Source organism: Roseovarius halophilus (ex Wu et al. 2025) (genome assembly GCF_047086965.1).
The window spans coordinates 1-50,854 of record NZ_JBKOTX010000021.1 but is presented as its reverse complement, the minus strand read 5'-3'; the positions used below and the strand labels follow the sequence as shown (position 1 = coordinate 50,854).

Here is a 50,854-nt window from a genome sequence, read left to right as displayed (position 1 = left end):
GGAAGCCGCCGCGGGCCCCCCGAGGCGCCCCCCCCCCCGCCCCCCCACCCCCCCCCCCCCCCCCCCCCCCCCCCCCCCCCCGCCGCGGACTGTCCGGCAACGCACGCCGGGTCCGGTCAGTCCTCCCAGCAGCTGACCAGAACGGCCACGTCGGCGGCCCTCTGGGTCAGGGCGGCGGGGCTCATGTCGGACTCCAACTGCATGGTGCGCACCGGCACCCCGGCGGCATCGAGCGAGGCGACGATCTGCTCGGCATGGACGGAAAAAGACACCTCGGGCGGCAGCACCTGGCCATTGTCGGCCCGGCGAGGTAGCAGCATGCCCATCACGGCGCCGCCCCCGTCGAAGACCGGCCCGCCCGCGTCGCCCTCCTGCGCCATGAGCGAGAGGCGCTTGACCTCTTCCTCGCCGTCGAGGCCACGGATATCAGCCAGCGTGCCGAAGGTCAGCGCCGGGGTGGCCAGCACCCCGCCATAGGGAAAGCCAGCCACGGCCACCTCGGCCTGCAGGCGAGGCACGCCGACGTTGAAATCGGCCACCTGCGCGGGCGCCAGTTCCTCTTGCGGGCGCAGCACGGCCAGGCCAAGCGCCTCGTCACGGTGGACCGGGCGCGCCTCATGGGCCTTGTCCAGGGTGATGGACCCGCAGTCCTCGATAGCCCTGGTCGTGGTCAGCACATCGCCGCTCGCATTGACGTAGAACCCACTGCGGTCGCGCAGGGGGCGGCGCACCTGCAGCCCCGAGACCAGGTCGATGGCCTGGTCATCGTCCGGTTCGGCGGCGGCCGGGTCGAGCACGCCGTCGATACGGGCAAAGCTCTCGCGCATCTCCGACAGCACCCGGTCGCGGCGTTCCGTGTCACCGGCGGGCCAGACGAGGGTGAAGCCCTTGATCTCGCCCGCCTCCAGCGACACCGAGGTGAAGGACTGGATGTCCTCGCCAAACCCCTCGATCGTGAAGCCATCGGCGGTGCGGCTGCGCGGCCCCTCGCGGGGGACGATCTCCAGCGTCTGCATGATCTCGTAGAGGCCGAACATCCGGGTCCGGTCGCCCGGCTGCGAGATCAGCAGAACCTGCGCGTCCATATCGCCCGTCGCGCCATAGCGTGCAAAGGGCGGCTCATAGGCCTCGAAGGCGACGGCGCCGGTGGGCATCGTCATCTCGATCCCGGCGGTTTCATCGCGGACCGTGGCCATGTCCAGCCCCTCGAGAATGGCGTTGTAGGCGGCCAGCAACTCGGCCCGCTGGCCGGTGGTCATGACGCCGGTGATCTCGTGGTTGTTGGCGTCTTGCCAGGCAGACATGGCCCTGCGCGTGCCGCGCCCGAACAGCCCGTCGATGGCCCCGGCATAATGCCCGGCCCATTGTAGCATGGACTGCAATTCGCGTTTCTCGTCGCGGGGCAGAAGGCCCTCGGCAGCGCGCGCCTCGGCCACGGTCTCGTCGGGGGTTTCTGTCGGTGCGGGGTCGGGCTGTTCGGCAGGCTCGGTCAGCGCATCCGTGGCGGCGGTCGTGCCCGTCACCCCGGCGGGCCAGTAGCGCTGTCGGAACTGGCTGCCGTCGACCAGGTAACTGTCGCGGGGGATCAGGCCGCGGGCCCGCAGACTGCGGCGCACGGTCTGCGCCCGATCTTCGCTATAGGGGCCCAGGGCAATCCCGTACCAGCCCGTCCCCAGCAGGAAGCCGTTGACATCGTCGACCCCGGCGGCGGCATAGCCGCGCGCGGCCTCCTGCGCATCGGACAATGTCCGCTGCGCTTCGACCTGAACCCACGACCGCTGCTGCGCCATTGCCGGCCCCGTGGCCAGTGCGCCGATCACCGCGGCCAGAAACACCGCGGCCAGAAACACCGCGAAAAGCCCTGTCGTTATCCTGCGCATGACACCCATCCCGTACCCGTTGATTTCACTGTCGTTGCGGCCGTGCCCCTGCCGGGGTCGCCCCGGTGGACAACCTACCAGACCAGAAGACCTTTGCACCCCGAAATCGCACCCGCCGGCCCGCATGCCCAGCCGGTGGTGACCTTGCGGCTGGACGCCCCGGCACGTCGCATTGACCCTGCCCGCCGCCGCGCCTATTGAAGCGCCCGAACGCATCCTGCGGCCGCGCGCCGACAATCGAAAGGTGAGCCATGGCTGACGTGCCTGCCCGGACCCGGCCCCGCAGCTTTCAGGAGGTCATCCTGAGGCTGCAATCCTACTGGGCGGCCAAGGGCTGCGCCGTGCTGCAGCCCTATGACATGGAGGTCGGCGCCGGCACCTTTCACCCGGCGACCACGCTGCGGTCGCTGGGCACCCGGCCCTGGGCGGCGGCCTATGTGCAACCCTCGCGGCGGCCCACCGACGGGCGCTATGGCGAGAACCCCAACCGGTTGCAGCACTACTACCAGTTCCAGGTGCTGATCAAACCCAGCCCGCCGGACCTGCAGGACCTCTACCTCGGCAGCCTGCAGGCCATCGGCATCGACATGGCCCATCACGACATCCGCTTCGTCGAGGATGACTGGGAAAGCCCCACGCTGGGCGCCTGGGGCCTCGGCTGGGAGGTCTGGTGCGACGGCATGGAGGTCAGCCAGTTCACCTATTTCCAGCAGGTCGGCGGGCACGACTGCCACCCCGTCTCGGGCGAGCTGACCTACGGGCTGGAAAGGCTGGCCATGTATGTGCTGGGCATCGACCACGTGATGGAGATGCCCTTCAACGCGCCCGATGCGCCGCAGCCGCTGGCCTACGGCGATGTCTTCCGCCAGACCGAGCAGGAATACAGCCGCTGGAACTTCGACGTGGCCGACACCGACGTGCTGCTGCGCCATTTCGAGGAGGCCGAGGCCGAGTGCCACACCATTCTCGACCAGCCCGCCGAAGACCCCAAGACCGGCCAGCGCATCATCATGGCCCACCCCGCCTATGACCAGTGCATCAAGGCCAGCCACATCTTCAACCTGCTGGACGCGCGCGGCGTGATTTCCGTGACCGAACGCCAGGCCTATATCGGCCGGGTGCGCACGCTGGCGAAGCTCTGCGCCGATGCCTTCGTGCAGACCGAGGCCGGCGGGGCCGCGGCATGACCCCGGTGCGGCTGGCGATCGTGGCCATGGTGCTGAGCGCGCTGGTGGCCGGGGTGGCGCTTTATTACCTGCAGGTCTACGCCTATTACGAGGAGGTCGACGCCGAAGCGGCCGGCGGCGTGCAACTGACGGATGCCGAGACCGATGCGCCCGAGCCCATCGCCTTCGACAACTTCCGCGCCATCGACGCCAACAGCAGTCCGATCCGTTTTCGCGCCTGTTTCGACACGCCGCTGTCGCAAGACGAACTGCGCGAGGCCTACGTGATCGCCGCGGCTCCCGAGCCGCTGACCGGGCCCGGCTGGTTCGACTGCTACGACGCGCAAGAGATCGGCGCGGCGCTGGAACGCGGCGACGCCATCGCCTTGATGGGCGTCGAGAACATCGACTACGGCATCGACCGCCTCGTCGCCGTCCTGCCCGACGGGCGCGGCGTCGCCTGGCACCAGATCAACCGCTGCGGCGCGGTCGTCTTCGACGGTGAGCCCGTCCCCGACGACTGCCCCGAACCGCCGGAGACCGACTGACATGGCTGATCTACTGATCGAACTCTTCTCCGAGGAAATCCCGGCCCGGATGCAGGCCAAGGCCGCCGCCGACCTGAAGCGCCTTGTCACCGACGGGCTGGTCGAGGCGGGCCTGACCTACGCCAGCGCGGGCGCCTTTCACACGCCGCGCCGTCTGACGCTGTCCATCGAGGGGCTGTCGACCGAAAGCCCCGACACACGAGAAGAGCGCAAGGGCCCCAAGGTCGGCGCGCCGGACAAGGCCATCGAGGGATTCTGCCGGGGCGCCGGGGTCGACCGTGCCGCGCTGGAGGTGCGCGACACCGGCAAGGCGCAGGTTTACTTTGCCGTCATCGAACACAAGGGCCGCCCCGCGCCCGAGATCGTGGCCGAGGTGCTCGACCACACGGTGCGCCACTTCCCCTGGCCCAAGTCGATGCGCTGGGGCGCTGGTTCGTTGCGCTGGGTGCGCCCGCTGCAGTCCATCCTGTGCCTGCTGACCGACGACGACGGCGCCGAGGTCGTGCCGCTGGAGATCGACGGGATCACCGCCGGCAACACCACGCGCGGGCATCGCTTCATGGCGCCCGACGCCTTTGCCGTCTCGTCCTTCGAGGATTACGAAGCGAAACTGAAACAGGCCCGCGTCCTGCTGCGCCCCGAGGAACGCGCCGAGCACATCCGGCAGGAGGCGGCCAACATGGCCTTCGCCGCCGGGCTGGAGTTGGTCGAGGACACCGGCCTGCTGGCCGAGGTCGCGGGGCTGGTGGAATGGCCCGTGGTGCTGATGGGCGAGATCGACGCCGATTTCCTGCACCTGCCGCCCGAGGTGCTGCAGACCTCGATGAAGGAACACCAGAAGTTCTTTTCGCTGCGCGACAAGACCGGGCAGATCACCCGCTTCGTCACCGTCGCCAACATCGCCGCGCCGGATGGCGGCAAGACCATCCTCGCCGGAAACCGGAAGGTGCTGGCCGCGCGGCTGGCCGACGCCAGGTTCTTTTGGGACAACGACCTGCGCGTGGCCAGGGCCGGCATGCAGGACTGGTGCGACGGGCTGGCCGCGGTGACCTTCCACGCCAAACTGGGCAGCCAGGCCGACCGGGTCGACCGCATCGCCGCGCTGGCCCGCGAGATCGCGCCGCAGGTGGGCGCCGACCCCGAGACGGCCGAAGAGGCCGCCCGCATCGCCAAGGCCGACCTGCGCTCGGAAATGGTGGGCGAGTTTCCCGAGTTGCAGGGCGTCATGGGCCGCTACTACGCGCTGGAGGCCGGGCGCAGCCCGGAGGTTGCCGCGGCCTGCCGCGAGCACTGGAAACCCATGGGACAGGACGACGACGTGCCCAACGCGCCGGTCTCGGTCGCCGTGGCCCTGGCCGACAAGCTGGACACACTGACGGGCTTCTGGGCGATCGACGAGAAGCCGACGGGCAGCAAGGACCCCTACGCCCTGCGCCGCGCCGCGCTGGGGGTGATAAGGTTGGTGTTGGGGAATAACGTGCGGACACGCCTCCGAAACATACTTTTGAGGTCGCTTTTCGAGAAGCATTTTCAGCCGGAACTGGTCTCTGCCGAACTTGGGTCCTCGCGCTTGCTAGAAACTGCTCGAAACATTGCAGAATTCGATTTTCTCAAGGAGGATGATCGCGAAAAGCTGCTGTCCTCGATTACGGACGCAATCGACGCCACCTCTGCGGACGAGGAAGACAATGAGTTCGTTAGGAGGTCAGCGAAAAAAGCAGTTGAAGACGCCGAACGGTCTTGGGCCGACCTGCTCGCCTTCTTCCACGACCGCCTCAAGGTCCACCTCAAGGGCGAGGGCATCCGCCATGACGTCATCGACGCCTGCCTCGCCATGGATGGCGCCGACGACCTGACCCTGCTGGTCAAACGGGCCGAGGCGCTGGAAAATTTCCTGCGCACCGAGGATGGCGAGAACCTGATCCAAGGATTCAAGCGCGCCAACAACATCCTCACCCAGGCCGAGGACGCTGACGGCGTCGAATATACCTTCGGCGCCGATGCCCGGTTCGCCGAGGACGCGGCGGAAACCGCCCTCTTCGCCGCGCTCGACGCGGCCGACACGCGCATCACCCCGGCCATGGCGGCCGAGGATTTCGCCAGCGCCATGGCCGCCATGGCCGGGCTTCGCGCGCCCATAGACGCCTTCTTCGAGCAGGTGCAGATCAACGCCGACAGCCCGGTGCTGCGGCGCAACCGGCTGAACCTGCTCTCGCGCATCCGCACCACCTGCCTCGGCGTGGCCGACCTGCGCCGGATCGAGGGCTAGGCGGGCACTGCGTCGACGTAGCGCCGCGATCCGTCCACGGATCGCCCGCCCGGCCCCGCCGTCGGCCCTGAAAGGGGCACGCTGGACTTGCGCCGAATCACGGGCGCTCTAAGGTGCTGCACAGAGGAGTGCTGCAATGCAGAAAGTCGTGACCCTCAAGGATATGTGCGTCATCACCCGGACCGCGCCCATGGCGGCCGAGGTTCATGGCGGCCGCGCGAAGTGCCTGCAACGGCTGGTGCGCCTGGACTTTCCGGTGCCCAAGACCGTGGCGCTGTCCTTCGACGCGGTGCGCCTGATCGCGGGCGGCCAGCCCCCGGCGGCCGACATGATCCTGCGCGAGTTTCCCACGCTGCCGCTGCTCTCGGTGCGCCCCTCCAGCCTCAACCCCGACTGGGGTGGGCCGGGCGCGATGCTCAACATCGGCATGAACGCGGCCAAGCACGAGGCGCTCTGCGGCGCCATCGGCGAGACGCTGGCGACCCGGCTCTACATGTCCTTCGTGCAGTCCTACGCGGTGCATGTCGCCCGGCTGGACGCCGAGGAATTCGACGCCGCGGCCCATCCCAGCATCGACACCCTCAATGCCATGCTCGCCGTCTACGAGGCCGAGATGGACGCGCCCTTCCCGCAGGAGGCCGAGGTCCAGCTGGCCGAGGTGCTGCGGTCCATGGCGCGCGCCTGGGAGGGCACCAGCGCGCGGCTGCTGCGCCAGGCCAGGGGTGCGCCCGCCGATGCCGGGCTTGGGCTGGTTGTGCAGGAAATGGCGCTGGGGATCGGCGCGGGCGAAAGCGGCTACGGCATGATCCAGTTCATCGACCCGGCCACCGGCCAGCGCCGCCCCACCGGGCGTTACAAGGCCCAGGCCGTCAGCGGTGAGCACCTGCACGACCAGGAGGACACGCTCTATCTGACACGCGACCCGCGCGGCCCCTCGCTGGAAGACCGCTGTCCGGAGGTCTTCGCGCAGTTGCAGGCCTTCGGCGAGACCTGCCGGCACAAGCTGCGCGAGGAGATGGAGATCAAGTTCGTGCTGCAGGACGGCGCGGTGCAGGTGCTTGACGCGATCCGGGTGCAGCGCTCGTCACGGGCGGCGGTACGTGTGGCCGTCGACCTGGCCGAAGACGGCATCATCCCGCGCGACGAGGCCGTCATGCGGGTCGAACCGGACGCGCTGTCGGAACTGCTGCACCGGCAGGTCGACGCGGGCGCCACCCGCGATGTCATCACCACGGGCATCGCCGCCAGCCCCGGGGCGGCGGCGGGGCGGCTGGTCTTCTCGCCCTACGAGGCCCAGGCGAGCGCGGCGCGCAACGAACCCTGCGTGCTGATACGCCGCGAGACCACGCCCGAGGACATCCGCGGGATGCATGCCGCCGAGGCCGTGGTGACGGTGCGCGGCGGCATCACCAGCCATGCCGCGGTGATCGGGCGCGGGCTTGGCTTGCCCTGCATCGTGGGGGCCGACGACCTGGTGATCGATGAACGCAAGCGGCAGGTGAAGGGCCCGCGCGGGCGCATCTTCCGCGAGGGCGACATCGTCACCGTGGACGGCACGACGGGCCAGTTGCTCAACGGCCAGACCGAGACGGTCGAGGCGGCGCTCGACGGCGCCTTCCAGACCTTGCTGTCCTGGGCCGACAGGTTGCGCGACATCGGCATCCGGGCCAATGCCGACACCCCCGCCGACGCCCAGAGCGCGCGCAACTTCATGGCCCAGGGCATCGGGCTGTGCCGGACCGAGCACATGTTCTTCGAGGAAGACCGCGTCAACCTGATGCACGAGATGATCTTCTCGGACAGCCCCGAGGGGCGCGCGGCGGTGCTGGACCGGCTGCTGCCGCTACAACGGGCGGATTTCGCGCAGGTGTTCGGCATCATGGAAGGCCTGCCGGTCTGCATTCGCCTGTTCGACCCGCCGCTGCACGAATTCCTGCCCACCGGCAAGCCCGGCATGCGCGACCTGGCCGATGTCCTGGACCTGCCGCTGAGCCAGGTCGTCGAGCGCATCGAGCAGTTGGAGGAATACAACCCCATGCTGGGGCTGCGCGGCGTGCGGCTGGGCGTGACCGTGCCCGAGATCTACGAGATGCAGGCCCGCGCCATCTTCGAGGCGACGATCGCGGCCAGCCAGACCGGCGCGCCGGTGGTGCCCGAGATCATGATCCCGCTGGTCAGCGCCATGAAGGAGGTCGAACTGGTCCAGGGCCGCATCGACGCGGTGGCCGCCGCCGTGCGGGCCGAGACCGGCGCGGACTTCGACTATCGCCTGGGCGTCATGGTCGAAACCCCGCGCGCCGCCCTGCGCGCCGCCGACATCGCCGAGCACGCGGCCTTTTTGTCGTTCGGGACCAACGACCTGACCCAGATGACCTATGGCCTGTCGCGCGACGACGCGAGCCGCTTCATGTCCGACTACGTGCGGCTGGGCGTCTATGACGAAGACCCCTTCCACCGGCTGGACCTGGAGGGCGTGGGCGAGCTGCTGCGCATCGGCGCCGAGCGGGGCCGCGAAGGCCGCCCGGACGTGACCCTGTCGATCTGCGGCGAACACGGCGGCGACCGCGCCGCCATCGATTTCTGCCGCGCGAATGGATTCGACTATGTTTCCTGCTCGCCATTCCGGGTGCCGATTGCGCGGTTGACCGCCGCTCAGCTCGCCCTCGAAGGCAAGGGCGGATGGCAGGGATAGAGGCCTCGGGGCCGCGCATCACAAGGGGATGAGGCGCCAAATCAGCCATGTGACCCCGTTGCATCAGCCACATGACGGCCATGTGACCCCCGGGGTGGACGCAAGCCCGCCCGTGGCCTATGTCCTGCCGCGCTGGCACGGCTCCGCGCCGTGCAACACCTGTGGGGATGACGAAATGATGTTTCGGACGCTGACACGCGCCACGCTGGCCGCGGCACTTGCCCTTGGAGCGCTGGCCACCTCCGCGACGGCAGAGCTGCTGGAAACGCGCCTTGCTGCCCTGCTGGGCCAGGAACGCGCCGCGATCGGCATGGTGCCCCACAGCCGCCTGTCGGCGCTGACCGCGCCGCCCACCCCCGTGGCGCGCAAGGTTGCGACCGCCGAGGGGACAATCGCCTATGACAGCGCCTTTCTCGCCGACCAGCCCGGGGCCGATGGCGGCGCGCAATGGGAATGCCTGACCGAGGCGCTCTATTTCGAGGCCCGCGGTGAAACCGTGCGCGGCATGTTCGCGGTGGGCGAGGTCATCCTCAACCGCGTGGACAGCGCGCGCTTTCCCGATGATGTCTGCGCCGTTGTCACACAGGGCACCGGGCAGCTCTATGCCTGCCAGTTCACCTTTACCTGCGACGGCAGCCCCGAGACGGTGCACGAGCCACAGGCCTGGGCCACCGTGGGCAAGGTCGCGCGCCTGCTGATGGACGGAACGGCGCCAGGCGATCTGACCAATGGCGCCACCTATTACCACACCCGCGCCGTCAGCCCCCGCTGGGCCCGGGTGTTTCCCCGGACCACCACCATCGGCTCGCACCACTTTTACCGCCAGGGCTGACCCGGCCGCGTCGCGCGCGGGCATTCGCCGGTCGCGCATCGGCGCTTGTTCCCGTGACAAGGCCCTAGTATCCCCGCGATACGACAACCGGGGGTGCCCCATGAATTCCGACATCCGCCTTGCCTTCGCCCACCCGGCGGAACGGGCCGAAGCCACCGTGCCGGCCGAGGGAGCGCTCAATGACCGCATCTCGCTGCGCGACTACGTGGCAGAGGTCGAGATCGGCGCCTTCCAGGCCGAGCGCGGCAGCCCGCAGCACATCAAGTTCAACGTGGTGGTCGAGGTCGCCCCCCTGTCGAGGCCTGTCGAGGACGACGTGGACCGCATCCTGTCCTACGACCGGGTGACCGAGGCGATCCAGTACGAGCTGGGGGCCGAGCGGCTCAACCTGCTGGAAACCCTGGCCGAGCGCGTGGCCGACCGCATCCTGCTGGAACCCCAGGCCGAGCGTGTCTTCGTGCGCATCGAGAAGCTGGACCGTGGCCCCGGCGCACTTGGCGTCGAGATCGCGCGCGAACGGGGCAAACAGGCCGCCGCGGCCCAGGCCCACGAAGAGGCGTCGCACCCGCGCATCGTCTACCTGACCAATGCGGCCATTGCTGCCGACAGCCTGGCGCGCTGGATCGACGATTTCGCCGCACGCGCGGCGCCGCTGATCTTCTGTGTCGGCCCCGCCGACACCCCCGCCCCGCAATCGCGCGCCGCCCTGGCACAACGCCGCATCGACCTGCTGGCCATCGAGCAGAACGCCTGGGTGCTGGCCGGGCGCGACCGCCGCTGCGTGGTGACCCGCAGCCGGACGGAACTGGACTGGGCAATGAAGAATGGCCAGATCTGTGTCTGGGCCCCCTCCAAGATCGTGCTGGACGCGGTGGAAAGCCCCTCGGCCAGCCCGCGCGACGCCCTCGCGCTGGCGGCCTGGTTCGCGCAGGAAATGCAGGCCGAAGAGCTTTGCGTTCTGGGCGGGACCGCGCCAGACTGCGCCCTGCCGACAACAAGCTACACGCTGGACTGATGCCCGACCCCGCCATGGACTACTTTCGACCTGTTCCGCAATCCGACCCGCACCGCCCGGCCGGGGCCGTCACGCTGGCCGGCGGGTGGTGCTGGTTCACACAGGTGGAACGCCTCAGCCGGACGGAGGCGCCCGCGCTGATCCCCGCGCACGAGGTCCCTGAGGCGGTGCTGGAGCGGCTTTGCGCGCCACGGGCGGCGCTGGCCGGTCTGGACATGGGGCGCCCGCGGCTCATGGGGATCCTGAATGTGACGCCCGACAGTTTCTCGGACGGCGGACTTTTCATGGACCCCGAGGCGGCGCTTGCCCAGGCCCGCGCCATGCAGGTGGCCGGGGCCGATATCATCGACGTGGGCGGCGAAAGCACCCGCCCCGGCGCGATCGAGATCGGCGTCGAGGAGGAAGTGGGCCGCACCGCGCCCGTCATCGCCGCGATCCGCGCGGGCCGAGACGGGCCGATTTCCATCGACACGCGCAAGTCCATGGTCGCACGGGCGGCCATGGGGGCCGGGGCCAGCATGCTCAACGATGTCTCGGCCTTCTCCTATGACAGCCGCATGGCCGCCTTCGCCGCCGACAGCGGCCTGCCGATCTGCCTGATGCATGCCCAGGGCACACCCCAGGACATGCAGGACGATCCGACCTATGACGACGTGCTGCTGGACGTCTACGATTTCCTGGCCGACCGGATCGCGCAGGCCGAGGCCGCCGGCACGCCCCGCGCCCGTATCGTGGTGGACCCGGGCATCGGCTTCGGCAAGACGCTGGCACATAATCTCGCCCTGCTGCGGCGCCTGTCGCTGTTCCATGCGCTGGGCTGCCCGGTCCTGCTGGGCGCCTCGCGCAAGCGTTTCATCGGCACGCTTGCCGATGCCCCCGAGGCCCGGGACCGCGTGCCCGGATCGCTCGCCGTGGCGCTGCACGGGCTGGCGCAGGGGGTGCAGATCACCCGGGTACATGACACCACCGAGACCAGACAGGCGGTCCAGATCGCTGTCGCCCTGAGAGGAGAGGCCCCATGACCCGCAAGTTCTTTGGCACCGACGGGGTGCGCGGCACCGCCAATACGCCGCCGATGACCGCGGACCTGGCGCTGCGGCTGGGCGCGGCGGCGGGGCGGTATTTCCGCAACGATGGGGACAACGACCACCGGGTCGTGATCGGCAAGGACACCCGCCTGTCGGGCTACATGTTCGAGAACGCCCTGACCGCGGGACTGACAAGCACGGGCATGAACGTCCTGCTGCTGGGCCCGGTGCCGACGCCGGCGGTGGGGCTTTTGACGACCTCGATGCGGGCCGACCTCGGCATCATGATCTCGGCCAGCCACAATCCGTCCGCCGACAACGGAATCAAGTTCTTCGGCCCCGACGGCTTCAAGCTGTCCGATGCCGCCGAGCTTGAGATCGAGCGCCTTCTGGAAGAGGGTGTCGAGCCCGTGCAGGCGGCCAACATCGGCCGGGCCAGGCGCATCGACGACGGGCGCTTCCGCTATGCCGAGCGGCTCAAGTCCACCTTTCCCCAGGGGCGCACCCTGGCCGGGCTCAAGGTGGTGGTCGATTGCGCGCATGGCGCCGCGCATCGCGTCGCCCCCGAGGTGCTCTGGGAACTGGGCGCCGAGGTGATCCCCGTGGGGGTCGCACCGAACGGCGACAACATCAACGATGGCGTGGGGTCCACCGCGCCGCACAGCGCGGCCGCGGCCATCGTGGCCCATGGCGCGGATGTCGGCCTGTGCCTGGACGGCGACGCCGACCGGGTGATGATCCTCGACGAGACCGGCACCGTCGCCGACGGCGACCAGATCATGGCGCTTTTCGCGAACCGCTGGGCCGAGGACGGGCGGCTGGCGGGCAACACGCTGGTCGCGACGGTCATGTCCAATCTCGGGCTGGAGCGCCACCTGGCTGGCAGGGGTATCGCGCTGGACCGAACCAGGGTTGGCGACCGCTACGTGGTGGAACGGATGCGCGCGGGCGGCTTCAACCTGGGCGGCGAACAATCGGGCCACATCGTGATGACCGATTACGCCACCACCGGCGACGGGCTGCTGGCCGGGCTGCAGTTCCTGGCGGCCATGGTCGAGACCGGCCAGCGCGCCTCGGAGCTGAGCTGCGTCTTCGAGACCGTGCCGCAACTGCTCAGGAACGTCCGTTACGACGAGGCTGCCGATCCGCTTTCGCTGGGGCCGGTGAAAACCGCCATTGCCGAGGCCGAGGGACGCCTGCAGGGACAGGGGCGCCTGCTGATCCGCAAGTCCGGCACCGAACCGCTGATCCGTGTCATGGCCGAATGCGAGGACGAAGGACTGCTGGCGCTGGTGGTCGATGGCATCGTGGCCGAGGTGGAACAGAACGCCGGATAGCGCGGTGGACGGTACCGCCCGGTCATGGACATCGGTGCGATGTCGATACCGCTTGGCCGTGCCACAGGCGCGCGGCGCGATCCAGCCGGCGGCCGAGCACGGCGCGGACAAAAACAGCTCAGCCCATGTGAAAGCAGCCGGCACGGGCGCGAAAAGCAGCGGTGCCCACTCGATCTGCCGACCTGCTGCACCATACCCGGCACAGCTGGATGTCGGCCATGGGGCCATCTGTCCTGTTGAATGCACGTATCTTGCATCCCTTGGCATGACCCCCATTGCCGGCTGGTCTACAGCCTGGACGTGGATACCTTTCAGGCTGCCGCCGGGCTGAACGCAGCACATGGCATGCGCAGCGTCTGCACTTTTCCTTGCCAAGGACCACAAGCAATTCCCGCGCGACGTCAGCGCGGGCCATCGTGCTGCACGTCGGGCCGCACGCCGATTGCAGCCTGGCGGACTTTCGGCCCGCCGCGCAGGCCGCGATTGCAAAATCGCCAGGCCCGGCGCATACTGCAACCATGGCGCACCAAGACACCGGGCCAACCGGGCCGCGCCGGTGATACGGGCATTCAGTCAGGGCGTGATCGACATGCGGGCATTTCTTCTTCTGGGGGTTTCTCTGGTGCTGACGGCCTGCGGCGGCAGCAGCCACCCGGACGCCCGCGCCACCGGCGCTGCACCGGTTGCGGCCTTTGCCACCGGGCCGGTCTACAGTGCCTGCCGCGCCTCGGGCCGGGCCGCCGCCAACCGCCAGCTGTGCGGCTGCGTTCAGGCCGTTGCCGACCAGACGCTGTCGGGCCGCGACGCGCGCCGCATCGCCGGGTTTTTCGACAACCCCGAAGAGGCGCACGCGGTCAAGATCTCGGACAGTTGGCGCAACGACGCCTTCTGGGACCGCTACCGCGATTACGTCAGCGCGACGCGTCAAACCTGCGGCTGAGCGCCACCGCGCAGGCCTCGATCAGGTCAAGGCAGCCCTCGAAATCGCGGGTGTAATAGGGATCGGGCACTTCAGCCGCCCCGGCCAAGGCGGCGAAATTCTCGATCGGTGTGGCGTCGCCCGGGGGCCTCTGGGCCTCGATGTCGCGCAGGTTGGCCGCATCCATTGCAAAGATCAGGTCGAAGGCGTCGAAATCCGACGGACCGAACTGCCGCGCGCGCAGGGCGGACAGATCATGCCCGCGCGCCCGGGCTGCCGCCTGCATCGGCGCATACGGTGGATCGCCGACATGCCAGCGGCCGGTCCCTGCACTGTCAAGTACCAGGTCCGGCAGATGGTTGCGCACCACCCCCTCGGCCGCGGGCGACCGGCAGATATTGCCAAGACACACAAAGAGAATGGACTGCACGGAATGGCTCCGGTTCGGATGGACACGGGACAGGAAACCTCAAAAGACGACGCGGGGAAAGGGCGGATGCGGGTCATCATCCCCAGGCGCGGATTTACGGTCCGAAAGTGGACCGGACACAATAATACCGACCGAGCAACCCCGGCCAGCGCATGCGCCCCCGCCCGGCGGGGCGAGGGCCTCGGGGTTTAGCCGTCGTCGCTGGCCTCGGTGTCCAGGCCGCCGTCCATGCCCGTGGCTGGGCGATCGTTGTCGATCGGAATCTCCAGCGTCATCTCGCCCGCATGTTCGAAGGTCAGGGTCACGGTGATGGTCTCGCCCTGCTCGAAGGGCTGGCGCAGCCCCATGAACATCACGTGATCGCCGTCGCGCGCGAGGCTGTGCGCCTCGCCCGCCGGGATCGCGAAGCCTTCTTCGACCTCGATCATGCGCATCACATCGCCATCGGCGACATGGGTGTGCAGTTCCACCCGTTCGGCCACGTCGGACCGGGCCGCGACGAGCCGGTCGGCGATGGCGCTTTCGTTGTGGATGGTCATGAAGGCCGCCCCGGCGATGGCCGTCACCCCAGCCGCGCGGGCATAGGGGTCCTCGATGGTGATCTCGGCGGCCCATGCGGGCGTGGCCAGGGTAAGGGCGGCGGTCAGGCCGAGAGTTGTGGGTCTGAGCGTCATGTCTGCTCTCCTGTCTGGTGGCGGGTCAGCCCCGCGATATTGCATGCTGAAAAGCCGGTTTCAGGCAGACAGGGGCGGGTCCCGGGCCCGGCTGGCGATGTGGATATGTGAAACCGCATCAAGAACATCAAAGGGCTGGGCGGCACGGCGGATGTGGACAATGGCTGTTTGGTCCGGGTCTGGCAGGTCCAGAGCCACCATGAGCCCGAGCGCGACGTCAGGGCAGATATGTGCAGGCCCGATCGGCGTCCCGTCATGGCCGACGGTCACCATGACGATGCTGCCATCCGCGCAAAGCGCGACCTGTCCCGCCGCCTGGGGTTGGCCACGGGCCACGGCCAGCTGCTGCGCGGTCAGGGCGACCAGCAGCGCCAGAAGACCAGGCAGGAGGGGGCGACGCACCGTCATTCCTCCTAGCTATGACGGGGGCCGGCGCACCGGTATCGGACAAAGCGCCGCGCAAACAACAAAGGCCCGGGCGTCATGAGCGACCGGGCCTTCACAAATTCCTCGGGATGGATCAGGCCGAAGCCTGCGCCTTGAGGATGTCCTTCTTGACCTTCAGCGCGTCCATGGACAGCTCGGCATCCTTGGCGCGGGCCATGAACTGATCCAGGCCACCGCGGTGATCGACGGTGCGCAGCGCAGCCGAAGACACCCGAAACCGGAAGCTCCGGCCCAGCACGTCGGACTGAAGCGTGACGTCCTGCAGGTTGGGCAGGAAGCGACGCTTGGTCTTGTTGTTGGCGTGGCTGACATTGTTGCCGGTCAGCGGGCCTTTACCGGTCAGTTCACAACGACGCGACATCTTTTTGTTCCTTGTCCAGACAGGGCCCAGCGGGCAGGCGGGCCCCACGATCAAACAGCTCAGACCCCGCAGCGCCGCGTGGCCTCGAATTCGGTTTGGCGGGATTAGGCGGATTCCGCGGTGCCGTCAAGCCGCAAGAGGCAGATTCCGCGCTGCCCTAGCCCTTGCCGCGGAACCGCTGCACCAGTTGGTCGGCGGCAAGGGCCGGCAGCAGGTCACCGCTGGCGACCCGGGCCTGCAGGTCCTCCAGCAGGTTGGCGATCTCGGGGTCTTCTTCCAGCGCCGCCAGCAGCCCCGCGCGCACCTCCTCGCGGAACCAGAACATGGCCTGCCCGGAGCGGCGCTGGTCCCAGACGCCCTGGTCCCGACGCCACTGGGCCAGCGCCTGCATTTCGGTCCAGGCCTGCGCGATGCCGCCGGTGTCCAGCGCCGAGACGGTCAGCGCCTTGGGAAACCCCTCCGGGTCCTGGGTGCGGCGGCGCAGCAAACGCAGCGCGCCGGCATAATCCGAACAGGTCCGAATCGCCTGGGGGCGCAGCTCGCCATCGGCCTTGTTGACCAGGATCATGTCGCAGCTCTCCATGATGCCGCGCTTGACGCCCTGCAATTCATCGCCGCCCGCGGGCGCGAGCAGCAACAGGAACAGGTCGGACATCTCGGCCACCGCCGTCTCGGACTGGCCGACACCCACGGTTTCGATCAGCACCACGTCAAAGCCCGCCCCCTCGCACAGGGCGATCGCCTCGCGGGTGCGGCGGGCGACGCCGCCCAACTGGCTCTGGCTGGGCGAGGGGCGGATGAAGGCGTTCGGGTCGCGCGAGAGCTGCTCCATGCGCGTCTTGTCGCCCAGGATCGAGCCGCCCGACCGCGCGCTGGAGGGATCGACGGCCAGCACCGCAACCCGCTTGCCCTGCCCGGTCAGCATCAGGCCGAAGCTTTCGATAAAGGTGGACTTGCCCACGCCGGGGGTCCCCGACAGGCCGATACGCAGTGCCTGACGGGTGGTGTCGAGGGCCGCCAGCACATCGGCCGCCTGCGTGCGATGGTCGGGCCGCGCGCTTTCCACCAGGGTGATCGCCCGTGACAGGGCGCGCCGGTCGCCGCGCGCGATCTTCTGTGCCAGGTCACTCGTGTCCATGACGTGTCTTGTCGCGCGGCGCGACACGACTGTCCAGAGGCGGACAGCGCAGACGGCTGGACGGGACGCCTTGACCTTCGGCGCCGGGCAGGCTGCAACTGGAGCGATGCAACGCCTGCCCATAGACGACTGCCTGCCCAAGCTGATCGAGGCCCTGCGCGCGCCGGGCCGCGCCGTGCTGCAAGCCCCGCCGGGGGCGGGCAAGACGACGCGTGTGCCCCTGGCCATGCTGGACGCGGGGCTGACCGAGGGGCGTATCGTCATGCTGGAACCACGCCGCCTGGCCGCCCGTGCTGCCGCCGAACGCCTGGCCGAGGGGTTGGGCGAGGCCCCCGGCGGCCGCGTCGGCTACCGGATGCGCGGGGCGAACGTGCCCGGCCAGCGGATCGAGGTGGTGACCGAGGGCATCCTGACCCGAATGCTGCAATCCGACCCCGACCTGCCCGGAATCGGGGCGGTGATCTTCGACGAGTTTCACGAACGGTCCCTGAATGCGGACCTCGGCCTGGCCCTGGTGCTGGAGGCACGCGCGGCCCTGCGCCCGGACCTGATCCTGCTGGCCATGTCGGCAACGCTGGACGCAGGCCCGGTGGCAGAGCTGATGGACGCGGCACCCGTGATCACCTCGCAGGGGCGCAGTTACCCTGTCGAAACCCGTTTCCTGGACACGCCCGTGCCCAAGACCACGCGGCTGGAGGCGGCCACGGCGCGGCTGATCGAACGGGCCGTGGCCGAGACGACGGGCGGCGTGCTGGCCTTTCTGCCCGGCGAGGGCGAGATCCGGCGCACCATGGCGCAGCTGTCCCTAGCCGATGAGTGCGAGGTCCGGCCGCTTTTTGGCGCCCTGCCCTTTGCCGAACAGCGCGCGGCCATCGCGCCGGTCTCCTCGGGGCGCAAGGTGGTCCTGGCCACCTCGATCGCCGAAACCTCATTGACGATCGAGGATATCCGCGTGGTCGTGGACGCGGGCCGGGCGCGGCGGGCGCGCTTCGATCCCGGGTCGGGCATGTCGCGGCTGGTCACGGAACCGGTCAGCCGGGCCGAGGCCACGCAGCGTGCCGGCCGCGCGGGCCGGGTGGCCGAGGGGGTGTGCTACAAACTCTGGACGAAAGGGGCCGATGGCGCCCTGCCCGGCTTCGCCCCGCCCGAGATCGAGGCCGCCGACCTGACCGCGCTGGCGCTGGAACTGGCGCTTTGGGGCGCGGCCCCGGGCGACCTGGCCTTTCTGACACCGCCCAATCCCGGCGCCTATGCCGAGGCGCAGGCACTCTTGATGATGCTGGGGGCGCTCGACGCGCGGCATCGCATCACCGCGCATGGCAAGGCCATCGCCGCCCTGCCGCTGCATCCCCGGCTGGCCCACATGCTCGCGGTGGCCGGTCCGGAGGGCGCGTTACTGGCCGCGCTGCTGGCCGAGCGTGATCCGCTGGCGCGCGGCGCGCCGGTCGACCTGTCGCTGCGCCTCGCCGCGCTGCGCGATTTCAGGGCCTATTCCGAGCGTCATCCTCACCCGGCCAATCGCACCGCCGTGGACCGGATCAAGTCCGAGGCGAAACGGCTTGCCAAGCAAGCGAAAAGCGCGCGGTCCGAACGTCTGGGCGACGCCGAGATGGCCGCGCTGGCCTATCCCGACCGCATCGGGCTGCGCCGCAAGGGCGACAAGCCGCGCTACGTGCTTTCGGGCGGCAAGGGGGCGGTACTTCCCGACGGGGATGACATGGCCGGCGAACGGCTCATCGTGGCAACCGATCTCGACGGCAACCCGCGCGAGGCCCGGATCCGGCAGGCCATCCGCATCAGCGAAGCCGAGATACGCGCGCTGCATGCCGGGCAGATCGGCTGGCACGATGTCTGCGAATGGTCCCGGCGCGACCGTCGCGTGACCGCCCGACAGCAGGAACGGTTCGGCGCGCTGGTGCTCGACGACCGGATATGGAAGGACGCGCCCCCAGACAAGGTCGCGCGGGCCATGCTGGACGGGGTGCGCGACCTCGGGCTGGCATGGACACCGGCGGCCGAGCGTTTCGTCGCCCGGGTGACGCTGTTGCGCGACGCCGGCGAGGACATGCCCGACATGTCCGAAGCGGCATTGATGGACAGCCTCGAGGACTGGTTGTTGCCGTTTCTGACGGGGGTGAAGACCGCGCAGGACTGGAAATCGTTCGATATGCTCGATGCGCTGCGGGCCCGCCTGTCATGGGACCAGATGCAGCGCCTTGACGCCGCCGCGCCCGCCCATTTCGCAACCCCGCTTGGGCGGAAGGTCCCGATAGATTATTCCGGCGAGCCTCCCGGGATTTCCCTGCGTTTGCAGGAAATGTTCGGCCAGACCACCCATCCCGTCGTGGGGGGGACGGCGCTGCGCGTCACGCTGCTGTCTCCGGCGGGGCGTCCCTTGCAGACCACGACCGACATTCCCGGGTTCTGGGCGAATGCCTATGCCGAGGTCCGCAAGGAGATGCGCGGCCGCTACCCCAAGCACCCGTGGCCCGAGGATCCGACCGCCGCCGACCCGACGCTGCGGGCACGCAAGCGCCCATCGGGCTGATTTGTATTTTGCCGGCCGGGACTTTATGTTTAGCTTTACAAATAATTAAGCAGAGCAGGTTTAGACGTATTGCATGACATACAAGATGAAGCAGGCATGGGACGAATTGCTGATGCCGATGCTGCGCCGTCCGCCCGAATGGCAGGTTGCGGCGCTGTGCTATCGCGACACGCCCGAGGGTCGGCAGGTCCTGCTGATAACCAGCCGTGACACCGGCCGCTGGATCGTGCCGAAGGGCTGGCCGATCGAGGGCAAGAAAGCCGCCGAAGCCGCCCTGCAGGAAGCGTGGGAGGAAGCCGGGGTGCGCGATTGCGCGGTCGTCGAAGGTCCGGTCGGCTGCTATGACTACGCCAAGCGGCTTGACGCGGGCTACGAGGCCCCCGTCGAGGCGCAGGTTTACAAGGTCCGCGTGAACGAGCTTTCCGACATCTACCCCGAATCGCGCCAGCGTCAGCGCAAATGGGTATCCCCGGCCGAGGCCGCGGAGCTGGTGACCGAACCGGGGCTGAAGGAAATCCTGCTGGAAATGTGACACCGGGGCATTCTTCGCAAGGATGCCTTGACCCGATGCGCAGCGCCCCGTAGCGCCATGCGCCGACACAAGAGTCGACCATGGAAGACAGTCGGAGGCAGACGTGACAGGCACGCCCGGACGGAACCAGTGGAAAACGCTGGACAAGGATCTCGGCAAGATCTCTCACGTCGAGTATGCCACCGCCTACGTGACGCGCCCGCTGGTCGGGCCCGGCATCGCCCTGATCTTCATCGTCGTCGCGGGGCTGGCCGGCGCGGTGTTCTTCGGGATGCAGGATGGCAACGCCCTTGTCGTGGCGGCGGCGGTTTTCGGGGCCTACATGGCGCTCAACATCGGCGCCAACGACGTTGCCAACAACATGGGCCCGGCGGTGGGCGCGAACGCGCTGACGATGGGGGGCGCGATCGTCATCGCGGCGCTCTGCGAAAGCGCCGGCGCGCTGCTGGCGGGCGGCGATGTCGTTTCCACGATCTCAGAGGGGATCATCGACCCGTCGGGCATGTCCGAAAAACGCACCTTCATCTGGGCGATGATGGCCGCGCTGATCTCGGCCGCGCTCTGGGTCAACGTGGCCACCAAGGTCGGCGCGCCCGTCTCGACGACGCATTCACTCGTCGGCGGCGTGATGGGGGCCGGCATCGCGGCGGCGGGGCTCGCCGCCGTCAGTTGGCCAACAATGGGCGCCATCGCCGCCAGCTGGGTCATATCCCCGTTGCTGGGCGGCGTCATCGCCGCGCTGGTGCTGGCGTTCATCAAGGCCCGCATCATTTACCGCGCGGACAAGATCAGCGCCGCGCGGCGGTGGGTGCCGGTCCTTGTCGGCGTGATGTCGGGCGCCTTTGCCAGCTATCTCGCGCTCAAGGGGCTCAAGCGGCTGGTGAGCATCGACATCGGCACGGCCCTGCTGATCGGCGCGGCGGCGGGATGCGCCGTCTACCTGCTGACGATACCGCTCATCCGGCGTCAGTCCGAAGGCATGGAAAACCGCAACAAGTCGCTCAAGGCGCTGTTCGGCCTGCCGTTGATCATATCTGCCGCCCTGCTGTCCTTCGCGCACGGCGCGAATGACGTGGCCAACGCGGTCGGCCCGCTCGCCGCCATCGTTCATGCCAGCGAGGCGGGCGGCTTTTCTAGCGAAGTGGCGATACCGTCATGGGTCATGGTGATCGGGGCCTTCGGCATTTCCTTCGGCTTGTTCCTGTTCGGGCCGAAGCTGATCCGCATGGTGGGCAGCCAGATCACCCGGCTCAACCCGATGCGGGCCTACTGCGTGGCCCTCTCGGCCGCGATCACCGTGATCCTCGCCAGTTGGCTGGGCCTGCCCGTGAGCTCGACCCATATCGCCGTCGGCAGCGTTTTCGGCGTCGGGTTCTTCAGGGAATGGCACATGGGGCGACGCCTGCGCAACGGCACGGCAGGCAGCAAGGCCATCAAGCGCCCCCCGCCCGAGGAACGCCGCAGGCGCAAGCTGGTGCGGCGCAGTCATTTCATGACCATCGTCGCGGCATGGGTGGTCACGGTCCCGGCCGCGGCCTGCATGTCGGCGGCCATCTTCCTTGTCCTGAACGGCATCGCGGGCTGACCCGGCCCGGCGATCCGCCGGCCAATGCGCGGTTGCACGCCGCCGCGCTCCCCGGGCATAGAGGTTCGCGAACAGACAGGAGGGGCAGCCCATGCCGCATATCGTCATCGAACATGCCAAGGGGCTGGAGGCCAGCCACGATCTGCAAGCCCTATGCGATGACACGTGGCAGCGTTTTGCGGATCACCCGTCGGTCACGGGCCCCGAAACCGTGCGCGTGCGCACCATCGCCGCCACCGCGTCGCGCATCGGTGTCAGCCCGCAGACATTCGCGCATGCCACGCTTCTCCTGATCCCCGGCCGCCCCGAGGAAATCCGCGGCGAGCTGGCGCAGATCGTCATGGACGCGCTGCAGTCCCATCTGCCCGATGTCGGCAGCCTGACAGTGCGCCTGACAGACTTGAACCCGCCCTACCTGAAACGCATGTTGTAACTGGGCCAAAGGAGGACAGAATGGACGACCAGACCCGGATCGAACTCGAAGCCGCGGCATTCCGCACCCTGCGCGAGCACTTGATGGAAAAGCGGACCGACGTGCAGAACATCGACATGATGAACCTTGCCGGGTTCTGCCGCAACTGCCTGAGCCGCTGGTACCAGGAAGCCGCGAACGAACGCGGCATCGAGATGGACAAGGAGGAAGCGCGCGAGATATTCTACGGCATGCCCTATGCCACGTGGAAGGACACCTACCAGACCGAGGCTACCGGCGCCCAGAAGGAGGCCTTCGAAACCTCGTTCGCGGAAAACGTGGGCAAGCCGGACTGAACCGCGCCCGCGCTCAGATCGGCACGAACCGGCGGCTGCCGGCGTCGTATTGCTCGACACCGCCGTCGCCGATATCGTGCCACAGCCCGTGAAGGCTCATCCGGCCCGCGTCCACGGCGGCCTTCACGAACGGGAAGGTCATCAGGTTTTCAAGCGATATGAGCACGGCTTCCTTTTCGAGGGCGCGCGTGCGTTCGCCATCGTCGTCGATGTCCTTGACGCGTTCGAACCCCGGGCGCAGGATGTCCATCCAGCGGCCGACGAAACTGGATTCCTGCTCCAGCTCGGGCGCCTTGCCGGCGCACATGTCGTGGCACCCCTTCACCCCGCCGCAGCTTGAATGCCCCAGAACGACGACATGCGCGACCTTCAGCGCCGTCACGGCGTATTCCACCGCGGCCGAGGTGCCGTGTTGCCCGCCGCCCGTCTCGTAGGGCGGGACCAGATTGGCGATATTCCGATGCAGGAAGAATTCGCCCATGTCCGCCCCGAAAATGGACGTGACATGCACCCGGCTGTCGCAGCACGAAATGACCATGGCCCGAGGGTGCTGCCCTTCGTCGGACAACCGTCGATACCAGGCCCGGTTTTGCGCGTATGTCGTGGCTTTCCAGCCATGATAGCGCTGAACCAGATAGGTGGGCAGCGGTTGGGCGATCTCCATGACATGACCTGCAACTTTGACGTCTCTTCGCCCGATAGACCGAAATCCGGGCGAATTCGAGAGAAAATATCGCGCCCCGGCAACTATTTCGGAACATTGCCGGTCCATGTTCAGCATGGCACGTGGGGGCGTGCAGGACAATGGGGTGAGCCTTGGAACGGATTACATCGCTCGAACAGCAAGAGCCGGTCGACCTGGATACCGAGCGGCTGGAACAACTTTACCTGGAACTCGGCAGCAAAGCGGCCGACAACGTCGTCTGCCGCGCGCTGGAGGAACTGGCCGCGCGCCTGTCCCGTGTCGGGCGCTGTCACGGCGAAGGCCGGCTTGATGACATGGTCAGGAACGCGCGCGGTGTCGCCGCCATGGCCGGCCAGCTGGGGATGCATCGTGTCGCCGCGGTGGCCAATGACGTGATCCGGTGTGCCGGCGCGGGCGATCCGGTCGCCCTCGCGGCGACGCTGGCACGGCTCGTCCGGCTGGGCGAACGCTGCCTGACCGAAATCTGGGATTTGCAGGATCTCACCATTTGACACCTTGCAGGCCACGCCAGCACCGCTAGGCTGGCGGAAAACCGGCCAAAGGTGTTCGCATGACAGATGGATTTGCCCCCGGCGACTCGCCGGCACTACCGCTTCACGTGATCGAGAAGGACGCGCTCGGGTCCTGGCTAGATACCCAGCCGGCCCCGGTCGCCGCGTGGATCAGGGCCAACGATTTCGACGCGGCACCGGGGGCCACGCTGACCGTCCCCGACAGCGACGGCCGGATCGTCATGGCGGTCGTCGGCGACGGCACCGCCGAGGCGCGGGCGCGGGGGCGCTTTCACCTTGCCGCCGCGGCGGGCAAGTTGCCGGCAGGCACCTACCGCTTCGAGGGCCTTCGCCCGGACCGAGCCGAGGAAGCGGCGCTTGGCTGGCTGCTGGCGGGATACGGGTTCGACAGGTACCACGAACAGAAGCGGCCCGCGACACGGCTGGTCGCCCCTGACGGCGTGGACGCCGCGCGCCTTGAGGCCATCGCGGCGGGCGAGGCGCTGACCCGCGATCTCATCAACACGCCGGCCGCCGACATGGGGCCGGCCGAGCTTGAATCGGCCTGCGCCGATCTCGCGGACAGGCACGGCGCAGCGATTCATGTCACGCGCGACGCGGCGCTGCTCGACGCGAACTTTCCCATGATCCACGCCGTCGGGCGGGCCGCCGCCCCGTCCGCCGCGCCGCGCCTCATCGACATGCGGTGGGGCGGGGACGGCCCGGCGCTGACGCTTGTCGGCAAGGGCGTATGTTTTGACACCGGGGGGCTGAACCTCAAGCCCGGCAACAGCATGGGCCTGATGAAAAAGGACATGGGCGGCGCCGCGACGGTCCTCGGGCTGGCGCACATGATCATGGCGCTCGGCCTGCGGGTCAGGCTTCGGGTCCTTGTTCCGGCGGTGGAAAACGCGGTCAGCGGCGGCGCCTTCCGGCCCGGCGACATCCTGACCGCGCGCAACGGCAAGACGGTCGAGATCAACAACACCGATGCCGAAGGGCGCCTTGTCCTTGCAGACGCGCTCAGCCTCGGCGCCGAGGACACGCCTGACCTGATGGTGTCGATGGCCACGCTCACGGGCGCGGCGCGGGTTGCCGTCGGCCCCGACATCGCCCCGTTCTTCTGTGACGATCCCGGCGTTGCCGCCGCGATCGAGACAGCGGCGCAACAGGTGGCCGACCCGGTATGGCGCCTGCCACTCCACGCGCCCTACGAGCCCCTGATCGAACCCGGTATCGCCGATCTGGACAACGCCCCGTCCGGGGGCTTCGCGGGCGCGATCACGGCGGCGCTGTTCCTCCGTCGTTTCACCGGCGAGACGCGGTATGCCCATTTCGACATTTTCGGATGGAACCCGACGGCGGCGCCGGCCCGCCCCAAAGGGGGTGTCGGCATGGGCGCGCGGGCGCTGCTTCAGGCACTGCCGGGCGTGCTGCCAGAATGACCCGCGCGGGCAACCCTTGCGGGATGCCCGCCTGCGGCGCGGACATGATATGACCGACACGCGCCAGACACCCGCCAACGGCCGCGTTGCCGCCGAACACCTGCGCGGGCAGGTCACCGCGCCCCGTTTCGTCGAGGGGACACGGCACCGTATCGCGTCCCCCGTGGCCGACCTGTTGCGCCGGCCCGGCGGCCCTCGCGACCGGCAATTGCTGATGGGCGAGGGCGTGACCTGTTTCGAAATCCACCAAGGCTGGGCCTTCGTGCAAGCGGCGCGCGACGGCTATGTCGGGTACCTGCTGGCCGATCATCTGGCCACCCCGCGCCGCCCCACGCACCGCGTTGCCGCGCGGGCCACCCACCTCTACGCGACGCCGGATTTCAAGAACCCGGAAATTGCCGCGCTCGGCCACGGAAGCCTCTTGCATGTCACGGGCCGGACGGGCCGTTTCGCCCGAACGCCGGAGGGCTACGCCCCGGCTGTACACCTCGAATCGCTCGAAAATCCGGCGGACGATCCGGTTGCCGTTGCGGCGCTGTTGCTCGGCACGCCTTATCTGTGGGGGGGCAATTCGGCCTTCGGCATAGATTGCTCGGGATTGATACAGGCGGGCTGCCTGGCCTGCGGCCTGCCCTGCCCCGGTGACAGCGACCAGCAGGCGGCGGTGCTCGGCGCGCACCTGTCCGACGCCGCGCCGCTGCGCCGGGGCGATCTGCTGTTCTGGACAGGACACGTAGCATGGGTGGCGGACCCCGAAACGCTGCTCCATGCCAACGTGCATCACATGGCCGTGGCCCATGAACCGCTGCGTGCGGCCATCGAACGAATCGAGGCGCAGGGCGACGGCCCGGTAACAGCGCGCAAACGGCTGGGAGGATGACAATGTCCGACGCGTACTTTCACCCCGTTTCGGGGTTCGACCTGCCACGCTTTGCCGGGGTGCCCACCTTCATGCGGCTGCCCCATGTCCCGCCCGGGCATGACAGGGTCGCGGATGTCCAGACGGGGCTGATCGGCGTGCCGTGGGATTCGGGGACGACAAATCGGCCCGGACCCCGCCACGCACCCCGGCAGCTGCGCGATTCCTCGACCATGATACGCGCCGAACACCCCACCAGCGGCATGCGGCCGTTCGAGGTGATGAACTGCGCCGACCTTGGCGACGTGGGGCCCAACCCCGCCGACATCATCGACAGCATGGCACGCATCACCAGCTTTTACGACAAGATGAAAAGCAGCGGCATCCGGCCCCTGACGGCCGGCGGCGATCATCTGACATCGCTGCCTGTCCTGCGGGCGCTGGCGCGTGACACGCCCTTGGGCATGGTGCATTTCGACAGTCACACCGACCTGTTCCACAGCTATTTCGGCGGCTCCATGTACACCCACGGCACGCCCTTCCGCCGCGCGGTGGAGGAAGGGCTGCTCGACCCGGCCCGGGTGATCCAGATCGGGCTGCGTGGCACGATGTACGATAGCGAGGACCGTGATTTCGCCCGCGCGAACGGCATCCGCCTGATCCTGATCGAGGAATTCCATGAACGCGGTGCCGCCGACGTGATGGCCGAGGCCCGCGCGATCGTCGGCACTGGCCCGACCTATGTCAGCTACGATATCGACTTCGTCGATCCCGCGTTCGCCCCCGGCACCGGCACGCCGGAAGTGGGCGGGCCGAACAGTTACGAGGCGCTTCGGGTCGTTCGCGGGCTGGAAGGGCTGGATATCGTCGGCGCCGACATGGTCGAGGTGTCGCCACCCTTCGATCAATCCGGCGGCACGGCGTTCCTGGCGGTGTCGATCATGTTCGAATTGCTGTGCGTCATGGCGGGCAGCATGTCGCGGTCATGATCCCGGGCCGCCTGCGGGCGGGCCTGCACGCCCGCGCGGATCAAGCGGCTGACCGGGGGCGCCATGCATGGGCGCCCCCTTTGGCCTTCATGGCGCGACGGATCAGACCGCGAGGTTGGGAATGATCTGCTTCTTGCGGCTCATGACACCGGGCAGCACCACCGTGTCGCCCGTCACCTCGGCGCCAAAGCTCTTTTCGGCCACGGCCTTCACCGTCTCGTTGGGCACAAGCAGGGTGGCCTCTTCCTTCAGGATGTCCACGACGAAAAGCAGCACCTCGTCAACGCCGTCTTCGGCGGCCACGCTCTTCATCGAGGCCATCAGGCTGTCCTTGCGCGACAGCACCTGGTCGGGCGCCGTGGTTTCCAGCACCGAGACGCGGAACTTGGTACCGCCGACCTCGTATTCCTTGCTGTCCATGCGGATCAGCTCGGCATCGGAAAAGGCGGAAACATCGGACTTGGCCGCGAACATCTCGGCGGCGTAATCCGACATGTCGATTCCCAGCTCCGCGGCCAGCTTGCCAGCCACCTCGCGGTCATGCGCGGTCGTCGTGGGGCTGCGGAATTCCAGCGTGTCCGACAGGATGCAGGTCAGCGCCGCGCCCTTGGCCCAATCGGGCATCCGGGCCGCCTCGTCGCCCATCAGGTCCACCATGATCGTCGCGGTACAGGCCAGCGGCCGCACGGTGATGTCGATCGGACCCTTGGTTTCCAGACCCCCCGTCAGCTTGTGGTGATCGACGATCGCCTGCACGTCGGCACCGTTGATGTTTTCCGGCAGTTCAGCGGGATTGTTCGTGTCAACCACGACGCAGGGCTGGTCATCCGCCACGTCGTCGATGATGCGCGGCTTGGGAAGGTTCCAGCGGTCCAGCATGAAGGCGGCCTCGGTATTGGGCTCGCCCAGCAGGACGGCCTCGGCATCACCGCCTTTCACGTCGTTGAGGTACCAGGCCCACAGGATCGGGGAACCGGTTGAATCGGTGTCGGGCGCCTTGTGGCCGAATACGAGCGTGGTCATGGTGTGCATTCCGTGTTTTGCTGTCGTTTCGTGAGAATTTGCGGCCTTATAGGAACAATCCCCGGGCTTGTCACCACCCGATGCTGCACCGCGGCATCACGCGGCGACCACGGCCTAGACCAGAAAGCCGACCGCCTTAACGACCAGCAGGGCAGCCACCCCGACAAGCGCATATCCCGCAAGCATCAGCAGCCCGTCGCGGGCAAACAACGCCACCGCGAAAAGCGCCAGCGCGCTGGCCAGCGTGGAGGTCAGGAAGGGCACGAACTCGATCAGCGGCATGAAGAAGGAAACGATGCAGAAAAGGCAGAGGGCCGGCAGGTTCCACGGCCGGTCCGTCAGGAGTGTCAAGCGTTCGTTGATCAGCCGGTCGACACGCACCACGGTCGGTCGCATGACCGCCAGAACCCGCGCGAGCCGGGCCACGTGCAAGGACCGGTCAAGCAGAACGCGCGGCAGCCACAGCCGCCGGCGCCCGGTCAGCAATTGCAGCGACACAAGCCCGACGACCGCCGCCAGCAGCGTGGGCAGGCCGGGCACCGCGGACAGGGGCGAAACAAGGGCGATGCACGGCACCAGCAGCAGCGGAGTCAGGCTGCGCGCCCCCAGAATGCGCATGATGTCGCGCAACGACACGTGCCCGTCGCCCATTTCCGACGCGATCAGGTCAAGCATGTCGGTCAAGCTGCTATCCGACTTCAGGCCGGGCATGGGCGCTCCGCAATATGTGTGGTGTTCACTTGCGCACGGTATAGCAACTCCCGGGCGGGATGGCAGGCCGGAAATGCGGCGCGACACGGATAAGTTCCCGACCGTCCCGACCGCCGCGCCCAAGCATTTCGGACCGTTTGCTTGAAGAATCGGCACCCCCGGGCGATACGGTGGGTTCGCGGTCCGAGGCCGGCCATGCGGCGGCCGGACGGCTCCGACTTCCCCGGCATACCAAAAAATGACGACGGCTATATTGACAGTCTTTGCCACGGTGCCTAGCTATGCGCCGTTAGCACTCGATCGGAGTGAGTGCTAACGGCTCCCGCGAAGACGCGCGGGGCCGTTGAGGGAGAAACTTTGAGCCGAGGAGCCAAAGACATGGCATTTAAACCGCTGCATGACCGCGTCCTTGTCCGCCGCGTTGAGAGCGAAGAGAAAACCGCGGGCGGGCTGATCATCCCCGAAACCGCCAAGGAAAAGCCGCAGGAGGGCGAAGTCGTCGCCGTTGGCGCCGGCGCGCGCGACGAGGACGGTGATCGCATCGCGCCCGATGTTGCCGTCGGCGATCGGGTCCTGTTCGGCAAGTGGTCCGGCACGGAAATCACGATCGACGGCGAAGAGCTGCTGATCATGAAGGAAAGCGACGTTCTGGGCATCATCGACGGTGGCAAGGCCGCACAGGCCGCTTGAGCCCCGCGCTTCGTGAACTGAGACAGAAATAGAAGACATCAGGAGAAACAGATCATGTCTGCAAAAGACGTACGTTTCGATACAGACGCCCGCAATCGCATGATGAGGGGTGTCAATGTGCTGGCGGATGCGGTTCGCGTCACGCTCGGCCCCAAGGGCCGCAACGTGGTGCTCGACAAGTCCTTCGGCTCGCCGCGCATCACAAAGGACGGGGTGAGCGTCGCCAAGGAGATCGAACTGGAGGACAAGTTCGAGAACATGGGCGCGCAGATGGTCAAGGAAGTCGCGCAGCGCACCAATGACGAGGCGGGCGACGGTACCACCACCGCGACCGTGCTCGCACAGGGCATTGCCAAGGAAGGCATGAAGGCGGTCGCCGCCGGCATGAACCCGATGGACCTCAAGCGCGGCATCGAACTTGCCACCAGCAAGGTCGTCGAGGCGATCAAGTCCGCCGCCCGCGAAGTCTCGGGCAGCGAAGAAGTCGCGCAGGTCGGCACCATCTCCGCAAACGGCGAAGAGGAAATCGGCCGCCAGATCGCCGACGCGATGCAGAAAGTCGGCAACGAGGGTGTCATCACCGTCGAGGAGAACAAGGGCACCGAGACCGAGACCGAAGTGGTCGAGGGCATGCAGTTCGACCGCGGCTATCTCAGCCCCTACTTTGTCACCAACTCCGACAAGATGATCGCCGAGCTGGATGACTGCCTGATCCTGCTGCACGAGAAGAAACTCAGCTCGCTGCAGCCGATGGTCCCGCTGCTCGAGCAGGTGATCCAGTCGCAGAAACCGCTGCTGATCATCGCCGAGGACGTGGAAGGCGAAGCGCTGGCCACCCTCGTGGTCAACAAGCTGCGTGGCGGCCTGAAGATCGCCGCCGTCAAGGCGCCGGGCTTCGGTGATCGTCGCAAGGCGATGCTGCAGGACATCGCGATCCTGACCGGCGGGCAGGTCATCTCCGAAGACCTGGGCATGAAGCTGGAAAACGTCACGATGGACATGCTGGGCTCGGCCAAGACGGTGAACATCACCAAGGACGAGACCACCATCGTCGATGGCGCCGGCGAGAAATCCGAGATCGAGGCGCGGGTCAGCCAGATCCGCACGCAGATCGAGGAAACCACCAGCGACTACGACCGCGAGAAACTGCAGGAACGCGTGGCCAAGCTGGCTGGCGGGGTTGCCGTCATCAAGGTCGGTGGCATGACCGAAACCGAGGTCAAGGAGCGCAAGGACCGCGTCGATGACGCGCTGAACGCGACCCGCGCCGCGGTGCAGGAAGGCATCGTCGTCGGCGGTGGTGTTGCTCTGGTTCAGGGCGCCAAGGCCCTCGAAGGGCTGGAAGGCGCCAATACCGACCAGACCCGCGGCGTCGACATCGTGCGACTGGCCCTCGAGCAGCCGCTCCGCCAGATCGCCGAGAACGCGGGCGTCGACGGGTCCGTCGTTGCCGGCAAGATCCGCGAAAGCAACGACACCAAGTTCGGCTTCAACGCGCAGACCGAGGAATACGGTGACATGTTCGCCTATGGCGTGATCGACCCGGCCAAGGTCGTGCGGACCGCGCTGGAAGACGCGTCCTCGATCGCCGGCCTGCTCATCACCACCGAAGCGATGGTGGCCGACAAGCCGCAGAAGGACGACGGCGGTGCCGGTGCCGGTGGCGGCATGCCCGACATGGGCGGCATGGGCGGCATGGGCGGCATGATGTAACCGACCGCCCGGTTAATGCTTTCAGGGGGCCGCCTTCGGGCGGCCCCTTTTTCATGGGCGCCCGACACGATCGCGACAGCGTGATTGTATCCGGCGCGGGTTTCCGGTCTACCCTGCGCGCATGCGCCTTGTCCTGCTGACCTCGCTCACCATGGTCGCCTTCGCCGCCAACTCGGTCCTGAACCGCATGGCCTTGGCCGGCGGCAGCATCGACGCCACGAGCTTCGCCGCGCTGCGGCTGGCCTCGGGCGCGGTGGCGCTCGCGGTGCTTTGCCATGTCCTGCGCGGGGCCATCGCGCTGCGCGGCCCCGGTCGTGTCACGGGCGTGCTGTCCCTGCTCGTCTACCTCTACGGCTTCTCGACGGCCTACGATGCGCTCGATGCCGGCATGGGCGCGCTCATCCTGTTCGGCGTGGTGCAGATCACCATGTTCGCGGGCGGGCTGATCGCCGCGGAACCGACACCGCCGCGCCGCTGGACCGGGGCCGCGGTTGCCTTCGCCGGGCTGGCGTGGCTGCTCTGGCCCGGCAGCGGCCCGGACGTGAGCGCGCGGCACGGCCTTCTGATGTCGCTCGCCGGCCTGGGGTGGGGGGTCTACTCCCTCGTCGGGCGCAACAATGGCGACCCGCTTCAGGCCACGGCCGCCAACTTCATCCTGGCGACACCGCCCGGTATCGCACTGGCATTCCTGCTGCCCGCCGGCCCCGCCGGAATGCACGCCTCTGGCGAGGGGATACTCTGGGCCGTGATCTCGGGCGTCGTCATGTCCGGGATGGGATACGCGCTGTGGTACCGCGTTCTGCCGGGGCTGCCGTCGTCGGTGGCGGCGGTCGCGCAACTGACCGTGCCGGTCATCGCCACGGCCGGCGGCATCCTGTTCCTGTCCGAGACGCTGACCCTGCCCTTCGTGATCGCCTCGGGGGTCGTTCTGGGGGGCGTGGCAATCGCCGTGCTGCCCCTTGGCCGTTACCTGACGAGGTTTTCGAGCGGATCGTAAAGAACGTCGTGGCCGAACGCGACCCGCGGCAGGCTGTCGGGCTTGTATCGCAGCCCCGCCATTTCCGCGCGGGTCACGAACCGCCGGCGCGTGACGATCCCCTCGGGATCGCGCCAGTCATCGCTCAGCGCCCCGGATGCGATGGTGCAGCGAAAGAAAATCTCGACCTGGTGGACCCCCGCGGCCGGGCTTTGAAACTCGTTCACCAGGCAGGGCGGGCCCACGGCAATCTCGAGGCCGGTTTCCTCGTGAACCTCGCGCACGAGGTTATCCGGCAATGACCGTCCCGGCGCCGCCCCGCCGCCGGGCGCGCACCACAGATCGCTGTGCGCCCCGGGGAAGGCATTGACAAGCAACAGCCGGTTTTCCTGCAGGATCACGGCACGGGCGGCAACGCGAATGGGCATGACGGCTCCGGTCGGTCACAAGGCCCCTGTTCTTACGACCCGAATGCGCATATCTCAAGCGGCATGAAACACCTGCTCACCGTGCTTGCCCTCTGCCTTCCCGCGCCCGCATTGGCGGATTGCGTCGTGCTGCTGCACGGATTGGCCCGTAGCGATACCTCCCTTCTCGTCATGCAGGAGGTCCTCGAGGCCGACGGCTACGACACCTTCGCGCCCGATTACCCCTCGACCGAGGACAGGATCTCGCGGCTGGCCGAGGAAACCCTGCCCTTCGGCCTGTCCGTCTGCGGCGACACCACCGTTCATTTCGTCACCCATTCCATGGGCGGCATCCTGCTGCGGTACTGGCTGGCCGAGAACCGCCCCGCCAACCTTGGCCGGGTGGTGATGCTGGCGCCGCCCAACCACGGCAGCGAACTGGTGGATGAACTGGGCGGGCTCGACCTGTTCAGGTGGCTCAACGGCCCGGCGGGGCTGCAACTGGAAACCGGCCCCGGCGGCGTGCCCGAAACCCTGCCGCCCGTCGATTTCGAACTGGGGGTGATCGCCGGGTCCCGGTCGCTCAACCCGTATTTTTCTTCCCTGATCGAAGGGCCCGACGATGGCAAGGTCTCGATCGCCTCCACCCGGGTCGCGGGCATGGCCGATCATATCGTCCTGCCGGCAACGCACACGTTCATGATGAACAACCCGCTGGTGATCGCGCAGGTCCGGGAATTCCTGGCCGAGGGCCGTTTCGACCACGACATGAACCTCGGGGATCTCTTCCGGCGAGGCGGCAAATGACGGCACCCGACTTGCGGCTGGTGGGCGCGTGCGTCCTGACGCCCGACGGGCTACAGGATCGGCCGCTCTGCCTTTCCGGCGGCCTTTTGCAGGAGTGCGCACCCGGCCGCGAGGTCGACCTGCGCGGTTTCATGGTCCTGCCGGGGATCGTGGATATCCACGGCGACGGCTTCGAGCGCCACCTCGCCCCCCGGCGCGGCGCGATGAAGGACATGGGCCAGGGCCTGCTGGCCACCGAGGCCGAACTGGCCGCCAACGGAATCAGCACCGCCGTCCTCGCGCAGTTCTACAGCTGGGAAGGCGGCATGCGCGGCCCCGATTTCGCGGAAAGCATGTTCACGGCGCTCGCCGATGTCGGCCCCCGTGTCGTGACGGACCTGCGCGGCCAGCTCAGGTTCGAAGTGGCGATGCTCGACGCCTACGACGCGGCGGCAACATTCATGTCGCGCCACGCGATCAGGCATCTCGTGTTCAACGATCACCTGCCGCACGAGGCGCTGGACAAGGGCAAGCGGCCCAAGCGGTTGACGGGGCAGGCGCTCAAGGTTGGCTGCAACCCCGAGACCTACCTGGCCTTCATGCAGGACCTGCACGCCCGGATGCCCGAGGTGCCCGCCGCGCTCGACAGGCTGACGGCACGGCTGGCGAAGAACGGCGTGCTGATGGGCAGCCATGACGACCGTACCGCCGGTGACCGCGCGGCATGGCGCGCGCGCGGGGTGCGCATGGCCGAATTCCCCGAAACGCTGGACGCGGCAGAAGCGGCAAGGGCGGGCGACGACGCGATCATCATGGGCGCCCCCAACGTGGTGCGCGGCGGGTCGCATAACGGCAATGCCAGCGCGATCGACATGGCCGCGATGGGGCTGGTGGACGCGCTGGCATCGGATTACCACTACCCGTCGCTCAGACGCGCGGCGTTCCTGCTGGCCGACAGCGGCATCACCGATCTGGCCGCGGCTTGGGCGCTGATCTCAGACGGGCCCGCACGGCTGCTGGGCCTGCGCGACCGCGGCAGCCTGCGGGCCGGGCTGCGGGCCGATCTCGTGATCCTCGACGAAAAAACGCGCACCATCGGCGCGACCCTGTCGGGCGGCCGCGTCAGCTACATGTCCGGCGAGGCGGCGACGCGTTTCCTCGGGTAACAACCGATCACCGGGCACGGGGCGCGTGCCGCCGCTCAGGAACGCGCGGCGACCCGGTTCACATGTCCCATCTTGCGGCCCGGCTTCACCTCGGCCTTGCCGTACAAATGCAGCGCCGCGGCGGGCTCAGCGGCGATCTTCGGCACGTTGTCCATGTCCGCGCCGATCAGGTTTTCCATCGTCACGTCCGCGTACCGCTGCCCGTCGCCCAACGGCCAGCCCGCAACGGCGCGAATATGCTGCTCGAACTGGTCGACGGCACAGCCCTGCTGCGTCCAGTGGCCCGAGTTGTGCACGCGCGGCGCGATCTCGTTCACCACGAGGCCGCCGCGGGTCACGAACAGCTCGACCCCCATGACACCGACATAATCCAGCTTGTTGAGGATTTGCCCGGCCAGCAGCACGGCATCCGCCCGCTGCGCGGCGGACAGTCGGGCGGGCACGGTAGTGGTCCGCAGGATCCCCGCGCGGTGCACGTTCTCGCCGGGGTCGAAACAGGCGACCGTGCGATCCATGCCCCGCGCCCCGATCGCCGAAACCTCGTGCGTGAACTCGACGACCCCCTCGAGTATCGCTGGCGCACCGGCCATGTCGGCCAGTGCCTGCTCGGCATCCTCGACCGTGTCGATCCGCGATTGCCCCTTGCCGTCATACCCGAACCGGCGCGTCTTGAGGATCGCCGGCAACCCGATCTCGGCGATCGCCTCGGCAAGGTCGACCTCGTCATCGACGGCCGCGAACGGCGCGGTTTCAAGCCCCAGATCGGACAGGAACGCCTTTTCGGTCAGCCTGTCCTGGCTGACCCGCAATGCATTGCGCCCGGGCCGGACCGGCGCCAGCCCTTCCAGCGTGTCCAGCGCCGATGTGGGAATATTCTCGAATTCGTAGGTGATGACATCGACGGCGTCGCCGAACCGGCGCAAGTAGGCCTCGTCCTCGTAGGCCGCCTTGAAATGGTAATTCGCCAAGTGGCTGGCAGGCGGATCGCCGGTCGGGTCGTAGATGCAGGTCTTGAAGCCCAGCCGTGCGGCCGCGACCGACAGCATGCGGCCCAGTTGGCCGCCACCGAGGATACCGATGGTTGCGCCGGGGGTCAGGGAGTCAGTCATCTTGGGGTTCTTCCGGAATCGAGGCTGAAAGCGCGGCCCGCCATTCGTCGAGCCGCGTGGCGAGGTCAGGGTCACTGTTGGCAAGGATCGCCGCCGCCATCAACCCGGCATTCGCCGCGCCGGCGGCCCCGATGGCCATTGTGGCCACCGGGTACCCCTTGGGCATCTGCACGATGGAATAAAGGCTGTCCAAACCCGACAGCGCCCGGGTCTGGACGGGCACGCCGATCACGGGAATGCGCGTCTTCGACGCCATCATGCCGGGCAGGTGCGCCGCCCCGCCCGCGCCCGCGATGATGACCTGCAACCCGCGGTCAGCGGCCGTGCGCCCGTACTCCCACAGCCGGTCGGGCGTGCGATGCGCCGAAACGATCCGGGCCTCGTGCGCGACCCGCAATTCGTCGAGAATTTCCGCCGCCTCGCGCATCGTCGACCAGTCGGACTGGCTGCCCATGATGATACCAACCTTGACCTGCGCCATGTCGTGATCCCTGTTATGGAATGGGCACTATACGCCTGCCCTCGGCGGAGTTCCAGCGCCCTCGGAAGGCCGGGTCAGCGAATTCGCGGTCACGCGCCGTTCATGCGATGATGTCGGGATACAGCCGATCCTCGATCTGGGTGATCCTGTCCTTGATGTTGAGCTTCTGCTTCTTCAGGCGCCGGACCGTCAGGGGATCGCTTGTCGCCTTGTCCTCGAGCGCGGTGATCGCCTCGTCAAGGTCGCGATGCTGACGGCGGAATTCCTCGAGCTCGATGCGCAGCACCTCGTCCGATTTGAGCGACAGGTCCTCGAAAGCGGTCATGGATGGCGATTCCCTCCGACGGATTAACCCGGGCAAGATAGCGGACGCGGGCCGCAAGGCAAAGACCTTGCGCGGTCAAGACGGAATACCCATATTTCCGGCAGGTTGCCACAACGGGGCCTGAAACGGACTGTCGCTTATGAAACAAGGACGTGTCGATGACAAAGCTTTCCCTGGGGTCGCATCCCTACATGCTGGGCTTCGAGCAACTTGAACGGTTACTGGAACGAAGCGCGAAATCCGGCAACGAAGGGTACCCGCCTTTCAACATCGAACAGACCTCCGAGAACTCGTACCGGATCACGCTGGCCGTGGCCGGCTTCAGCGAGGCGGACCTGTCCATCACGCTGGAGGACCGGCAACTGGTGATACGGGGCCGGCAAGGCGATGACGGCGACGATCGCGTCTACCTGCACCGCGGCATCGCCGCGCGCCAGTTCCAGCGCTCGTTCGTGCTGGCCGACGGCGTGGAGGTCGGTAAAGCGGTCATGGAAAATGGCCTGCTCCACGTCGATCTGACGCGGGCCCAGCCCGAGAACGTCGTGCAGACCATCAAGATCAACAAGGGGTAAGCAGCATGGATACTCGTTACGAATTCGAAACCGGGGCGGAACGGCCCATCGTCTATGTCAGGTCCGTCAACGTGGCCGACCTGCCCGAGGATGTCCGCGAACAGGCCGAGGGGCGCGACCATCTTTATGCCGTCCATAGCGCGGAGGGCGAGAGGCTGGCGCTTGTCAGCGACCGGAAGCTCGCCTTCATCATTGCCCGGCAGAACGACATGGACCCCGTGACGGTGCATTGACCGGCAGAAGGCCGGATCACCCCGCCCCGGCCCCTTGCATCTGGTGGTGCGCGGTCGGGCGAAACCCTTTGTGAATGCAAGGCCGTACGGACCAAGGGCGCCCGAAGAAATCTTCGGGCGCCGCATATGCTGGATGTCCGTTCACGGCGGCGGGCTTCGCCCTTGTTCCGCGCGGGGAAAGACAGAAAAATCCGCATTTGCTGCCACGGGCCGGATCACCCCGTGATCCGGCCTTCTTTCACTGGTCAATTCCGGCGCTGCCTGCCATAGCTCGACCGAATCAAGCCAGAGCAGGAGACGTGGGCCGCCATGACACGCATCATCAACACTCTCGCCGAGATCGCCGAAGGCTACGACGCGCTGTTCGTCGATCTGTGGGGCTGCATGCATGACGGGGTCAAGGCCCTGCCCGATGCCGTGGCCGCGATGACGGCCTACCGCGCGACCGGCGGCAAGGTCATCCTTGTGACGAACTCGCCCAAACCGCGCGCCGGTGTCGCCGCCCAGATCAGGCAGTTCGGCATACCCGATAATGCCTACGACGCCATCGCGTCCTCGGGTGATTCGGCCCGCGCCGCCATGTTCCGTGGTGTGGTCGGCGAAAACGTCTGGTTCATGGGTGAATGGGACCTCGACGCCGACTTCTTCGAGCCCATGACGATCATCGACAACCCGGTCACGATCCGGCGGGTTCCCCTGAAGGAGGCCGAGGGCATCGTGTGTTGCGGCCCGTTCGACCCGATGGCCCACCCCGACGAGAACCGCGCGGATTTCCTCTACGCCAAGCAGAAGGGGCTGAAACTCCTGTGCGCCAATCCTGACATCGTCGTGGATCGCGGCGAGGTGCGCGAATGGTGCGCCGGTGCCCTCGCCCGGCTTTATACCGACATGGGCGGCGAGAGCCTGTATTTCGGCAAACCGCACCCGCCGATCTATGATCTGGCCTATCGCCGGCTGGCCGCGCTCGGGCAGGACGTGGCGCGCAGCGCGATCCTCGCCATCGGCGACGGGATCCAGACCGACATCGCGGGCGCCGTGGGCGAGGATCTTGATTCCCTGTTCATTTCGGGCGGCCTCGCGGCTGCGGAAACGAAGACGACGGAGCAGCCCGACCCGGACGCCCTCGGCGCCTTTCTGGACAAGGAAGATTTCCGGCCGACCTACGTGATCGGACATTTGCGCTGACAAAAACCCTTGCCTTCGCTGCAACTGCAAAGTAATAAAGTTCCAACATCGGGCGTGAAAGCGTCCTAAAATTACACGATCACGGCACTTGGAGGGTCGGATGTTGGACAACATGCCGCGCGGAACCGTCACCATCGAGGAAATCGAAATGGGGATGACGCGTCATGTGCGCAAAGTCATCACCGATCGCGACATCGAGATGTTCGCGGAAGTCTCGACCGACCATAACCCGGTGCACCTCGACGACTCGTATGCACGGGACACGATCTTCGAAGGCCGGATCGCCCACGGCATGCTGACCGCGGGCCTCATCTCGGCCGTGATCGGTGAACAGCTGCCGGGGCACGGCACCATCTACATGGGCCAGAGCCTCAAGTTCCTCGGCCCGGTCCGGCCGGGTGACATGGTGCATGCCGAAGTCGAAGTGACAGGCATCGATCATGCCAAGCGTCGGGTGCAGCTTGATTGCCGCTGCACGGTGGAGGGCAAGAAAGTGCTGGTCGGCGAAGCAACGGTTCTGGCCCCGTCAGGCAAGTTCGACTGACAGCCGTCCAACCGCGTGGCCGGCGCCCCGGCAATGCCCGCGTCATGCGCGGCCGACGGCGCGCGCGGCGCCGCCATGGGCAAATTCTTGCTTGAAAAAAATATGCGTTTTTTTGAATGTTTTCGGGTGCACCGATCACGCTACCCGTGTCCTGCCATCAAGAGCAAAGGACATGAAACATGAGCATTCGAGCATCGGCCATCGTGGCCACCCTTGGCATCGCCCTGACCTGCACGGAAAACGCCGCTTTCGCCGCGCACGGGAACCCGTGGGCGGACGAAGATGACACCGTCAACGCCCGGTATCACGACACCAACCTCGAAAAGAGCGTGGACACCCCCGGTGAGGATGAAATGAACGGCGCCCTGTCGCGCAACGCGCACGGCAAGAGCGACAGCAGTCAAGGTCAGAGCGGTGCAGCCGGCGGCAACGGCAACGGCGACGGTGGTGCCGGCGGCGGCGGCAACGGCGGCGGCGGCAGGAACTGACCCCGGGCCACCACGCCGCATCTTGATCCGGCATGTCTTGAATCGCGAAATTCGTGTTAGAGTGATGTCCCGTCGGGGATCGGCAAGCGCCGGTCCGGTTCAGACAAGGGAGGACAGACATGGATGTCATGAAAACGGCCGAACACGCCCGCGCGCTGCTCAGCTCTCACGGCGGCAAGGCCGAGGCCGAGGCGGCGCGCAAGGCCCGCGAATTCGAGGATGCCGGCCACAACGACGAAGCCGCGCATTGGCAGGCCATCCGCCGCGCGATCATGGAACAGCGCGGCCCGCGTCAGGCGTGACGTTCTCCGCGCTTGCACAGAGTGGCGCATGGGGCTACGCAAAGCCCCATGCGCATCATACGCGATTATACCTTTCTTGACCCGGCGGACAGGGGCGCCTCGGCGGCCATCGGCAACTTCGACGGCGTGCATGTGGGCCACCAGTCGGTGATCGACATCGCCCGGGAGGCGGGCGACCGGATCGGCGCGCCGCTCGGAGTCCTCACGTTCGAACCGCACCCCCGCGAATACTTTGCCCCCGGCGGCGCCCCGTTCCGCCTGATGGGCCGCGAGGCGCGTGCGCACAGGCTGGAAAAACTGGGCGTCGAGAAACTCTATGAACTCAACTTCAACGCCGGGCTGTCCGCTCTCACCCCCGAGGAATTCGCCCGCACGGTGATCGTGGACGGGCTGGGCTTGAAACATATCGTGGTCGGCGCCGATTTCTGTTTCGGCAAGGGCCGCGCGGGCAACGCGGAGCACCTCGAAGCTTTCGGGCGCCGGATGGGATTCGGCGTCACGATCGCCCGGCTTCTCGAAGGGTCGCAGGGGCAGGTGTCCTCCACGGCCATCCGGCAGGCCCTGTCCGACGGCCGCCCCCGCGACGCGGCAAAGATGCTGGGCCATTGGCACCGGATAGAAGGGCTGGTCATCGGCGGCGAGCAGCGCGGCCGCGACCTTGGCTACCCCACCGCGAACATGTCGATCGCGGGCCTGCACCCGCCGCGTTTCGGGGTCTACGCCGTGCTGGTGGACGTGCTGTCGGGGCCGCATCAAGGCCAGTATCACGGCGCGGCCTCCCTCGGGGTGCGCCCGATGTTCGACGGCGATGTCCCGAACCTCGAAACTTTCATCTTCGATTTTTCGGGCGACCTCTACGGCGCCGACCTGTCGGTCGCGCTTGTCGAGTACCTGCGCCCGGAAGAGACCTTTGACGGGCTCGACGCCTTCATCGCGCAGATGGATGCCGATTGCGCGCAAGCGCGCCGGATACTGGCGGCACTATGACGACCGATCCGATCAACCGCGACGGGCTGCGCCCGCGTTTCTGGGAGGATACGCCGCTCTCGCGCATGACCCGCGAGGAATGGGAAGCCTTGTGCGACGGCTGCGGCAAGTGCTGCCTGAACAAGATCGAGGACGAGGACACCGGCGAGGTCGCCCTGACGCGCGTGGCCTGCCGGCTTTTCGATGACGCGACATGCCGGTGCGCAAGCTACGACACGCGGCACCGCTTCGTGCCCGAATGCATCACGCTGACGGCACGGAACCTTGAAAGCCACCTCTACTGGATGCCGGAAACCTGCGCCTACAAGCTGCTGCACCAGGGCAAACCGCTTTTCGACTGGCACCCGCTGATCTCGGGCCGCGCGCAAAGCGTGCACGACGCCGGCGTGTCCGTACAGAACGCGACCGTTCCCGAATTCGACGTCGACGATGACGACTGGGAACACCACCTGATCGAGGAACCCGGTTGATGAAATTCGCCTCGGACAATGCCGGACCGGCCCATCCCGACATCATCGCCGCGCTGGCCGACGCCAACGACGGCTTTGCCGCGCCCTACGGCAACGATGCGCGCATGGACGAGGTGACGGACCGCCTCCGCGACCTGTTCGAGGCGCCCCGCGCCAGCGTCTACCTCGTGGCCACCGGCACCGCGGCGAACGCGCTCGCGCTCGCCACGCTGTCACAGCCTTGGCAGACGGTGTTCTGCACGCCGCTTGCCCATATCCACAGGGACGAATGCAACGCGCCCGAATTCTTCACCGGCGGCGCCAAGCTGAGCCTCGTGGGCGAGGCCGACAAGATGACGCCGGCAGCCCTGCGGGACGCGATCGGCAACTGGGCGAAGGGCGACGTTCACGTGCCCCAGCACGGCCCGCTGGCGCTGACGCAGGCGACGGAGATGGGGCGCGTCTATTCGACGGCAGAGCTGACGGCGCTGACGGCCGTCGCCAAGGACCACCGTTTGCCCACCTACATGGACGGGGCGCGCTTTGCCAACGCGCTTGTCTCGCTCGGCTGCAGCCCGGCAGAGATGACGTGGCGGGCCGGGGTCGACGCCGTTTCGCTTGGCGGAACGAAGAACGGCTGCCTCGGGGTCGAGGCGGTCATTTTCTTCTCGCCCGAGAACGCGTGGGAATTCGAACTGCGCCGCAAACGCTCCGCGCATCTGTTTTCCAAGCACCGCTACCTGTCGGCACAGATGCTGGCCTATCTTAGCGATGACCTGTGGCTGACAATGGCCGAGCGGGCCAACGCCAACGCCGCGCGTCTGGCCGGGGGGTTGCGCACGGTCCCCGGCTGCCGTTTCCTCGCCGCGCCGCAAGCCAACATGATATTCGCCACCCTGCCCCGCGCCACGCATCAGAGATTGCACGCCGCCGGCGCGGTCTACGGGCTTTATGACGGGCCGCTGGAGACAGGCGACCCGGACGAGGCGCTGACCATGCGGCTGGTCTGCGACTGGTCGATCGACCATGACGCGATCGACCGGTTCATCGACACCGCCCGCGGCTGACGCGGGCCACGCCCCCGGCCGCGGTGGCGAGGCACGGTGATGAAGGTCACACGGGCCACCACCCGGCACCGTCAACGGGTGCCGGGCTCATGCCGGCGCCGCGTCTCAGCCTTTCCTGAGGACCCGCTTGCCCAGCGTTTCGGCGATCTGCACGGCATTCAGGGCCGCACCCTTGCGCAGGTTGTCGGAAACGCACCACAGGTTCAGGCCGTTGTCGATCGTCGGGTCTTGGCGGATGCGGCTGATGAAGGTGGCGAAATCGCCCACGCATTCAACGGGGGTGACGTAGCCGCCATCCTCGCGCTTGTCGATCACCATGATCCCGGGGCTTTCGCGCAGGATGTCGCGCGCCTCGGCCTCGTCCAGATGGTCCTCGAACTCGATGTTGATCGCCTCGGAATGGCCAACGAAGACCGGCACCCGCACACAGGTCGCCGTAAGCTTGATGGCCGGGTCGATGATCTTCTTGGTCTCGGCGACCATCTTCCATTCTTCCTTGGTCTGCCCGTCCTCAAGGAAGACGTCGATATGCGGGATCACGTTGAACGCGATCTGCTTGGGATACACCTTGGGCTCGTACTCGTCGGTCGGGTTGTAGACCGCCTTGGTCTGGTCCCAGAGCTCGTCGATGCCCTCCTTCCCCGACCCGGAAACCGACTGGTACGTGCTGACCACGACGCGCTTGATCATCGCGCGGTCGTGCAGCGGTTTCAGCGCCACCACCATCTGCGCGGTCGAGCAGTTGGGGTTGGCGATGATGTTCTTCTTGGCATAGCCGTCGACGGCCTCGGGGTTGCACTCGGGCACCACCAGCGGCACGTCCGGGTCGTAGCGGTAGAGCGAGCTGTTGTCGATCACGACACAGCCCGCCGCGGCCGCCTTGGGCGCGTATTTCTTCGTCGCGTCCGACCCGATCGCGAACAGGGCGATGTCCCAGCCGGTGAAATCGAACGTGTCCAGGTCCTGGGTCTTCAGCGTCTCGTCCCCGAAACTCACCTCGGATCCGAGGCTGCGGCGGCTCGCCAACGCGGCGACTTCGTCCACCGCGAACTCGCGCTCGGCCAGGATGGTCAGCATTTCGCGCCCCACGTTGCCCGTGGCACCGACGATGGCAACTCTGTAGCCCATGACGGGACTCCTTGTCTCAGCTCAGCTTGGCGCGGTGCATACCGCAGCGCAGCAAGGGATGAAAGGGCCAACCGTGCGGTCCGCCCCCGTCACGCCTTGAGCCGATAGCCGCGCGCGAACATCGCCCATGCCGCGAAGCCTACCGCCAGCGTCACGCTGACGCCGACACCCAGCCCCAGCCATGGCGAGCTGTCGGAAACCCCGATGACCCCGTAGCGCGCCCCGTCGATAAGGTAGAAAACCGGGTTGAAATGCGTGATCTCGCGCAGCCCCGGCGGCAGTGCATCGACCGAGTAGAACGTGCCCGACAGGAAGGCCAGCGGCATGATGACGAAATTCGTGATCGCCGCCATCTGGTCGAACTTGTTGGCGAAAATGCCCGCCACCATGCCAAGCACCCCCATGAAGGCCGCGCCGAGGATGACGAATGTCAGCGCCCAGACCGGATGCGCCACGCCGATGCCCACGAACAGCCCCAGACCGGCGCTGATGGCCACGGCCACCAGCAGCCCCCGGCCCACCGCGCCGGCGAGGTAGCCCAGCACCATTTCAATGGCGCTCAGCGGCGGCATCAGCGTGTCGACGATATTGCCCTGGACCTTGGAAATGACGATCGAGGACGACGTGTTGGCAAAGGAATTCTGGATCACGGTCATCATCAGGATCCCCGGCGCGATGAAGGTGGTGAAATCCACTCCCATCACGTCGCCCCGCCGCGGGCCGATCGCGATGGTGAAGATCATCAGGAACAGCCCCGCCGTCACCAGCGGTGCCATAACGGTCTGCGTCCAGACGTTTGCGAACCGCATGATCTCGCGGCGCGCCAGCGTGTAGAGCCCCAGCCAGTTCACCCGGCCGAACCGCCGTGTTCCCATGTCGTGCGTGTCCGTCCGATCCGCCCAGTCCACCATGCCGGCCTCCTTGCCCGTCCGATTCGATGCCTTGTAACTCAGGGCCGAGTGATTAGAATAGGGTGCGAGAGAATTTTTGCGGGCGGCGCGGGATGTCGTGCCGCCTTTTCCAGATGAAGGGTGAGCGATGTCCTGGAGCGACGAGCGCGTTGAACTGTTGAAAAGGCTGTGGAACGAAGGCCAGTCGGCCAGCCAGATCGCCAAGGAACTGGGCGGCGTCACCCGCAACGCGGTGATCGGCAAGGTCCACAGGCTCGGCCTTTCGAACCGTAACGGCACCGGCCCGGCCGAGGCCCCCAAGGAAGCGGCGCCGCAGCCCGAGGCGCCACAGAAAGCCGCGCCCAAGCCGGCCGCCAAGCCGGCGGCGCCCAAGCCGGAGCCCGAACCGGCGGAGCCCGAACCCGCCGCGGCGGACTCGGCACCCGCCAGCCGCGCCAAGACAATCATCCCGGCCGGCCAGCCGCTGCCACCGCAGCCCGCCGCGAACGAGATCGACCCCGAGGCGCTCGCCAAGGTCAGCGAGATCGAGAAGAAGGCCAAGCGGCTCAGCCTGATGGAACTGACCGAACGGACCTGCAAGTGGCCCGTGGGCGACCCGGCCACCGAGGATTTCTGGTTCTGCGGCCTGCCGGTAAAGGCGGGCAAGCCGTATTGCGAAGCGCATGTCGGCGTCGCGTTCCAACCCATGTCCAGCCGCCGCGACCGCAAGCGGTGACGGGTGGCGCAAATGTGGCGTAACGCTTAGACATTTCTTCACGGATGTCGTCCTAGGATGGGCCCGGCTGTTTATCGGAGGGGCCCATGACCAACTCCAAGGCGCTGGCGCGCATCTCCAACGCGGGCACGGACGATACGGCGTCACCCGCCGCGGGCGGGGCCGCCCGGCTGAACCGTCGGCAGAAAGCGGCGATCATCGTGCGTTTCCTGCTGAACGAGGGTGCGGATCTGCGCCTCGATGACCTGCCCGATCCCCTGCAGGAGGATCTGACCACGCTGATGGGATCCATGCAATACGTCGATCGCGACACGCTCGCCGACGTGCTGGCGGAATTCGCGCAGGAGCTTGACAGCCTCGGCCTGACCTTCCCCCGGGGCGTGGCCGGGGCGCTGTCGGCGCTGGATGGCCGCATCAGCCCGCAGACCGCCGCGCGCCTGCGCAAGGAGGCGGGCGTTCGCCAGTTCGGGGATCCGTGGGAGCAGGTGCGCGCCGCCGATCTGGATGCGCTCGTGCCGATCATCGACGGCGAAAGCACCGAGGTCGCGGCGGTCATGCTCGCCAAGCTCGACGTGGCCCGCGCCGCCGACCTGCTCGGTCGGCTGCCCGGGGACAAGGCCCGGCGCATCACCTACGCGATCTCGCAGACCGATGCCGTCACGCCGGAGGCCGTGGACAGGATCGGCCTGTCGCTGGCCGCGCAGCTGCACGAAGCCCCTGAAACCGCCTTTTCCGACGGGCCCGAGGAACGGGTTGGCGCGATCCTCAATTATTCGCAGGCATTGACCCGTGACACCGTGCTCGAAGGGCTGGACGAAACCGACAGCGACTTCGCCGCGCGGGTGCGCAAGGCGATTTTCACCTTCGTGCATGTCCCGCAGCGGCTCTCCCCCACCGACGTGCCCAAGGTCGTGCGGGCCGTGGACCAGCCCGTGCTCGTCACCGCGCTGACCGCCGCCGAGGCCGATGATGACCTCGCCCCGGCCGCCGATTTCGTGCTGTCGAACATGTCCAAGCGCATGGCCGAGGCCCTGCGGGAGGAGATCTCGGAACGCGGCGCTGTCCCCCCGCGCGATGGCGAAGAGGCCATGACGGCCATCGTGAACGCCATCCGCGCGCTCGAGGCCGATGGCGACCTGACACTCACCATCCCCGACGAGGACGACGCCTGAGGCGCGGGCTCAGGCGGCCATCCCGTCGGTGAATTGCAGCCGGGCCAGCCGCGCATAAAGCCCGTCCTCCGCCACGAGGCTGTCATGCGTGCCCTGTGCCACGATCCGGCCATTCTCCATCACCACGATCCGGTCGGCCTTCTTGACCGTGGCCAGCCTGTGCGCGACGATGATCGTGGTGCGGGTGCGGGCCATGGCGTCCACCGCGTCCTGCACCGCGCGTTCGCTCTCGGCATCCAGCGCGCTCGTGGCCTCGTCCAGCAACAGGACCGGCGCATCGCGCAGGATCGCGCGCGCGATCGCGATGCGCTGCTTCTGCCCGCCCGACAGCATCACGCCGCGCTCGCCCACGTAGGTATCGTAGCCGTCCGGCAACGCGGTGATGAATTCATGCGCGGCCGCCGCGCGCGCCGCCGCCTCGACCTCGTCATCGCGCGCGTCGAGCCTGCCGAAACGTATGTTCTCGCGCGCCGAGGCGGCGAAGATCACAGGGTCCTGCGGCACCAGTGCCATGTGCCGGCGGAATTCCGGCCGCGCCATCGTGTCCAACGCGAGCCCGTCAAGCGTGATCCGGCCCGACTCGGGGTCATGGAACCGCTGGATCAGTTGTATCACGCTGGTCTTGCCCGCCCCGGACGGCCCCACCAGCGCGACGGTCTCGCCCGGCGCGACATGCAGGGTGAAATCATCCAGCGCGGGCTGGTCGGGCCGCGATGGATAGGCAAAGCGCACCGCCTCGAACCCGATCTCGCCGCGGACCGGCTCGGGCAGCGCACGCGGCTGGGCGGGGTCCGTCACCCGGTCGCGCGCGTTCAGCAACTCGTTCAGCCGCTCGGTCGCGCCGGCCGCGCGCTGGACCTCGCCCCATATTTCCGAAAGCGCCGCCACGGATCCCGCCACCATGACGGAATAGATCACGAACTGGACAAGCGCCCCCGCGCTCATGCCGCCGGCGCGCACGTCGCGCGCGCCCATCCACAGCACGCAGACCACCCCGGTGAAAACAAGGAAGATCACGATCATCGTCATCAGGGCCCGCGTCGTGATGCGCCGGCGCGCGGAATCGTAGCTGTGCTCCGTTACTTCGCCGAACCGCGCCCGGCTGGCCACCTCGTGGGTGAAGGCCTGGATCGTCTGAACGCTCGTCAGCGCCTCCGAGGCATTGCCGGAACTCTGCGCGATCCAGTCCTGGTTCTCGCGGCTCAGCTTGCGCAGGCGCCGGCCCAGCGTCAGGATCGGCACGATCACCAGCGGCACGATCAGCAGGACCATGCCCGTCAGCTTGGGCGAGGTCACCAGCATCAGCGCCAGCCCGCCCATGAATATCAGCAGGTTGCGCAACGCGATCGAGATCGACGACCCGATCACGCTCAGGATCAGCGTCGTGTCGGTGGTGATCCGGCTCACGACCTCCCCGGTCATGATGCGCTCGAAGAACGCCGGGCTCATCCCGATGACCCGGTCAAAGACGGCACGGCGTATATCGGCCACCACGCGCTCGCCCAGCCGGGTGACGAGGGCGTATCGCAGCCCGGTGCCGAGCGCCAGCAACGCCGCGATCCCCAGTGCCGCGGCGAAATACCTGTCCAGCAGCGCCCCGTCCTGCGCGTTGAAGTTGTCCACGACGCGGCGCACCGCCATCGGCAGCATCAGCGACACCGCCGCCGTCAGCACGAGCGCCAGAAGCGCGCTGGCCAGCAAGACCCGGTAAGGTTTCACGAACGGCCACAGATCGGCCAGCGCACTTACCCGTTTCGACGTGTCACGATCCAACGCATCGGCGTCCTTGCCTGCCTTGCGCACCATCCGGCGGTCCCCTTGTTGTTCGAATGCCGTGTTTGGCGCCAAGGCCGCGCATCGTCAAGTGGACAGATCGGTCACAGGCCGGTCACCACGTGAAACTGACAGATTGGCTGGAGCGGGCAGCGGGAATCGAACCCGCACCAAGAGCTTGGAAGGCTCGTGTGATACCATTTCACCATGCCCGCTTGGTGGTCATCGGGGTATTTCATGCGCGCCCGGACGTCAAGGCAGAAGTCCCGCCGCCGTCACCGCGCCGGCCGGGACGCCGGCTTGCCGGCGCTCAGCCGGCGCGGCTTTTCCCAAGCTGGCTGCGCAGTTGCTCGGCCTCGTGGCGCGCTTCGCGCAGCCCGTCCATCGTGGCAGACAGCTCCGCCTCGGTCTGGCTCAGCTGGTTGGTCAGTTCCGCCTCGCGCTGCTGAAGATACGTGATCGCCTGATCGCGGGTTTCCTCCGCCTCGTGCAGTTCCTGCGCCATCTTTTCCAGTTCCTCCACGTCCGAGCCGGCCACGCTGATGAACCGGTGCACAAGCCAGTTGGCGAACCACCCGATGCAGAAGGCCACGAACAGCACGACGGCGGTGGCGATTATGAATTCCGTTCTATTCATCGGGCGTGTCTTCCTGCGCATCGGCGGCGGGTTCCGCCGCCGTCTCCTCTTCGCCGTCCTCGGCCGGATTTTCAAGGTCGTCCCCGTCGGCCGGGGCATCTTCGTCGGCCGGTTCCGGTCGGATCAGGCGGAACTCGATCCGGCGGTTGGCCTCGCGCCCCTCCTCGGTGTCGTTGTCGGCGACGGGGCGGCTCTCGCCGTACCCCTTGGCGGTCAACGACGACGTCAGCACCCGGCGCAGCCGCAATTCGTTCAGGACGGCACGGGCCCTGTCAAGGCTCAGTTGCTCGTTCATCACCTCGCGGCCCTGGCTGTCGGTATGCCCGCCGATCTCCATGCGGACCTCGCCGCACTCCTTCAGCACGGCGGCGATGTCATCCATGATCTTCGCCCCGCCGGGTCCGATCGTCGCCGAGCCGGGTTCGAAGGCTATCTTGTTCTCGGCCAGTATCTCGGAAATCCGGGCCTCGCATTCCGCGGGCGTGGGCAGGCTGGCCACCGGGTCCAGCGCCTCGCGGTAGCTCACGTCGATATCGTATTGCGCCCCGTCGCCCAGCTTGTCCGACAAAAGCTGCGCGATGGTCGCGCCAGCCTCCTTGTTGCCGGTCTGGCCCTGCACGTCAAGCGACCCGGGCGTCACGGTGACGGCGCCGTTCGCCAGATGCGACAGCGCCTCCAGCCCCGTCAGGACCCGGACCGCCCAGTCCTGCGGCAGCCCCTCGGCCACCACCCGCGCGGTGGTATCCACCGACTCCGAGTTGAACCGCGCCTTGGCGAAACTGTCCACCGTCTCGCGCATCATCTCGCTGCCCACGCGGCCGCGGATCTGCAACAGGCCCTCGGGCGACAGGGTGGCGATCAGCTCGGGCACGATCTCGGGGGTTTCCTCGGGCGGTTCCGGCAGCTTGGCATGCAGCGCGAACACCTCGGGCAGCGATGTCTCCAGCCGGCCCACGATGTCGTCGAAGCGGTCCTGCGGCGTGCCCTGCGCGGCCAGCAACGAGATATCGGCATCCGACATGGTGATGCTGCCCTCGCCAAGGTCAGCCAGCGCCCCGATCGCCATCTCGGCGGCGGCGCCCCAACGCGGCGACGGCACGCCCAGCCCGATGACGCAATCGGCCCGCCCGGTCATGCCGGCCTCGCCGGCGGCGCTCAGGATGCGGTCGCGCGCCTCCTCGGTGTCGGCCGAACAGGCATCGAACCGCGCCCGCCCGTCATTGATCACGAAGCGCAGGGTGAACGGCGTGATGACCGGCCGCGGCGCCGAGATGTCCAGTGCCAGCCGGATCCCCTCGGGGACCTCGCGCGCGAGGTCCGTTTCCAGCCGGCGCTTGTCGGCCGGGCTGTCGGCCATGGCCTTGATCACGACGCGCGCGGAATCGACCGAGATCTTGGCGCGCGGCAGCCGGCCCAGCGACTCCACCGCGTATTCCAGCGCCTCGGTCCAGCCGTCGGGCGCGGGATGATCGGCGGCTTCCAGCAGGTCGGCCACGTCGTCCTCGCCAGTTGCCCCGGCGATGTCGTCCACCAGCGCCGCGCGGTCCGTCGTCCTCGGCACCAGCCCGATCAGGGATATCCCGCGATCGTTGCGCAGCACCTCGATCGAGAAGCGCGGCGGCGCGATGTCGGCCGTCTCGGCTACCAGCATCTGGTCGATGATCCGCGCCGCGTCCACCACGGTGCCGGCTTCCGACAGCGCCTTGAACCGGGTCGCCTCGCTCGGGGCGGTGCCGGCCAGGAACACCTGCAGGCCGGTGGTATCCACCTTGGCCCAGCTCATCCCGCCGTCGTCGAGCGCGCCGCGCACCGCCGCGCGGGTGTTGTCCTCGACGGCCGTGACCGCGAAACGCGCGGCAAACACGCTCAGCACCGCCGCCGCAAGGAACGTCCCCGCAACCGTGAAAAATGTCGAAAGCCGCATGAGGCCGGCCGGTCCTTTCGTTGATCCCCGGGCGGGTTCTAGGCGCTGGCCCCGGCAGTTGCAATCAGAGGAACAGCGCGACGGCGAAAAACGGCAGAGGCAGCAGCCCCGCGTCGCGGTTCGCCCGGAACAGCCGCAGCAGGCCCGCGCCGTCCTCCACGTCGAAATGCCGCAATTGCCAGTGCAGGTGCCAGCCGAACGCCCACGGGCCGGCCAGGGCCAGCAGCAACGCGACAGGCCGGTCGCCCGGCACGGCAAGGATCACGGCCGCCGCCATCAGGCTGACGGCACCCACCAGGAACCGGCGCAGCCAGCGCGGCGAGGCCGCGCCGAAAAGCCGCGCGGTGGATTTCACCCCGATCAGCGCGTCGTCCTCCGCGTCCTGATGGGCATAGACGGTGTCATAGAAAAGCGTCCACGCGATCCCGGCCAGATACAGGATCACCGCGGGCCATTCCAGCCGCCCGGTATGCGCCGTCCATGCCAGCAACGCGCCCCAGTTGAAGGCCAGCCCGAGAAAGACTTGCGGCCACCACGTGAACCGCTTGGCAAAGGGATAGACGCAGACCGGCAGCAGCGACAGCACGCCCAGCGCGATGGCGGCGATGTTGAACGTCAGCAGGATGGCGCAGGCCACCAGCGCCTGCGCCGTCATCCAGGCCAGCGCGCCGCGCACGCTTACCTGCCCGGCGGGGATGGGCCGCGCGGCGGTGCGCGCGAC

53 protein-coding genes and 1 tRNA gene are annotated in these 50,854 nt (G+C 67.6%); 34 read left to right on the top strand and 20 right to left on the bottom strand.

Features of this window, described 5'->3' with window-relative positions; all coding sequences use genetic code 11:
- Nucleotides 1-116: 116 nt before the first annotated feature.
- On the bottom strand, nt 117-1,880 hold the full coding sequence (locus tag ACH107_RS06580; protein WP_412505152.1) for a trypsin-like peptidase domain-containing protein: 1,764 nt from the start codon (nt 1,878-1,880) through the stop codon (nt 117-119).
- A gap of 251 nt (nt 1,881-2,131) precedes the next feature.
- On the opposite strand from ACH107_RS06580, the gene ACH107_RS06575 reads away from it, so the two are divergent.
- The 9 genes from ACH107_RS06575 (at nt 2,132) to ACH107_RS06535 (ending at nt 13,707) form a co-directional block, all read left to right on the top strand.
- The gene (locus ACH107_RS06575) at nt 2,132-3,067 is read left to right on the top strand and encodes a glycine--tRNA ligase subunit alpha (protein WP_412505151.1); all 936 of its coding nucleotides are present in this window, start codon (nt 2,132-2,134) and stop codon (nt 3,065-3,067) included.
- Entirely contained in the window at nt 3,064-3,594 is a 531-nt protein-coding gene (locus ACH107_RS06570; protein WP_310691242.1) for a DUF6446 family protein, read from the top strand. The genes ACH107_RS06575 and ACH107_RS06570 overlap by 4 nt, the downstream gene beginning before the upstream one ends.
- 1 nt (nt 3,595) lies before the next feature.
- Nucleotides 3,596-5,863 carry a glycine--tRNA ligase subunit beta gene (gene glyS, locus ACH107_RS06565; protein ID WP_412505150.1) on the top strand — a complete coding sequence of 756 codons (2,268 nt, stop codon included), beginning with the start codon at nt 3,596-3,598 and terminating at the stop codon, nt 5,861-5,863.
- A 136-nt stretch (nt 5,864-5,999) separates the two neighbouring features.
- A complete protein-coding gene (locus tag ACH107_RS06560) occupies nt 6,000-8,555 on the top strand; it encodes a putative PEP-binding protein (RefSeq protein WP_412505149.1) in 2,556 nt (851 codons plus the stop codon).
- Nucleotides 8,556-8,583: 28 nt separating this feature from the next.
- Complete coding sequence (locus ACH107_RS06555; protein WP_412505148.1) at nt 8,584-9,387, top strand: cell wall hydrolase; 804 nt, start codon at nt 8,584-8,586, stop codon at nt 9,385-9,387.
- Nucleotides 9,388-9,487: 100 nt separating this feature from the next.
- Nucleotides 9,488-10,402: a dihydroneopterin aldolase gene (locus ACH107_RS06550; protein WP_412505147.1), complete on the top strand. Its 915-nt coding sequence runs from the start codon at nt 9,488-9,490 to the stop codon at nt 10,400-10,402.
- Between the two features lie 14 nt (nt 10,403-10,416).
- Entirely contained in the window at nt 10,417-11,424 is a 1,008-nt protein-coding gene (gene folP, locus ACH107_RS06545) for a dihydropteroate synthase (RefSeq protein ID WP_412505154.1), read from the top strand.
- A complete protein-coding gene (glmM, locus tag ACH107_RS06540; RefSeq protein WP_412505146.1) occupies nt 11,421-12,767 on the top strand; it encodes a phosphoglucosamine mutase in 1,347 nt (448 codons plus the stop codon). Before folP ends, glmM begins: the two co-directional genes overlap by 4 nt.
- A 589-nt stretch (nt 12,768-13,356) precedes the next feature.
- Entirely contained in the window at nt 13,357-13,707 is a 351-nt protein-coding gene (locus tag ACH107_RS06535; protein ID WP_412505145.1) for an arginine transporter, read from the top strand.
- Here ACH107_RS06535 and ACH107_RS06530 read toward each other — a convergent pair.
- The 5 genes from ACH107_RS06530 to meaB form a co-directional block, all read right to left on the bottom strand.
- Entirely contained in the window at nt 13,679-14,116 is a 438-nt protein-coding gene (locus tag ACH107_RS06530) for a low molecular weight protein-tyrosine-phosphatase (RefSeq protein WP_412505144.1), read from the bottom strand. The two genes, ACH107_RS06535 and ACH107_RS06530, sit on opposite strands and share 29 nt — an antisense overlap.
- A gap of 188 nt (nt 14,117-14,304) precedes the next feature.
- On the bottom strand, nt 14,305-14,790 hold the full coding sequence (locus ACH107_RS06525) for a copper chaperone PCu(A)C (protein WP_412505143.1): 486 nt from the start codon (nt 14,788-14,790) through the stop codon (nt 14,305-14,307).
- Between the two features lie 60 nt (nt 14,791-14,850).
- On the bottom strand, nt 14,851-15,192 hold the full coding sequence (locus ACH107_RS06520) for a hypothetical protein (RefSeq protein ID WP_310692179.1): 342 nt from the start codon (nt 15,190-15,192) through the stop codon (nt 14,851-14,853).
- Between the two features lie 118 nt (nt 15,193-15,310).
- Nucleotides 15,311-15,598: a 50S ribosomal protein L28 gene (gene rpmB / locus ACH107_RS06515; protein ID WP_310692180.1), complete on the bottom strand. Its 288-nt coding sequence runs from the start codon at nt 15,596-15,598 to the stop codon at nt 15,311-15,313.
- A 157-nt stretch (nt 15,599-15,755) separates the two neighbouring features.
- Complete coding sequence (meaB, locus tag ACH107_RS06510) at nt 15,756-16,736, bottom strand: methylmalonyl Co-A mutase-associated GTPase MeaB (RefSeq protein ID WP_412505142.1); 981 nt, start codon at nt 16,734-16,736, stop codon at nt 15,756-15,758.
- Nucleotides 16,737-16,842: 106 nt separating this feature from the next.
- Here meaB and hrpB point away from each other — a divergent pair, with 106 nt between their 5' ends.
- From hrpB to ACH107_RS06485, 5 genes are all read left to right on the top strand, one after another.
- Nucleotides 16,843-19,284 (top strand): ATP-dependent helicase HrpB, encoded by a 2,442-nt coding sequence (gene hrpB / locus ACH107_RS06505; protein ID WP_412505153.1) that lies wholly within the window; start codon nt 16,843-16,845, stop codon nt 19,282-19,284.
- 73 nt (nt 19,285-19,357) lie between these two features.
- Nucleotides 19,358-19,816 carry an NUDIX hydrolase gene (locus ACH107_RS06500; protein ID WP_412505141.1) on the top strand — a complete coding sequence of 153 codons (459 nt, stop codon included), beginning with the start codon at nt 19,358-19,360 and terminating at the stop codon, nt 19,814-19,816.
- 103 nt (nt 19,817-19,919) lie between these two features.
- Nucleotides 19,920-21,401 (top strand): inorganic phosphate transporter, encoded by a 1,482-nt coding sequence (locus ACH107_RS06495; protein ID WP_412505140.1) that lies wholly within the window; start codon nt 19,920-19,922, stop codon nt 21,399-21,401.
- A gap of 91 nt (nt 21,402-21,492) precedes the next feature.
- Nucleotides 21,493-21,834, top strand: coding sequence for a 5-carboxymethyl-2-hydroxymuconate isomerase (locus ACH107_RS06490; protein ID WP_412505139.1), 342 nt, complete (start codon nt 21,493-21,495; stop codon nt 21,832-21,834).
- Nucleotides 21,835-21,854: 20 nt separating this feature from the next.
- Nucleotides 21,855-22,169, top strand: coding sequence for a DUF1244 domain-containing protein (locus ACH107_RS06485; protein WP_412505138.1), 315 nt, complete (start codon nt 21,855-21,857; stop codon nt 22,167-22,169).
- Between the two features lie 13 nt (nt 22,170-22,182).
- Here ACH107_RS06485 and ACH107_RS06480 read toward each other — a convergent pair whose 3' ends face one another.
- Nucleotides 22,183-22,833, bottom strand: a complete 651-nt coding sequence (locus ACH107_RS06480; RefSeq protein ID WP_412505137.1) for a carbonic anhydrase — start codon at nt 22,831-22,833, stop codon at nt 22,183-22,185.
- 152 nt (nt 22,834-22,985) lie between these two features.
- Between ACH107_RS06480 and ACH107_RS06475 the strand changes: the two genes are divergently transcribed.
- The 4 genes from ACH107_RS06475 to speB are packed head-to-tail and all read left to right on the top strand — an operon-like array spanning nt 22,986 to nt 26,659.
- A complete protein-coding gene (locus ACH107_RS06475; RefSeq protein WP_412505136.1) occupies nt 22,986-23,366 on the top strand; it encodes a hypothetical protein in 381 nt (126 codons plus the stop codon).
- 59 nt (nt 23,367-23,425) lie between these two features.
- The gene (locus ACH107_RS06470; protein WP_412505135.1) at nt 23,426-24,811 is read left to right on the top strand and encodes a leucyl aminopeptidase family protein; all 1,386 of its coding nucleotides are present in this window, start codon (nt 23,426-23,428) and stop codon (nt 24,809-24,811) included.
- A 49-nt stretch (nt 24,812-24,860) separates the two neighbouring features.
- Nucleotides 24,861-25,691 (top strand): NlpC/P60 family protein, encoded by an 831-nt coding sequence (locus tag ACH107_RS06465; RefSeq protein ID WP_412505134.1) that lies wholly within the window; start codon nt 24,861-24,863, stop codon nt 25,689-25,691.
- A 2-nt stretch (nt 25,692-25,693) separates the two neighbouring features.
- A complete protein-coding gene (gene speB, locus ACH107_RS06460) occupies nt 25,694-26,659 on the top strand; it encodes an agmatinase (RefSeq protein WP_412505133.1) in 966 nt (321 codons plus the stop codon).
- A gap of 102 nt (nt 26,660-26,761) precedes the next feature.
- Here the strand turns inward: speB and ACH107_RS06455 are convergent, their stop codons facing one another.
- Nucleotides 26,762-27,682, bottom strand: a complete 921-nt coding sequence (locus tag ACH107_RS06455; protein WP_412505132.1) for a manganese-dependent inorganic pyrophosphatase — start codon at nt 27,680-27,682, stop codon at nt 26,762-26,764.
- A gap of 114 nt (nt 27,683-27,796) precedes the next feature.
- Complete coding sequence (locus ACH107_RS06450; protein ID WP_412505131.1) at nt 27,797-28,393, bottom strand: exopolysaccharide biosynthesis protein; 597 nt, start codon at nt 28,391-28,393, stop codon at nt 27,797-27,799.
- Nucleotides 28,394-28,771: 378 nt separating this feature from the next.
- Between ACH107_RS06450 and groES the strand changes: the two genes are divergently transcribed.
- From groES to ACH107_RS06435, 3 genes are all read left to right on the top strand, one after another.
- Nucleotides 28,772-29,083 carry a co-chaperone GroES gene (groES, locus tag ACH107_RS06445; RefSeq protein WP_412505130.1) on the top strand — a complete coding sequence of 104 codons (312 nt, stop codon included), beginning with the start codon at nt 28,772-28,774 and terminating at the stop codon, nt 29,081-29,083.
- 54 nt (nt 29,084-29,137) lie between these two features.
- Nucleotides 29,138-30,796: a chaperonin GroEL gene (groL, locus tag ACH107_RS06440; RefSeq protein ID WP_412505129.1), complete on the top strand. Its 1,659-nt coding sequence runs from the start codon at nt 29,138-29,140 to the stop codon at nt 30,794-30,796.
- 121 nt (nt 30,797-30,917) lie between these two features.
- Entirely contained in the window at nt 30,918-31,793 is an 876-nt protein-coding gene (locus tag ACH107_RS06435) for a DMT family transporter (RefSeq protein WP_412505128.1), read from the top strand.
- Here the strand turns inward: ACH107_RS06435 and ACH107_RS06430 are convergent.
- Nucleotides 31,763-32,200 (bottom strand): NUDIX domain-containing protein, encoded by a 438-nt coding sequence (locus ACH107_RS06430; RefSeq protein ID WP_412505127.1) that lies wholly within the window; start codon nt 32,198-32,200, stop codon nt 31,763-31,765. The two genes, ACH107_RS06435 and ACH107_RS06430, sit on opposite strands and share 31 nt — an antisense overlap.
- 63 nt (nt 32,201-32,263) lie before the next feature.
- On the opposite strand from ACH107_RS06430, the gene ACH107_RS06425 reads away from it, so the two are divergent.
- Together ACH107_RS06425 and ACH107_RS06420 are read left to right on the top strand one after the other, a co-directional pair.
- Entirely contained in the window at nt 32,264-32,986 is a 723-nt protein-coding gene (locus ACH107_RS06425; protein ID WP_412505126.1) for an esterase/lipase family protein, read from the top strand.
- Complete coding sequence (locus tag ACH107_RS06420; RefSeq protein ID WP_412505125.1) at nt 32,983-34,131, top strand: alpha-D-ribose 1-methylphosphonate 5-triphosphate diphosphatase; 1,149 nt, start codon at nt 32,983-32,985, stop codon at nt 34,129-34,131. The genes ACH107_RS06425 and ACH107_RS06420 overlap by 4 nt, the downstream gene beginning before the upstream one ends.
- 35 nt (nt 34,132-34,166) lie before the next feature.
- Here the strand turns inward: ACH107_RS06420 and ACH107_RS06415 are convergent, their stop codons facing one another.
- From ACH107_RS06415 to ACH107_RS06405, 3 genes are all read right to left on the bottom strand, one after another.
- The gene (locus ACH107_RS06415) at nt 34,167-35,240 is read right to left on the bottom strand and encodes a 5-(carboxyamino)imidazole ribonucleotide synthase (RefSeq protein ID WP_412505124.1); all 1,074 of its coding nucleotides are present in this window, start codon (nt 35,238-35,240) and stop codon (nt 34,167-34,169) included.
- Nucleotides 35,233-35,721, bottom strand: coding sequence for a 5-(carboxyamino)imidazole ribonucleotide mutase (gene purE, locus ACH107_RS06410; RefSeq protein ID WP_412505123.1), 489 nt, complete (start codon nt 35,719-35,721; stop codon nt 35,233-35,235). The genes ACH107_RS06415 and purE overlap by 8 nt, the downstream gene beginning before the upstream one ends.
- 100 nt (nt 35,722-35,821) lie before the next feature.
- The gene (locus tag ACH107_RS06405) at nt 35,822-36,046 is read right to left on the bottom strand and encodes a YdcH family protein (RefSeq protein WP_412505122.1); all 225 of its coding nucleotides are present in this window, start codon (nt 36,044-36,046) and stop codon (nt 35,822-35,824) included.
- A gap of 158 nt (nt 36,047-36,204) precedes the next feature.
- Here ACH107_RS06405 and ACH107_RS06400 point away from each other — a divergent pair, with 158 nt between their 5' ends.
- The 9 genes from ACH107_RS06400 (at nt 36,205) to ACH107_RS06360 (ending at nt 41,873) form a co-directional block, all read left to right on the top strand.
- Nucleotides 36,205-36,618 (top strand): Hsp20 family protein, encoded by a 414-nt coding sequence (locus ACH107_RS06400; protein ID WP_412505121.1) that lies wholly within the window; start codon nt 36,205-36,207, stop codon nt 36,616-36,618.
- Between the two features lie 5 nt (nt 36,619-36,623).
- Entirely contained in the window at nt 36,624-36,851 is a 228-nt protein-coding gene (locus ACH107_RS06395) for a DUF1150 family protein (RefSeq protein ID WP_412505120.1), read from the top strand.
- Nucleotides 36,852-37,160: 309 nt separating this feature from the next.
- Nucleotides 37,161-38,036: a TIGR01459 family HAD-type hydrolase gene (locus ACH107_RS06390; RefSeq protein ID WP_412505119.1), complete on the top strand. Its 876-nt coding sequence runs from the start codon at nt 37,161-37,163 to the stop codon at nt 38,034-38,036.
- Between the two features lie 100 nt (nt 38,037-38,136).
- Nucleotides 38,137-38,580, top strand: a complete 444-nt coding sequence (locus ACH107_RS06385; RefSeq protein ID WP_412505117.1) for a MaoC family dehydratase — start codon at nt 38,137-38,139, stop codon at nt 38,578-38,580.
- Between the two features lie 179 nt (nt 38,581-38,759).
- Complete coding sequence (locus tag ACH107_RS06380) at nt 38,760-39,068, top strand: hypothetical protein (protein WP_412505116.1); 309 nt, start codon at nt 38,760-38,762, stop codon at nt 39,066-39,068.
- 119 nt (nt 39,069-39,187) lie between these two features.
- Entirely contained in the window at nt 39,188-39,370 is a 183-nt protein-coding gene (locus ACH107_RS06375; protein ID WP_412505114.1) for a hypothetical protein, read from the top strand.
- A gap of 48 nt (nt 39,371-39,418) precedes the next feature.
- Nucleotides 39,419-40,357 carry a bifunctional riboflavin kinase/FAD synthetase gene (locus ACH107_RS06370; RefSeq protein ID WP_412505113.1) on the top strand — a complete coding sequence of 313 codons (939 nt, stop codon included), beginning with the start codon at nt 39,419-39,421 and terminating at the stop codon, nt 40,355-40,357.
- On the top strand, nt 40,354-40,827 hold the full coding sequence (locus ACH107_RS06365) for a YcgN family cysteine cluster protein (RefSeq protein WP_412505112.1): 474 nt from the start codon (nt 40,354-40,356) through the stop codon (nt 40,825-40,827). Before ACH107_RS06370 ends, ACH107_RS06365 begins: the two co-directional genes overlap by 4 nt.
- Entirely contained in the window at nt 40,827-41,873 is a 1,047-nt protein-coding gene (locus ACH107_RS06360; protein WP_412505111.1) for a threonine aldolase family protein, read from the top strand. The genes ACH107_RS06365 and ACH107_RS06360 overlap by 1 nt, the downstream gene beginning before the upstream one ends.
- A gap of 105 nt (nt 41,874-41,978) precedes the next feature.
- On the opposite strand, the gene ACH107_RS06355 is transcribed toward ACH107_RS06360, so the two are convergent.
- Complete coding sequence (locus ACH107_RS06355) at nt 41,979-43,001, bottom strand: aspartate-semialdehyde dehydrogenase (RefSeq protein ID WP_412505110.1); 1,023 nt, start codon at nt 42,999-43,001, stop codon at nt 41,979-41,981.
- 89 nt (nt 43,002-43,090) lie between these two features.
- Entirely contained in the window at nt 43,091-43,912 is an 822-nt protein-coding gene (locus ACH107_RS06350; protein ID WP_412505109.1) for an ABC transporter permease, read from the bottom strand.
- A 127-nt stretch (nt 43,913-44,039) separates the two neighbouring features.
- Between ACH107_RS06350 and ACH107_RS06345 the strand changes: the two genes are divergently transcribed.
- Nucleotides 44,040-44,627 (top strand): GcrA family cell cycle regulator, encoded by a 588-nt coding sequence (locus ACH107_RS06345; RefSeq protein ID WP_412505108.1) that lies wholly within the window; start codon nt 44,040-44,042, stop codon nt 44,625-44,627.
- A gap of 86 nt (nt 44,628-44,713) precedes the next feature.
- Nucleotides 44,714-45,799 (top strand): flagellar motor switch protein FliG, encoded by a 1,086-nt coding sequence (locus ACH107_RS06340; protein ID WP_412505107.1) that lies wholly within the window; start codon nt 44,714-44,716, stop codon nt 45,797-45,799.
- Between the two features lie 9 nt (nt 45,800-45,808).
- Here the strand turns inward: ACH107_RS06340 and ACH107_RS06335 are convergent, their stop codons facing one another.
- The 5 genes from ACH107_RS06335 to ACH107_RS06315 all read right to left on the bottom strand — a co-directional run.
- A complete protein-coding gene (locus ACH107_RS06335) occupies nt 45,809-47,605 on the bottom strand; it encodes an ABC transporter transmembrane domain-containing protein (RefSeq protein ID WP_412505106.1) in 1,797 nt (598 codons plus the stop codon).
- 108 nt (nt 47,606-47,713) lie between these two features.
- Nucleotides 47,714-47,787, bottom strand: a tRNA-Gly gene (locus ACH107_RS06330).
- 95 nt (nt 47,788-47,882) lie between these two features.
- A complete protein-coding gene (locus ACH107_RS06325) occupies nt 47,883-48,209 on the bottom strand; it encodes a hypothetical protein (protein WP_412505105.1) in 327 nt (108 codons plus the stop codon).
- Nucleotides 48,202-50,133: an OmpA family protein gene (locus ACH107_RS06320; protein WP_412505104.1), complete on the bottom strand. Its 1,932-nt coding sequence runs from the start codon at nt 50,131-50,133 to the stop codon at nt 48,202-48,204. The genes ACH107_RS06325 and ACH107_RS06320 overlap by 8 nt, the downstream gene beginning before the upstream one ends.
- Nucleotides 50,134-50,197: 64 nt before the next feature.
- A partial coding sequence (locus ACH107_RS06315) for a 4-hydroxybenzoate octaprenyltransferase (protein WP_412505103.1) occupies nt 50,198-50,854 on the bottom strand: 657 nt, incomplete at its 5' end.

Excerpts from the sequence above, each read along its gene's own strand:
- ACH107_RS06340 (WP_412505107.1), top strand. The coding sequence starts at position 44,714 with ATGACCAACTCCAAGGCGCTGGCGCGCATCTCCAACGCGGGCACGGAC.
- ACH107_RS06425 (WP_412505126.1), top strand. The coding sequence starts at position 32,264 with ATGAAACACCTGCTCACCGTGCTTGCCCTCTGCCTTCCCGCGCCCGCA.
- ACH107_RS06415 (WP_412505124.1), bottom strand. The coding sequence starts at position 35,240 with ATGACTGACTCCCTGACCCCCGGCGCAACCATCGGTATCCTCGGTGGC.
- ACH107_RS06575 (WP_412505151.1), top strand. The coding sequence starts at position 2,132 with ATGGCTGACGTGCCTGCCCGGACCCGGCCCCGCAGCTTTCAGGAGGTC.
- groL (WP_412505129.1), top strand. The coding sequence starts at position 29,138 with ATGTCTGCAAAAGACGTACGTTTCGATACAGACGCCCGCAATCGCATG.
- ACH107_RS06525 (WP_412505143.1), bottom strand. The coding sequence starts at position 14,790 with ATGACGCTCAGACCCACAACTCTCGGCCTGACCGCCGCCCTTACCCTG.
- ACH107_RS06450 (WP_412505131.1), bottom strand. The coding sequence starts at position 28,393 with ATGCCCGGCCTGAAGTCGGATAGCAGCTTGACCGACATGCTTGACCTG.
- ACH107_RS06490 (WP_412505139.1), top strand. The coding sequence starts at position 21,493 with ATGCCGCATATCGTCATCGAACATGCCAAGGGGCTGGAGGCCAGCCAC.
- ACH107_RS06380 (WP_412505116.1), top strand. The coding sequence starts at position 38,760 with ATGAGCATTCGAGCATCGGCCATCGTGGCCACCCTTGGCATCGCCCTG.
- ACH107_RS06325 (WP_412505105.1), bottom strand. The coding sequence starts at position 48,209 with ATGAATAGAACGGAATTCATAATCGCCACCGCCGTCGTGCTGTTCGTG.
- ACH107_RS06355 (WP_412505110.1), bottom strand. The coding sequence starts at position 43,001 with ATGGGCTACAGAGTTGCCATCGTCGGTGCCACGGGCAACGTGGGGCGC.
- ACH107_RS06385 (WP_412505117.1), top strand. The coding sequence starts at position 38,137 with ATGTTGGACAACATGCCGCGCGGAACCGTCACCATCGAGGAAATCGAA.
- folP (WP_412505154.1), top strand. The coding sequence starts at position 10,417 with ATGGACTACTTTCGACCTGTTCCGCAATCCGACCCGCACCGCCCGGCC.
- ACH107_RS06470 (WP_412505135.1), top strand. The coding sequence starts at position 23,426 with ATGACAGATGGATTTGCCCCCGGCGACTCGCCGGCACTACCGCTTCAC.
- ACH107_RS06455 (WP_412505132.1), bottom strand. The coding sequence starts at position 27,682 with ATGACCACGCTCGTATTCGGCCACAAGGCGCCCGACACCGATTCAACC.
- ACH107_RS06345 (WP_412505108.1), top strand. The coding sequence starts at position 44,040 with ATGTCCTGGAGCGACGAGCGCGTTGAACTGTTGAAAAGGCTGTGGAAC.
- ACH107_RS06480 (WP_412505137.1), bottom strand. The coding sequence starts at position 22,833 with ATGGAGATCGCCCAACCGCTGCCCACCTATCTGGTTCAGCGCTATCAT.
- glmM (WP_412505146.1), top strand. The coding sequence starts at position 11,421 with ATGACCCGCAAGTTCTTTGGCACCGACGGGGTGCGCGGCACCGCCAAT.
- meaB (WP_412505142.1), bottom strand. The coding sequence starts at position 16,736 with ATGGACACGAGTGACCTGGCACAGAAGATCGCGCGCGGCGACCGGCGC.
- ACH107_RS06465 (WP_412505134.1), top strand. The coding sequence starts at position 24,861 with ATGACCGACACGCGCCAGACACCCGCCAACGGCCGCGTTGCCGCCGAA.
- ACH107_RS06365 (WP_412505112.1), top strand. The coding sequence starts at position 40,354 with ATGACGACCGATCCGATCAACCGCGACGGGCTGCGCCCGCGTTTCTGG.
- ACH107_RS06580 (WP_412505152.1), bottom strand. The coding sequence starts at position 1,880 with ATGCGCAGGATAACGACAGGGCTTTTCGCGGTGTTTCTGGCCGCGGTG.
- ACH107_RS06390 (WP_412505119.1), top strand. The coding sequence starts at position 37,161 with ATGACACGCATCATCAACACTCTCGCCGAGATCGCCGAAGGCTACGAC.
- ACH107_RS06320 (WP_412505104.1), bottom strand. The coding sequence starts at position 50,133 with ATGCGGCTTTCGACATTTTTCACGGTTGCGGGGACGTTCCTTGCGGCG.
- ACH107_RS06395 (WP_412505120.1), top strand. The coding sequence starts at position 36,624 with ATGGATACTCGTTACGAATTCGAAACCGGGGCGGAACGGCCCATCGTC.
- purE (WP_412505123.1), bottom strand. The coding sequence starts at position 35,721 with ATGGCGCAGGTCAAGGTTGGTATCATCATGGGCAGCCAGTCCGACTGG.
- ACH107_RS06485 (WP_412505138.1), top strand. The coding sequence starts at position 21,855 with ATGGACGACCAGACCCGGATCGAACTCGAAGCCGCGGCATTCCGCACC.
- ACH107_RS06500 (WP_412505141.1), top strand. The coding sequence starts at position 19,358 with ATGACATACAAGATGAAGCAGGCATGGGACGAATTGCTGATGCCGATG.
- ACH107_RS06550 (WP_412505147.1), top strand. The coding sequence starts at position 9,488 with ATGAATTCCGACATCCGCCTTGCCTTCGCCCACCCGGCGGAACGGGCC.
- glyS (WP_412505150.1), top strand. The coding sequence starts at position 3,596 with ATGGCTGATCTACTGATCGAACTCTTCTCCGAGGAAATCCCGGCCCGG.
- ACH107_RS06360 (WP_412505111.1), top strand. The coding sequence starts at position 40,827 with ATGAAATTCGCCTCGGACAATGCCGGACCGGCCCATCCCGACATCATC.
- ACH107_RS06405 (WP_412505122.1), bottom strand. The coding sequence starts at position 36,046 with ATGACCGCTTTCGAGGACCTGTCGCTCAAATCGGACGAGGTGCTGCGC.
- hrpB (WP_412505153.1), top strand. The coding sequence starts at position 16,843 with ATGCAACGCCTGCCCATAGACGACTGCCTGCCCAAGCTGATCGAGGCC.
- ACH107_RS06570 (WP_310691242.1), top strand. The coding sequence starts at position 3,064 with ATGACCCCGGTGCGGCTGGCGATCGTGGCCATGGTGCTGAGCGCGCTG.
- ACH107_RS06560 (WP_412505149.1), top strand. The coding sequence starts at position 6,000 with ATGCAGAAAGTCGTGACCCTCAAGGATATGTGCGTCATCACCCGGACC.
- ACH107_RS06335 (WP_412505106.1), bottom strand. The coding sequence starts at position 47,605 with ATGGTGCGCAAGGCAGGCAAGGACGCCGATGCGTTGGATCGTGACACG.
- ACH107_RS06555 (WP_412505148.1), top strand. The coding sequence starts at position 8,584 with ATGAGGCGCCAAATCAGCCATGTGACCCCGTTGCATCAGCCACATGAC.
- ACH107_RS06535 (WP_412505145.1), top strand. The coding sequence starts at position 13,357 with ATGCGGGCATTTCTTCTTCTGGGGGTTTCTCTGGTGCTGACGGCCTGC.
- groES (WP_412505130.1), top strand. The coding sequence starts at position 28,772 with ATGGCATTTAAACCGCTGCATGACCGCGTCCTTGTCCGCCGCGTTGAG.
- ACH107_RS06430 (WP_412505127.1), bottom strand. The coding sequence starts at position 32,200 with ATGCCCATTCGCGTTGCCGCCCGTGCCGTGATCCTGCAGGAAAACCGG.
- ACH107_RS06375 (WP_412505114.1), top strand. The coding sequence starts at position 39,188 with ATGGATGTCATGAAAACGGCCGAACACGCCCGCGCGCTGCTCAGCTCT.
- rpmB (WP_310692180.1), bottom strand. The coding sequence starts at position 15,598 with ATGTCGCGTCGTTGTGAACTGACCGGTAAAGGCCCGCTGACCGGCAAC.
- ACH107_RS06435 (WP_412505128.1), top strand. The coding sequence starts at position 30,918 with ATGCGCCTTGTCCTGCTGACCTCGCTCACCATGGTCGCCTTCGCCGCC.
- ACH107_RS06370 (WP_412505113.1), top strand. The coding sequence starts at position 39,419 with ATGCGCATCATACGCGATTATACCTTTCTTGACCCGGCGGACAGGGGC.
- ACH107_RS06350 (WP_412505109.1), bottom strand. The coding sequence starts at position 43,912 with ATGGTGGACTGGGCGGATCGGACGGACACGCACGACATGGGAACACGG.
- ACH107_RS06420 (WP_412505125.1), top strand. The coding sequence starts at position 32,983 with ATGACGGCACCCGACTTGCGGCTGGTGGGCGCGTGCGTCCTGACGCCC.
- speB (WP_412505133.1), top strand. The coding sequence starts at position 25,694 with ATGTCCGACGCGTACTTTCACCCCGTTTCGGGGTTCGACCTGCCACGC.
- ACH107_RS06400 (WP_412505121.1), top strand. The coding sequence starts at position 36,205 with ATGACAAAGCTTTCCCTGGGGTCGCATCCCTACATGCTGGGCTTCGAG.